58 protein-coding genes, 3 tRNA genes and 2 pseudogenes (2 of these 63 only partly in view) are annotated in these 55,153 nt (G+C 62.8%); 21 read left to right on the top strand and 42 right to left on the bottom strand.

Annotated elements, in window-relative coordinates; all coding sequences use genetic code 11:
* Both AC25ND_RS17160 and AC25ND_RS17155 read left to right on the top strand, forming a co-directional pair.
* On the top strand, positions 1-781 hold the end of the coding sequence (locus AC25ND_RS17160; RefSeq protein WP_186597165.1) for a proline--tRNA ligase. 935 nt of this gene lie to the left of the window's left edge; only the last 781 of its 1,716 coding nucleotides appear in the window; the start codon falls outside the window, past its left edge; its stop codon occupies positions 779-781.
* Between the two features lie 21 nt (positions 782-802).
* A complete protein-coding gene (locus tag AC25ND_RS17155) occupies positions 803-1,756 on the top strand; it encodes a hypothetical protein (protein ID WP_069016693.1) in 954 nt (317 codons plus the stop codon).
* A gap of 31 nt (positions 1,757-1,787) precedes the next feature.
* Here the strand turns inward: AC25ND_RS17155 and dinB are convergent, their stop codons facing one another.
* Complete coding sequence (gene dinB, locus AC25ND_RS17150) at positions 1,788-2,846, bottom strand: DNA polymerase IV (RefSeq protein ID WP_186597759.1); 1,059 nt, start codon at positions 2,844-2,846, stop codon at positions 1,788-1,790.
* 210 nt (positions 2,847-3,056) lie between these two features.
* On the opposite strand from dinB, the gene AC25ND_RS17145 reads away from it, so the two are divergent.
* The 5 genes from AC25ND_RS17145 (at position 3,057) to AC25ND_RS17125 (ending at position 7,727) form a co-directional block, all read left to right on the top strand.
* Positions 3,057-3,133 (top strand) — tRNA-Met (locus tag AC25ND_RS17145).
* A gap of 135 nt (positions 3,134-3,268) precedes the next feature.
* A tRNA-Met gene (locus tag AC25ND_RS17140) sits at positions 3,269-3,345 on the top strand.
* Between the two features lie 124 nt (positions 3,346-3,469).
* Positions 3,470-3,546: transfer RNA gene (locus tag AC25ND_RS17135), tRNA-Met, on the top strand.
* 246 nt (positions 3,547-3,792) lie between these two features.
* Positions 3,793-6,435, top strand: a complete 2,643-nt coding sequence (gene mprF / locus AC25ND_RS17130; RefSeq protein ID WP_028690599.1) for a bifunctional lysylphosphatidylglycerol flippase/synthetase MprF — start codon at positions 3,793-3,795, stop codon at positions 6,433-6,435.
* Complete coding sequence (locus AC25ND_RS17125; protein WP_069016694.1) at positions 6,435-7,727, top strand: virulence factor family protein; 1,293 nt, start codon at positions 6,435-6,437, stop codon at positions 7,725-7,727. The genes mprF and AC25ND_RS17125 overlap by 1 nt, the downstream gene beginning before the upstream one ends.
* A gap of 35 nt (positions 7,728-7,762) precedes the next feature.
* On the opposite strand, the gene AC25ND_RS17120 is transcribed toward AC25ND_RS17125, so the two are convergent.
* Entirely contained in the window at positions 7,763-9,661 is a 1,899-nt protein-coding gene (locus tag AC25ND_RS17120; RefSeq protein WP_028690601.1) for a potassium transporter Kup, read from the bottom strand.
* 235 nt (positions 9,662-9,896) lie between these two features.
* Between AC25ND_RS17120 and rimO the strand changes: the two genes are divergently transcribed.
* From rimO to tsaA, 5 genes are all read left to right on the top strand, one after another.
* Positions 9,897-11,228, top strand: coding sequence for a 30S ribosomal protein S12 methylthiotransferase RimO (gene rimO / locus AC25ND_RS17115; RefSeq protein WP_050704462.1), 1,332 nt, complete (start codon positions 9,897-9,899; stop codon positions 11,226-11,228).
* An 85-nt stretch (positions 11,229-11,313) separates the two neighbouring features.
* The gene (locus tag AC25ND_RS17110) at positions 11,314-11,772 is read left to right on the top strand and encodes a GNAT family N-acetyltransferase (RefSeq protein WP_088852271.1); all 459 of its coding nucleotides are present in this window, start codon (positions 11,314-11,316) and stop codon (positions 11,770-11,772) included.
* Positions 11,773-11,893: 121 nt separating this feature from the next.
* Positions 11,894-12,604 carry an rRNA pseudouridine synthase gene (locus AC25ND_RS17105; RefSeq protein WP_186596895.1) on the top strand — a complete coding sequence of 237 codons (711 nt, stop codon included), beginning with the start codon at positions 11,894-11,896 and terminating at the stop codon, positions 12,602-12,604.
* Positions 12,605-12,793: 189 nt separating this feature from the next.
* Positions 12,794-13,255 (top strand): YehS family protein, encoded by a 462-nt coding sequence (locus tag AC25ND_RS17100; protein ID WP_028690605.1) that lies wholly within the window; start codon positions 12,794-12,796, stop codon positions 13,253-13,255.
* 6 nt (positions 13,256-13,261) lie between these two features.
* Complete coding sequence (tsaA, locus tag AC25ND_RS17095) at positions 13,262-13,954, top strand: tRNA (N6-threonylcarbamoyladenosine(37)-N6)-methyltransferase TrmO (RefSeq protein ID WP_062361257.1); 693 nt, start codon at positions 13,262-13,264, stop codon at positions 13,952-13,954.
* Positions 13,955-14,032: 78 nt separating this feature from the next.
* Here tsaA and fpr read toward each other — a convergent pair whose 3' ends face one another.
* Positions 14,033-14,812, bottom strand: coding sequence for a ferredoxin-NADP reductase (fpr, locus tag AC25ND_RS17090; RefSeq protein WP_028690607.1), 780 nt, complete (start codon positions 14,810-14,812; stop codon positions 14,033-14,035).
* 120 nt (positions 14,813-14,932) lie between these two features.
* Here fpr and finR point away from each other — a divergent pair, with 120 nt between their 5' ends.
* Positions 14,933-15,859: a LysR family transcriptional regulator FinR gene (gene finR / locus AC25ND_RS17085; protein WP_028690608.1), complete on the top strand. Its 927-nt coding sequence runs from the start codon at positions 14,933-14,935 to the stop codon at positions 15,857-15,859.
* Positions 15,860-15,863: 4 nt separating this feature from the next.
* Here finR and AC25ND_RS17080 read toward each other — a convergent pair whose 3' ends face one another.
* The 3 genes from AC25ND_RS17080 to AC25ND_RS17070 form a co-directional block, all read right to left on the bottom strand.
* Positions 15,864-16,229, bottom strand: a complete 366-nt coding sequence (locus AC25ND_RS17080; protein WP_028690609.1) for a diacylglycerol kinase — start codon at positions 16,227-16,229, stop codon at positions 15,864-15,866.
* Positions 16,230-16,306: 77 nt separating this feature from the next.
* On the bottom strand, positions 16,307-16,957 hold the full coding sequence (erdR, locus tag AC25ND_RS17075; RefSeq protein ID WP_028690610.1) for a response regulator transcription factor ErdR: 651 nt from the start codon (positions 16,955-16,957) through the stop codon (positions 16,307-16,309).
* Between the two features lie 257 nt (positions 16,958-17,214).
* Positions 17,215-17,925: a tRNA-uridine aminocarboxypropyltransferase gene (locus AC25ND_RS17070; protein WP_028690611.1), complete on the bottom strand. Its 711-nt coding sequence runs from the start codon at positions 17,923-17,925 to the stop codon at positions 17,215-17,217.
* A 214-nt stretch (positions 17,926-18,139) separates the two neighbouring features.
* Here AC25ND_RS17070 and AC25ND_RS17065 point away from each other — a divergent pair, with 214 nt between their 5' ends.
* On the top strand, positions 18,140-18,559 hold the full coding sequence (locus tag AC25ND_RS17065; RefSeq protein ID WP_028690612.1) for a quorum-sensing-regulated virulence factor family protein: 420 nt from the start codon (positions 18,140-18,142) through the stop codon (positions 18,557-18,559).
* A gap of 1 nt (position 18,560) precedes the next feature.
* Here AC25ND_RS17065 and AC25ND_RS17060 read toward each other — a convergent pair whose 3' ends face one another.
* A complete protein-coding gene (locus AC25ND_RS17060; RefSeq protein WP_028690613.1) occupies positions 18,561-18,767 on the bottom strand; it encodes a hypothetical protein in 207 nt (68 codons plus the stop codon).
* A 303-nt stretch (positions 18,768-19,070) separates the two neighbouring features.
* On the opposite strand from AC25ND_RS17060, the gene AC25ND_RS17055 reads away from it, so the two are divergent.
* Positions 19,071-20,189 (top strand): LOG family protein, encoded by a 1,119-nt coding sequence (locus AC25ND_RS17055; protein ID WP_028690614.1) that lies wholly within the window; start codon positions 19,071-19,073, stop codon positions 20,187-20,189.
* Between the two features lie 52 nt (positions 20,190-20,241).
* Here AC25ND_RS17055 and recX read toward each other — a convergent pair whose 3' ends face one another.
* The 27 genes and pseudogenes from recX to AC25ND_RS16920 form a co-directional block, all read right to left on the bottom strand.
* The gene (gene recX / locus AC25ND_RS17050; RefSeq protein WP_028690615.1) at positions 20,242-20,712 is read right to left on the bottom strand and encodes a recombination regulator RecX; all 471 of its coding nucleotides are present in this window, start codon (positions 20,710-20,712) and stop codon (positions 20,242-20,244) included.
* 8 nt (positions 20,713-20,720) lie between these two features.
* Complete coding sequence (gene recA / locus AC25ND_RS17045) at positions 20,721-21,797, bottom strand: recombinase RecA (protein ID WP_028690616.1); 1,077 nt, start codon at positions 21,795-21,797, stop codon at positions 20,721-20,723.
* 104 nt (positions 21,798-21,901) lie between these two features.
* Positions 21,902-22,384: a CinA family protein gene (locus tag AC25ND_RS17040; protein WP_028690617.1), complete on the bottom strand. Its 483-nt coding sequence runs from the start codon at positions 22,382-22,384 to the stop codon at positions 21,902-21,904.
* 47 nt (positions 22,385-22,431) lie between these two features.
* Entirely contained in the window at positions 22,432-22,992 is a 561-nt protein-coding gene (locus AC25ND_RS17035) for a hypothetical protein (protein ID WP_236179294.1), read from the bottom strand.
* A gap of 71 nt (positions 22,993-23,063) precedes the next feature.
* Entirely contained in the window at positions 23,064-24,329 is a 1,266-nt protein-coding gene (locus AC25ND_RS17030) for a colicin-like pore-forming protein (protein ID WP_186596891.1), read from the bottom strand.
* Positions 24,330-24,415: 86 nt separating this feature from the next.
* Positions 24,416-24,877: a lysis system i-spanin subunit Rz gene (locus AC25ND_RS17025; RefSeq protein ID WP_186596900.1), complete on the bottom strand. Its 462-nt coding sequence runs from the start codon at positions 24,875-24,877 to the stop codon at positions 24,416-24,418.
* A gap of 32 nt (positions 24,878-24,909) precedes the next feature.
* Positions 24,910-25,461: a glycoside hydrolase family 19 protein gene (locus tag AC25ND_RS17020; RefSeq protein ID WP_182323114.1), complete on the bottom strand. Its 552-nt coding sequence runs from the start codon at positions 25,459-25,461 to the stop codon at positions 24,910-24,912.
* 217 nt (positions 25,462-25,678) lie between these two features.
* Entirely contained in the window at positions 25,679-26,713 is a 1,035-nt protein-coding gene (locus tag AC25ND_RS17015; RefSeq protein WP_486976455.1) for a phage late control D family protein, read from the bottom strand.
* Positions 26,714-26,728: 15 nt separating this feature from the next.
* Positions 26,729-26,935 carry a tail protein X gene (locus AC25ND_RS17010; protein ID WP_028690634.1) on the bottom strand — a complete coding sequence of 69 codons (207 nt, stop codon included), beginning with the start codon at positions 26,933-26,935 and terminating at the stop codon, positions 26,729-26,731.
* The gene (locus AC25ND_RS17005) at positions 26,910-27,755 is read right to left on the bottom strand and encodes a phage tail protein (RefSeq protein WP_486976454.1); all 846 of its coding nucleotides are present in this window, start codon (positions 27,753-27,755) and stop codon (positions 26,910-26,912) included. Before AC25ND_RS17005 ends, AC25ND_RS17010 begins: the two co-directional genes overlap by 26 nt.
* A 9-nt stretch (positions 27,756-27,764) precedes the next feature.
* Entirely contained in the window at positions 27,765-30,053 is a 2,289-nt protein-coding gene (locus AC25ND_RS17000) for a tape measure protein (RefSeq protein ID WP_186596887.1), read from the bottom strand.
* A gap of 125 nt (positions 30,054-30,178) precedes the next feature.
* Positions 30,179-30,481, bottom strand: coding sequence for a phage tail assembly protein (locus AC25ND_RS16995; protein WP_028690637.1), 303 nt, complete (start codon positions 30,479-30,481; stop codon positions 30,179-30,181).
* 12 nt (positions 30,482-30,493) lie between these two features.
* On the bottom strand, positions 30,494-31,003 hold the full coding sequence (locus tag AC25ND_RS16990; RefSeq protein ID WP_062574912.1) for a phage major tail tube protein: 510 nt from the start codon (positions 31,001-31,003) through the stop codon (positions 30,494-30,496).
* Positions 31,004-31,016: 13 nt separating this feature from the next.
* Complete coding sequence (locus AC25ND_RS16985; protein ID WP_069016700.1) at positions 31,017-32,183, bottom strand: phage tail sheath subtilisin-like domain-containing protein; 1,167 nt, start codon at positions 32,181-32,183, stop codon at positions 31,017-31,019.
* Between the two features lie 102 nt (positions 32,184-32,285).
* Positions 32,286-32,708 (bottom strand): tail fiber assembly protein, encoded by a 423-nt coding sequence (locus AC25ND_RS16980; protein WP_186596885.1) that lies wholly within the window; start codon positions 32,706-32,708, stop codon positions 32,286-32,288.
* Between the two features lie 11 nt (positions 32,709-32,719).
* Positions 32,720-32,965 (bottom strand): gp53-like domain-containing protein, encoded by a 246-nt coding sequence (locus AC25ND_RS16975; RefSeq protein WP_420917103.1) that lies wholly within the window; start codon positions 32,963-32,965, stop codon positions 32,720-32,722.
* Positions 32,966-34,324: 1,359 nt separating this feature from the next.
* Positions 34,325-35,377, bottom strand: a pseudogene (locus AC25ND_RS16970) (phage tail protein); the annotation flags it as partial.
* On the bottom strand, positions 35,370-35,978 hold the full coding sequence (locus tag AC25ND_RS16965; RefSeq protein ID WP_186596883.1) for a phage tail protein I: 609 nt from the start codon (positions 35,976-35,978) through the stop codon (positions 35,370-35,372). The gene AC25ND_RS16965 and the pseudogene AC25ND_RS16970, both read right to left, overlap by 8 nt.
* 1 nt (position 35,979) lies before the next feature.
* Positions 35,980-36,861 (bottom strand): baseplate assembly protein, encoded by an 882-nt coding sequence (locus AC25ND_RS16960; protein WP_062361278.1) that lies wholly within the window; start codon positions 36,859-36,861, stop codon positions 35,980-35,982.
* On the bottom strand, positions 36,858-37,184 hold the full coding sequence (locus tag AC25ND_RS16955) for a GPW/gp25 family protein (RefSeq protein WP_028690641.1): 327 nt from the start codon (positions 37,182-37,184) through the stop codon (positions 36,858-36,860). The genes AC25ND_RS16960 and AC25ND_RS16955 overlap by 4 nt, the downstream gene beginning before the upstream one ends.
* A gap of 103 nt (positions 37,185-37,287) precedes the next feature.
* Positions 37,288-37,620: a hypothetical protein gene (locus tag AC25ND_RS16950; protein ID WP_028690642.1), complete on the bottom strand. Its 333-nt coding sequence runs from the start codon at positions 37,618-37,620 to the stop codon at positions 37,288-37,290.
* Positions 37,621-37,868: 248 nt separating this feature from the next.
* The gene (locus AC25ND_RS16945; RefSeq protein WP_028690643.1) at positions 37,869-38,429 is read right to left on the bottom strand and encodes a phage baseplate assembly protein V; all 561 of its coding nucleotides are present in this window, start codon (positions 38,427-38,429) and stop codon (positions 37,869-37,871) included.
* Entirely contained in the window at positions 38,426-38,923 is a 498-nt protein-coding gene (locus AC25ND_RS16940; protein WP_028690644.1) for a hypothetical protein, read from the bottom strand. The genes AC25ND_RS16945 and AC25ND_RS16940 overlap by 4 nt, the downstream gene beginning before the upstream one ends.
* Before the next feature lie 62 nt (positions 38,924-38,985).
* Positions 38,986-39,816, bottom strand: a complete 831-nt coding sequence (locus AC25ND_RS16935; protein WP_236248505.1) for a putidacin L1 family lectin-like bacteriocin — start codon at positions 39,814-39,816, stop codon at positions 38,986-38,988.
* A gap of 10 nt (positions 39,817-39,826) precedes the next feature.
* Complete coding sequence (locus AC25ND_RS16930; RefSeq protein ID WP_028690646.1) at positions 39,827-40,015, bottom strand: zinc finger domain-containing protein; 189 nt, start codon at positions 40,013-40,015, stop codon at positions 39,827-39,829.
* Positions 40,016-40,040: 25 nt separating this feature from the next.
* A complete protein-coding gene (locus AC25ND_RS16925) occupies positions 40,041-40,388 on the bottom strand; it encodes a phage holin family protein (RefSeq protein WP_028690647.1) in 348 nt (115 codons plus the stop codon).
* A 463-nt stretch (positions 40,389-40,851) separates the two neighbouring features.
* Positions 40,852-41,598, bottom strand: coding sequence for a LexA family transcriptional regulator (locus AC25ND_RS16920; protein WP_082337656.1), 747 nt, complete (start codon positions 41,596-41,598; stop codon positions 40,852-40,854).
* A gap of 523 nt (positions 41,599-42,121) precedes the next feature.
* Here AC25ND_RS16920 and AC25ND_RS16915 point away from each other — a divergent pair.
* Both AC25ND_RS16915 and AC25ND_RS16910 read left to right on the top strand, forming a co-directional pair.
* Positions 42,122-42,436, top strand: a complete 315-nt coding sequence (locus AC25ND_RS16915) for a type II toxin-antitoxin system RelE/ParE family toxin (protein ID WP_186596881.1) — start codon at positions 42,122-42,124, stop codon at positions 42,434-42,436.
* Positions 42,436-42,723: a helix-turn-helix domain-containing protein gene (locus AC25ND_RS16910; RefSeq protein ID WP_186596879.1), complete on the top strand. Its 288-nt coding sequence runs from the start codon at positions 42,436-42,438 to the stop codon at positions 42,721-42,723. The genes AC25ND_RS16915 and AC25ND_RS16910 overlap by 1 nt, the downstream gene beginning before the upstream one ends.
* 70 nt (positions 42,724-42,793) lie before the next feature.
* Here the strand turns inward: AC25ND_RS16910 and AC25ND_RS16905 are convergent, their stop codons facing one another.
* On the bottom strand, positions 42,794-43,588 hold the full coding sequence (locus tag AC25ND_RS16905) for a DNA adenine methylase (protein WP_186596877.1): 795 nt from the start codon (positions 43,586-43,588) through the stop codon (positions 42,794-42,796).
* Between the two features lie 181 nt (positions 43,589-43,769).
* Between AC25ND_RS16905 and AC25ND_RS16900 the strand changes: the two genes are divergently transcribed.
* On the top strand, positions 43,770-44,345 hold the full coding sequence (locus AC25ND_RS16900) for a hypothetical protein (RefSeq protein WP_486976453.1): 576 nt from the start codon (positions 43,770-43,772) through the stop codon (positions 44,343-44,345).
* Positions 44,346-44,486: 141 nt separating this feature from the next.
* On the opposite strand, the pseudogene AC25ND_RS16895 reads toward AC25ND_RS16900, so the two are convergent.
* Positions 44,487-45,134 (bottom strand): annotated as a pseudogene (locus AC25ND_RS16895) (DUF5906 domain-containing protein); the annotation flags it as partial.
* On the opposite strand from AC25ND_RS16895, the gene AC25ND_RS16890 reads away from it, so the two are divergent.
* Positions 45,105-46,337 (top strand): site-specific integrase, encoded by a 1,233-nt coding sequence (locus AC25ND_RS16890; RefSeq protein WP_238348143.1) that lies wholly within the window; start codon positions 45,105-45,107, stop codon positions 46,335-46,337. The pseudogene AC25ND_RS16895 and the gene AC25ND_RS16890 sit on opposite strands and share 30 nt — an antisense overlap.
* Here the strand turns inward: AC25ND_RS16890 and AC25ND_RS16885 are convergent.
* On the bottom strand, positions 46,334-47,578 hold the full coding sequence (locus AC25ND_RS16885) for a PIN-like domain-containing protein (protein WP_186596871.1): 1,245 nt from the start codon (positions 47,576-47,578) through the stop codon (positions 46,334-46,336). The genes AC25ND_RS16890 and AC25ND_RS16885 overlap by 4 nt on opposite strands.
* A 190-nt stretch (positions 47,579-47,768) precedes the next feature.
* Here AC25ND_RS16885 and mutS point away from each other — a divergent pair, with 190 nt between their 5' ends.
* Complete coding sequence (mutS, locus tag AC25ND_RS16880) at positions 47,769-50,342, top strand: DNA mismatch repair protein MutS (RefSeq protein ID WP_486976462.1); 2,574 nt, start codon at positions 47,769-47,771, stop codon at positions 50,340-50,342.
* Positions 50,343-50,482: 140 nt separating this feature from the next.
* Positions 50,483-50,806, top strand: coding sequence for a ferredoxin FdxA (gene fdxA, locus AC25ND_RS16875; RefSeq protein ID WP_028690650.1), 324 nt, complete (start codon positions 50,483-50,485; stop codon positions 50,804-50,806).
* A 547-nt stretch (positions 50,807-51,353) separates the two neighbouring features.
* On the opposite strand, the gene rpoS is transcribed toward fdxA, so the two are convergent.
* The 5 genes from rpoS to truD form a co-directional block, all read right to left on the bottom strand.
* Entirely contained in the window at positions 51,354-52,361 is a 1,008-nt protein-coding gene (rpoS, locus tag AC25ND_RS16870; protein ID WP_011535249.1) for an RNA polymerase sigma factor RpoS, read from the bottom strand.
* A gap of 105 nt (positions 52,362-52,466) precedes the next feature.
* Positions 52,467-53,321, bottom strand: coding sequence for a peptidoglycan DD-metalloendopeptidase family protein (locus tag AC25ND_RS16865; RefSeq protein WP_028690651.1), 855 nt, complete (start codon positions 53,319-53,321; stop codon positions 52,467-52,469).
* Between the two features lie 184 nt (positions 53,322-53,505).
* Positions 53,506-54,144 carry a protein-L-isoaspartate(D-aspartate) O-methyltransferase gene (locus AC25ND_RS16860; protein ID WP_162175259.1) on the bottom strand — a complete coding sequence of 213 codons (639 nt, stop codon included), beginning with the start codon at positions 54,142-54,144 and terminating at the stop codon, positions 53,506-53,508.
* Positions 54,145-54,182: 38 nt separating this feature from the next.
* Positions 54,183-54,932: a 5'/3'-nucleotidase SurE gene (surE, locus tag AC25ND_RS16855; RefSeq protein ID WP_028690653.1), complete on the bottom strand. Its 750-nt coding sequence runs from the start codon at positions 54,930-54,932 to the stop codon at positions 54,183-54,185.
* Positions 54,920-55,153 carry the end of a tRNA pseudouridine(13) synthase TruD gene (gene truD / locus AC25ND_RS16850; RefSeq protein ID WP_028690654.1) on the bottom strand. Its footprint extends 825 nt past the window's final position, so the window shows 234 of its 1,059 coding nt (coding positions 826-1,059); its start codon lies off the right edge, out of view; the stop codon is at positions 54,920-54,922. Before truD ends, surE begins: the two co-directional genes overlap by 13 nt.

The raw sequence follows: 55,153 nt of genomic DNA, 5'->3' as shown, positions 1-55,153 counted from the left end.
GGTCGCCGATCCGCTGGTGATGGCTTCCGACGCCGAGCTGCGCGCCGCCATCGGTGCCGGCGCAGGCTCCCTCGGCCCGCTGAACCTGCCGCTGGAGTGCATCATCGACCGCTCGGTCGCCCTGATGAGCGACTTCGGCATCGGCGCCAACATCGACGACAAGCACTACTTCGGCGTCAACTGGGAGCGCGACCTGCCGGTTCCACAGGTCGCCGACCTGCGCAACGTGGTCGAGGGCGACCCGAGCCCGGACGGCCAGGGTACCCTGGTGATCAAGCGCGGCATCGAAGTCGGCCACATCTTCCAGCTCGGCACCAAGTACAGCGAGGCGCTCAAGTGCCAGGTACTGGGTGAGAACGGCAAGCCTGTGGTGCTGTCCATGGGCTGCTACGGCATCGGCGTGTCCCGCGTGGTTGCCGCCGCCATCGAGCAGAGCTATGACGAAAAAGGCATCATCTGGAACGACGCCCTGGCCCCGTTCCAGATCGCCCTGGTACCGCTGCGCTACGAAACCGACGTAGTCCGCGAAGCCACCGACAAGCTGTATGCCGAACTGACCGCCGCCGGCTACGAGGTACTGCTGGACGACCGCGACAAGAAGACCAGCCCCGGCATCAAGTTCGCCGACATGGAGCTGATCGGCATTCCGCACCGCATCGTCGTCAGCGACCGGGGCCTTGCCGAAGGCAACCTGGAGTACAAGCACCGCACCGAATCGGAGGCCCAGGCACTGCCGCTCTCGGACGTGCTGACCTTCCTGCAGGCCCGCATCCGCCGCTGATAACCCGTTACGCGAGTGATCATGTCCAAGCGAAGTACCTACACCCTGGGGGGCGCCGCACTGTGCGGCGCCCTGCTCCTCGGCGGCTGCGCCAACCAGATGTCCCAGCGCAGCGATCATGAGGAGCGCGTCGAGCGCAAACTGCTCGAGCACAGTCTGCAGATCGATGTCGGCGAGCCGAAGGTGATGGAGCTTCCGCAACGACGTGTACGCATCCATGAGCTCAAGCGCTTCGAGGTCACCGAGTTCGAGGTGACCCGCCGCTACGACCGCTACACCCCCTACCAACCCTGGCGGGAGATCTACGAGATCCCGCTGGGCGCGGTGGCGGTGGTGGCCGGCGTTGGTGCCAACGTGGTCAACGTGTTCGCCCTGGGCAACCTGCCGGACAGCGTCACCCACGACTGGCTCAGCTATGGCCTGGCGGGGGTCAACCCGTTCATGAACGTGCAGTCCAACGGTCGCGCCCAGCAGAACCTGGCCGGTATCGACGAGGTTGAGAAGGGCAAGCGCGAGGAGTCCATCAGCCTGCCGTGGAACGAACGTCTGGTCGAGGTCAAAGCCGGCAAGATGACTCACGAGCTGACCACCGACAAGAACGGTGTGCTACGCCTGAACCTGCTCGATAGCCCGTTCTCCGAGCAGAACCTCAACCATATCGGCACCCTGCACCTGCAGGTGGTCGACGAGGACAACCAGGTGCGCGGCGATGCCAGCCTGCTGGTCAGCGGCAACCTGCGGGGCAAGCTGCTCGAGGCCCATGAGCTGATCTTCGACGATCTCGAGGACGATGATGTCGGTCAGTGGGTCCACCGGGTGAAGCGCCTGTCGGAACTGGGTCTGGAAGAAGAAGCCAGTGAACTGGAGCAGAGCCTGATCGAGCTGACCCGCAACGATCCGGAGCTGCAACAGGAGTTCCTGCAGACACTGACCAAGGCCACCGGGCGCCTGGTGGCCGATCCGGGCGCGCAGTAATACGAAGAAGGGCTGCTTTGCAGCCCTTCTTCTATATATCTGCGAACAACTCCAACTGCTCATGCGCCCCGCGCAGATCGCGCAGCCTCACCCCAACGCCCAGCAAACGTACCGGCTTGCAACCCCGGGCAAACGCCTGGCTCAGCAACTGCCGGTAACTTTCCAGGTCCCTCCCCGCCCCCGCCTGCTCCAGGGTGGTCTGGCTGAAGTCATGGAACTTGACCTTGACGAAGGGCTTGTCGGGCCGATAGCTGCTGTCCATCCGCGCAATCCGCTCGTTCAGGCTGGCCAGCAACTCCGGCAGTCTATCCAGGCAACTGTTCAAGTCGGGCAGGTCATGGTCATAGGTGTTCTCGACGCTGACTGACTGCCGCCGGCTATCGTTCTGCACCGCACGCTCGTCGATCCCCCGCGCCAGCCCCCACAAGCGCTCGCCGAAACTGCCGAACTCGCGAACCAACGCCAGCCGCGACCAGTCGCGCAGCGACAGGCAGGTATCGATCCCCAGCCGCGAAAGCTTGTCCGCTGTCACCTTGCCAACCCCATGCAAGCGCGCCACCGGCAGATGGGCAACGAACGCCTCCACCTGGTCCGGGGTAATGACAAACAGGCCGTTGGGCTTGCGCCAGTCACTGGCAATCTTGGCCAGGAACTTGTTCGGCGCCACACCGGCAGAAACCGTGATGTGCAACTGCCGGGCCACCCGACGGCGAATGTCCTCGGCAATCCGTGTGGCGCTGCCGGCGAACCATTGGCTGTCACTGACATCCAGGTAGGCCTCGTCCAGGGACAGCGGCTCGATCAACTCGGTGTAGTCGCGAAAGATCGTATGGATCTCCCGCGACGCCTCGCGGTAGGCCTCGAAGCGCGGCTTGACGATCTCCAGGTCCGGACACAGCTTCAGGGCATGCCCGGACGCCATCGCCGAACGAACCCCGTAGGCGCGCGCCTCATAGTTGCAGGTGGCAATCACCCCGCGCTGCCCAGGCTGCCCGCCCACCGCCATGGGTCGACCGACCAGGCGCGGGTCGTCACGCATCTCGATGGCGGCGTAGAAACAGTCACAATCAATGTGGATGATCTTGCGCAGGGACATGGACGACAGCCACTACTGTAAATTCATACAGATAGTATCCCATGCCCCTGCCACGAAACAGCCTGCGCGGGACGATCGGCCTGCAAGCCCCGTCGCGACTGAGCCGCGTGCCGATTTGAGACGCTAAGGGTTTGAACAAAAAAGGATTTTTTTGAATTAATGCTTGACACCGGAAAGGAAATCCGTAGAATTCGATCTCACAGGCGCGGGATGGAGCAGCCTGGTAGCTCGTCGGGCTCATAACCCGAAGGTCGTCGGTTCAAATCCGGCTCCCGCAACCAGATTCAAAAAAAGGCCACTGTTTCGACAGTGGCCTTTTTTATTGTCTCTTGATTATCGATCAGTAAAAACATTCGAAAAATCAAACAGTAACGCTTGACTCCCAGTACAAAATCCGTAGAATTCGATTCCACAGGCGCGGGATGGAGCAGCCTGGTAGCTCGTCGGGCTCATAACCCGAAGGTCGTCGGTTCAAATCCGGCTCCCGCAACCAGATTCAAAAAAATGCCACTGTTTCGACAGTGGCCTTTTTATTGTCTGTTGATCAGCCAACCGACGTTGTACTTAATGTACGCACTTGACAACTCACGGCCAATCCGTATAATGCGCCCCTCTGACGCGGGATGGAGCAGCCTGGTAGCTCGTCGGGCTCATAACCCGAAGGTCGTCGGTTCAAATCCGGCTCCCGCAACCATATTCGTCAGAACGAACCCCGCCTATCGCAAGATAGCGCGGGGTTCGTTGCATTCAGCGCCCTGTAAAAGACAATCCTCCCGCCCTCCTCGCTCCCATGCCGACCCTGCGGCTGAATGAACTATCTTTAACTATCCTGAAACAGATTAAGACGCCGGCCCGGAGTAATATTCGGATACGTTTTCCAAAGGGACTTTCACTTGGCCGTACCTCGCCTCCACCTCGCGCAGACTGCACGAGGCACCCCATGACCGCCCCCACTCCCGAAACCCAGGCGCCATTGACAGCGGCCCTGCCCACGGCGGCTCAGCGCCTGCCCTGGCTGGAGCGGCTGAGCAAGTACCGCCAGCCCATTGGGCTGGCAGTGACCTTGGTGTTGTTCGCCATGGGCCTGATTGCCTGCCGTCACCTGCTGAGCGAGCTGGATATCTACGCGCTGCATGACGCCATGCTCGAAGTACCGGCACGTTCGCTGATCGGCGCAATACTGGCCACCGTGATCGGTTTCGTGATCCTGCTGGGCTACGAATGGTCCGCCAGCCGTTATGCGGCCGTGCAACTGCCACCCCGCATCCTGGTGCTCGGCGGCTTCAGTGCCTTCGCCATCGGCAACGCCATTGGCCTGTCGATGCTGTCCGGCGGATCGGTCCGATATCGCCTCTATGCGCGCCAAGGCCTGGGCGCCGCGGAAGTCGCGCGCATGACGGTGTTTGCCAGCCTCTCGCTGGGATGCGCCCTCCCCCCCCTGGCTGCCCTGGCCACCCTGAGCGACTTGCCGGCGGCGGCAACCGCGCTACGTCTGCCCGCGCCACTGCTGGGCGGGATTGCAATTGCCGTGCTGGTGGCCGCCGCAGCCGTGGTGATGGGCCTGTATCGCCGGCGCCTACCCGAACAACCATTGGCCGACAGCCTGATGGTGCAGTTCGGCCGTCGTACTCTGCGCCTTCCGGGTGCGCGCCTGACCGCGCTGCAACTGCTGATCACTGCCCTGGATGTCGCCGCCGCCGCCACCGTGCTTTATCTGCTACTACCGGAAGCGCCGCCGTTCGGCGCCTTCGTGCTGGTCTACCTGCTGGCCCTCGCCGCCGGCGTGCTCAGCCATGTGCCGGGCGGCGTCGGCGTGTTCGAGGCGATCCTGCTGGCGGCCTTTGCCAACCAGCTGGGGGCCGCGCCACTGGCTGCCGCGCTGCTGCTGTACCGGCTGATCTACGTGGTCCTGCCACTGTTGCTGGCCTGTGTGCTGTTGCTGGCCAACGAGGCCCGGCGCCTGATGGTCGCCCAGCAGGCGATCCGCGCCGCCTCCGGCCTGGCCGCGCCGGTGCTGGCAATCCTGGTGTTTCTCTCCGGTGTGGTGCTGCTGTTCTCCGGCGCCACCCCGGAGATCGACAGCCGTCTGGAACACATGGGTTTTCTGATTCCGCACCGCCTGATCGATGCCTCGCACTTCGGTGCCAGCCTGATCGGCGTGCTCTGCCTGCTGCTCGCCCAGGGCCTGCGCCGGCGCCTTTCGGCCGCCTGGCTGCTGACCACGGTGCTGCTGCTGGTGGGCGCGGTGCTGTCGCTGCTCAAGGGCTTCGACTGGGAAGAAGCCAGCCTGATGTGCTTCACCGCCGCCCTGCTCGCCCTGTTCCGCCGCTCGTTCTACCGCCCCAGCCGTCTGCTGGAGCTCCCGTTCTCGCCGGTGTACCTGGTAGCCAGCGCCTGCGTGGTCGGTGCCTCGGTGTGGTTGCTGCTGTTTGCCTATCAGGACGTGCCCTACACCCACAAGCTGTGGTGGCAATTCACCCTCGACGCCGACGCGCCGCGCGGCCTGCGCGCCGCCCTCGGCAGCGCCGTGCTGCTGGTGATCGTCGCCCTGACCTGGCTGCTACGCACCGCCCGCCCGGTCATCCATCTGCCAACCGACGACGAGTTGCAACGCGCCAACCGCATCCTGCTGGCTTCCGACCAGCCCGACGGCGGCCTGGCCCTGACCGGCGACAAGGCGCTGCTGTTCCACCCCAACGACAACGCCTTCCTCATGTATGCCCGCCGTGGCCGCAGCCTGGTGGCCCTGTACGATCCGATCGGCCCGGCCCAGGAGCGCGCCGAGATGATCTGGCAGTTCCGCGACCTGTGCGACCTGCATCATGCACGCCCGGTGTTCTACCAGGTACGCGCGGAGAACCTGCCGTTCTACATGGACATCGGCCTGACCGCGATCAAGCTCGGCGAAGAGGCCCGGGTCGACCTGCGGCGCTTCGACATCGAAGCCAAGGGCAAGGAGATGAAGGACCTGCGCTACACCTGGAACCGAGGCGGGCGGGACGGGCTGAGCCTGGAGATCCACGAGCCTGGTCAAGCGCCGCTGGCCGAGCTCAAGGAAATCTCCGACGCCTGGCTCGACGGCAAGAATGTGCGCGAGAAAGGCTTCTCCCTCGGTCGCTTCAGCCCCGAGTACCTGCAGCATTTCCGCATCGCGCTGATCCGCTTCCAGGGCCGTCCGGTGGCCTTCGCCAACCTGCTGGAAACCCGCAGCAACGAACTGGCCAGCCTCGACCTGATGCGTGCGCACCCTGAGGCACCGAAACTGACCATGGAATTCATGATGGTCGGCCTGATCCTGCACTACAAGAGCCATGACTATGGCCGATTCAGCCTGGGGATGGTCCCTCTCTCCGGCTTGCAGCCACGCCGTGGCGCCCCCTTGACCCAGCGTCTGGGCTCGATGGTGTTCCAGCGCGGCGAGCAGCTCTACAACTTCCAGGGCCTGCGGCGCTTCAAGGACAAGTTCCAGCCGGACTGGGAACCCCGCTACATGGCCGTGCCGGCCGGGCTCGACCCGCTCGTGGCACTGGCTGATACTGCCGCCCTGATCGCTGGCGGCCTGACTGGATTGGTGAAACGTTGATGATCCGACGCTATTGGCTGTACGTACTGATTCCCCTGCTGCTGGCCGTGCTGGCCGGCGGCGCGGCCTTCTGGCTGTGGACCCGGCCGGCGCCCGAGGCGCGCCTGGAGCACCTCACCCTCGACGACGGCAGTGCCCTGACCCGCGCCACCCCCGGCGTGCACGCCAAGGCCCGGGTGGCCATCGGCGTGCCCCAGGCCCAAGCCCTGACCGACAAGCAACTGCTCGATCTCAGCCAGGCCGGCGAGGCTCAGCTGGTGCAGGTGATCCTGCCGCCCGCCGACTGCGCCAAGCAGCAGGCGGCGATGGACCAGGCCCTCACCCGCCTGGCCGACAAACCGACCCTGGTCGCCGGCATCGGCCCGGGCGCGGCCCAGGCTTGGCGCTGGCTGGCCGCACAAGGCGACGACGAGGCCCGGGCCATCTCGGTGGACTTTACCGTCGAGCAGCCCGGCTGCCAGGTCGCCCTGCCCAAGTCCGCCGCCCACGGCCACTGGAACGTGGCCTGGAACGACAACCCGGATGACGCCAGCGCCGCCTTCGTGCGCGACCAGGCCAACGCCGAGACCAGCATCGCCGACTACGACATCCACCTGCCCCAGGTGCTCAAGGCCCAACTGACCCAGGCCTTGGTCGGCCATGACGGCAACGCCCTGGCGATCCCAGTGGTGGAAGTTCCGGCCGGGCAGACCACCGACACCGTGACCCTGTTCCTTTCCGGCGACGGCGGCTGGCGCGACCTGGACCGCGACGTGGCCGGCGAGATGGCCAAGCTCGGCTACCCGGTGGTCGGCATCGACACCCTGCGCTATTACTGGCAGCACAAGACCCCGGAACAGAGCGCCGCCGACCTGTCCGAACTGATGCAGCACTACCGCCAGAAATGGGGCACCAAGCGCTTCGTGCTGACCGGCTACTCGTTCGGCGCCGATGTGCTGCCGGCCATCTACAACCGCCTCTCCGAGGAAGACCAGAAGCGTATCGACGCGGTGATCCTGCTGGCCTTCGCCCGCAGCGGCAGCTTCGAGATCGAGGTGGAGGGCTGGCTGGGCAAGGAAGGCCAGGAGGCGCCGACCGGACCTGAGATGGCCAGGTTGCCAGCAGCGAAGGTGGTGTGCATCTATGGCGTCGAAGAGACCGACGAGAGCGGCTGCACTGACAAGACAGCCGTGGGCGAGCGCATGAAGCTGCCGGGCGGCCATCACTTCGACGAGAACTACCCGGCGCTGGCCAAGCGCCTGATCGGCGAGATCGAGACCCGCCAGGGAAAGGCCAACGTCGCTGAAAAATGACAGGGAAAAGGGCCGCTTCGCGGCCCTGACCCAGCTTAGATCTCGACCTGTGTCCCCAACTCGATCACCCGATTGAGCGGCAGGTTGAAGAACCGCAAGTTGCCGTTGGCGTTCTTCAGCAGGAACGCGAACAGGTTCCCGCGCCAGCGCGACATGCCTTCAAGGCGCGAAGCGATCACCGTTTCCCGGCTGAGGAAGTAAGTGGTGCGCATGGGGCTGAAGTCCAGCGCGTCCAGGTGGCACAGTTTCAGCGCCGCCGGCACGTCTGGCTCGTCCATGAAGCCGAAGTGCAGCAGCACCCGGAAGAACCCGTCGCCATAGGCTTCCACCTCGAACCGTTCGTGCTCCGGCACCCTGGGCCGGTCTTCGCTGACCACCGTCAGCAGCACCACCTGGCTGTGCAACACCTGGTTGTGCAGCATGTTATGCAGCAGCGCATGGGGCACGGCATCGGGCCGGGCAGTGAGGAACACCGCGGTGCCCTCCACCCGGTGCGGCGGCTGCACGCGAATGCTGCTGATGAACACCGGCAACGGCAGCGCGCCTTCATCGATGCGATCGACCAGGATCTGCTTGCCGCGCTTCCAGGTACTCATCAGCACGAACAGCACGATCCCCGCCAAGACCGGGAAGGCACCACCCTGGACAATCTTCGGCACGTTGGCGGCGAAGAACAGCCCGTCGACCAGCAGGAAGCCCACCAGCAGCGGCACCGCCAGCACCGGTGGCCACTTCCACAGCAGCAGCATGACCGCCGACACCAGGATCGTGGTCATCAACATGGTGCCGGTCACCGCCACGCCGTAGGCGGCGGCCAAGGCGCCGGAGGACTCGAAACCGATCACCAGCAGCACCACGCCAACCATCAGCGTCCAATTCACCGCGCCGATGTAGATCTGCCCCTGCTCGTCGCTGGAAGTGTGCTGGATCTGCATGCGCGGCACGTAGCCCAGCTGGATGGCCTGTCGGGTCAGGGAGAAGGCACCGGAAATCACGGCTTGCGAAGCGATCACCGTGGCCATGGTGGCCAACCCGACCAGCGGCAGCAACGCCCAACTCGGCGCCAGCAGGTAGAACGGGTTGCGCGCCGCCTCCGGGTTCTGCAGCAGCATCGCACCCTGGCCGAAGTAGTTGAGCACCAGCGCCGGCAGCACCAGGGCGAACCAGGCGCGGGCGATGGGCTTGCGGCCAAAGTGGCCCATGTCGGCGTACAGGGCCTCGGCGCCGGTCAGCGCCAGCACCACAGCACCGAGAATCGCCACCCCCATGCCCGGATGAACGATGAAGAAGTTCAGCGCCCAGCCCGGGTTGAAGGCCTTGAGCACTTCCGGGCTCTGCGAGATGCCGTGCACCCCGAGCGCCGCCAGGGCCAGGAACCAGGCGACCATGATCGGGCCGAAGGCCTTGCCGATCTTCTCCGTACCGTGTTTCTGCACCAGGAACAGCGCCACCAGTACCACCAGCGAAATCGGCACCACCCAGTGATCGATACCCTCGAACGCCAGGCCCATGCCCTCCACCGCCGAGAGCACCGACACCGCCGGGGTGATCATGCTGTCGCCGTAGAACAGCGAGGCGCCGACCAGGCCGCAACCGACCATCAGCATGCGCAACCGCGGGTACTGCGCCGTGGCCCGCCGCGCCAACGCGGTCAGGGCCATGGTGCCGCCCTCGCCCTGGTTGTCGGCGCGCAGGATGAACATCACGTACTTGAACGACACCACCCAGAGCAGCGACCAGAGGATCAACGACAGGATGCCCAGCACCCCGTCATGGTTGACCTGTACGCCATAACCACCGGTAAAGACCTCTTTGAGGGTGTAAAGCGGACTGGTGCCGATATCGCCATAGACCACCCCAACAGCTGCCACCAGCAGGCCCAGCGGCCGTGCCGCGCCCTGTCCGCCTTCGGCGTGACTGCTTGCCTGAACCATCGACCACTCCCGCAGACGGCCATCTAGACCGGTTGAATTCCTACCCGCGCCGGGCCATCCCGGATGCCCCGGCGCAACGGCGCGAAGCATAGCGCAGCGTTCGTCGTATTTCTGCTGGTAAAGCGACCTTGCGCTCGCTAGAATTGCGCACTTTTTGATCAGAGGCGCCAAAAGCGTCCGCCAGGATCGCCCCCGTTACCGGTCGGGCGACCTGTATTCAATACCGAGGTTAGCCATGTCCACCACTCCCGCCACCCCAAAGGTCGGCTTCGTTTCCCTGGGTTGCCCCAAGGCCCTGGTCGATTCCGAACGCATCCTGACCCAGCTGCGCATGGAAGGCTATGAAGTCGTGCCTACCTACGATGGCGCCGACGTGGTGGTGGTCAACACCTGCGGCTTCATCGACAGCGCCAAGGCCGAGTCGCTGGAAGTGATCGGCGAGGCGATCAAGGAGAACGGCAAGGTCATCGTCACCGGCTGCATGGGTGTCGAGGAAGGCAATATCCGCGACGTGCACCCCAGCGTGCTGTCGGTCAGTGGCCCCCAGCAGTACGAGCAGGTGGTCAACGCCGTGCACGAGGTGGTGCCGCCACGCCAGGACCACAACCCGCTGATCGACCTGGTGCCGCCGCAAGGCATCAAGCTGACCCCGCGCCATTATGCCTACCTGAAGATTTCCGAAGGCTGCAACCACAGCTGCAGCTTCTGCATCATCCCGTCGATGCGCGGCAAGCTGGTCAGCCGTCCGGTCGGTGAGGTGCTGAGCGAGGCCGAGCGCCTGGTCAAGGCCGGCGTCAAGGAGATCCTGGTGATTTCCCAGGACACCAGCGCCTACGGCGTCGACGTCAAGTACAAGACCGACTTCTGGAACGGCCGCCCGGTCAAGACCCGCATGCTCGAGCTGTGCGAGGCCTTGAGCAGCCTGGGCGCCTGGGTGCGCCTGCACTATGTCTACCCGTACCCGAACGTCGACGACGTGATCCCGCTGATGGCCGCCGGCAAGATCCTGCCGTACCTGGACATTCCGTTCCAGCACGCCAGCCCCAAGGTGCTCAAGTCGATGAAGCGCCCGGCCTTCGAAGACCGCACCCTGGCGCGCATCAAGAGCTGGCGCGAGCAGTGCCCGGAGCTGGTGATCCGTTCGACCTTCATCGTCGGCTTCCCCGGCGAGACCGAGGAAGACTTCCAGTACCTGCTCGACTGGCTGACCGAAGCCCAGCTCGACCGCGTCGGCTGCTTCCAGTACTCGCCGGTCGAAGGCGCCCCGGCCAATGACCTGGGCCTGGATGAAGTACCGGACGACGTCAAGCAGGAACGTTGGGACCGCTTCATGGCCCACCAGCAGGCGATCAGCGCCGCGCGCCTGCAACAGCGCATCGGCAAGGAGATCGAAGTGCTGATCGACGAGGTCGAGGAGCAGGGCTCGGTCGGTCGCAGCTTCTTCGACGCACCGGAAATCGACGGCAACGTGTTCATCGACGGCGACCACGGCTTCAAGCCGGGCGACAAGGTCCGTTGCCGCATCGTCGATGCCGACGAGTACGACATGTGGGCCGAGCCCGTCTGAGCGATGCTCGCCTGAAGATACCCCGCCCACTGGCGGGGTATTTTTTTGCATCTATGTTTTCCTCAATGGCCCCGAGGATCACAGGATGTCGCCCACCGTCACGCTGCAAACGCCCCACTTGAGCGACTACCCCGAACTGGTGCGGGTGTGGGAGGCGTCGGTGCGCGCCACCCACGACTTCCTGCCCGACGGCTACATCGTGCTGCTGCGCGAGCATGTGCTGCGCAAATACCTCGACGCGGTGATGCTGGTCTGCTGCAAGGACGCCAGGCGACGCATCCTCGGCTTCGCCGGCGTGGCCAATGGCCGTGTCGACATGCTCTTCGTCGCGCCGCAGTACCGTGGCCAGGGTATTGGCCAACGCCTGCTGCGGCATGCTGTAAGAGAGCTCAATGCCGAACGCCTGGACGTCAACGAGCAGAACCCGCAGGCCCTGGGCTTCTATCTGCACGAAGGCTTCGAGGTGTACGGGCGCTCGGAAACCGACGGCCTGGGGCAGCCCTATCCCCTGCTGCACATGAGGCTGATTCGTACAACGTCCTAGGACAAAAGCCAAGGAAACCACCACCCCGCTCCGAAATGGCGCAAATGACATCGATTTGCAGCCGCTACCCTGCGCGGGCAGGTACAATGAGAGCTTTCCCTACCGCGTGATGCCCGTGTCCATGTCCGAACCCATTCGTCTCTCCAAACGCCTCATCGAACAGCTTGGCTGCTCCCGCCGAGAGGCCGAACTGTACATCGAGGGAGGCTGGGTCACGGTCGACGGCGAGGTGGTCGAACAGCCGCAGTTCAAGGTCGCCGGACAACGCATCGAACTGCTCCCGGGCGCCCGTGCCGAAACACTTGAACCGGTGACCCTGCTGCTCAATCAGCAGGCCGGACAGGACGTCACCAGCGCCCAGGCGGGCATGAGCATGGCCAGCCTCAGCGAAGCGCACCGCGATGGCGTGCGCCCGCTGCACGGGCATTTCGCCCGCCAGGCCTGTGTCGCCCCGCTGCTGCCAGGCGCCAGCGGCCTGCAACTGTTCACCCAGGACTGGCGGGTGACCCGCAAGCTCGACGCCGACCTGCGCCGAATGGAGCAGGAATACATCGTCCAGGTCAGCGGTGAAGCCAAGCCAGGCGCTCTCGAGCGCCTGGCCCGCGGTGTCGAGCGCAAGGGCGTCGAACTGCCGAAGGCCAAGGCCAGCTGGCAGAACGAACAGCACTTGCGCATGGTCCTGAAGAACCCGCAGCCCGGGTTGATCGAACAACTGTGCGAAACCGCCGGCCTCAAGGTCCTGGCGATGCGCCGCATTCGCCTGGGCGGCGTGTCGATGGGCAAGCTGCCAGTGGGCCAGTGGCGCTATGTGGCCGCTACAGAACGCTTCTAGGGTCTGTACGAAATGTGTCTGCGCGAAGGCCAGACAAGGCGAAACGGGGGGAAGCGGAGTGTACTGGAGTACATGAGCATTCCGAGCCCCGTTTCAACGCAGTATGGGCGAGTGCAGATACATTTCGTACAGAGCCCAGCATTACCGCCGCGCAAAGACTGACACGGCAACAGAACAGGATTCGCTGCAATGAACCACAACGATGTACTGCGCAGCCTGCGCTACATGCTCAAGGCCAACGACCAGAAGCTGGCCGAGATTATCAAGCTCTCGGGCCTGGAGGTTTCCGCCGAGGCCATCGCCGGCTACGTCAAGAAAGAAGAGGAACCTGGCTTCGTGCGCTGCCCGGAGAAGGTCATGGCGCACTTCCTCGACGGCCTGGTGATCCACCGTCGCGGTCGTGACGACAGCCGCCCACCGCAGCCGATCGAAGTACCGGTGACCAACAACACCGTACTCAAGAAGCTGCGGGTGGCCTTCGAGCTGAAGGAAGACGACCTGCACGCAGTGCTCAAGTCAGTCAATTTCCCGGTGTCCAAGCCCGAGCTGAGCGCATTGTTCCGCAAGGTCGGCCACGACAACTACCGGCCCTGCGGCGACCAGTTGCTGCGCAATTTCCTCAAGGGCCTGACCCTGCGCGTGCGCGGCTGAGCCGTGATGCAGCATAGCGTCTCGCCGGTCGGCATCGTCCGTTCCTGCTTCAAGGAAAAGTTCGCCATCCCGCGCCAGCCCCAGCTGGCGCCGGCTGCCCGTGGCGTGCTGGAACTGCTGCCGCCCTTTGACCAGGGCGATGCCGTCGAAGGGCTGGAACAAGTCAGCCATGTGTGGCTGCTGTTCCTGTTCCACCAGGCACTGGAAGACAAGCCACGCCTGAAGGTGCGGCCACCGCGCCTGGGCGGCAACAAGAGCATGGGGGTGTTCGCCACCCGGGCCACCCACCGGCCCAATGGCATCGGCCAGTCAGTGGTGCGCCTGGAAGGCGTCGAACCGGGGCGTCTGCTGCTGTCGGGGATCGACCTGCTGGACGGTACGCCGGTGCTGGATATCAAGCCTTACGTGCCGTATGCGGACAGCGTCGCCGAGGCATCGAACCTGATGGCCAGTGATGCGCCGGAGCCGATCAGGGTGCAATGGAGCGAGAGCGCACTGCCCCAGGCACACACCCACGCACTGCGCCTGGGCGAACCCTTGGTCGAGCTGATCGAGCAGTGCCTGGCCCAGGATCCACGCCCGGCCTACCAGGTGCCACCGCCCGAACGAGTGTATGGGGTGAAGTTCTGGGATGTGCAGGTGCGCTGGCATTATCCGCAGCCGGATGTGATTCGGGTGCTGGAGGTGACGCCGGAGTAATGGGGTGTCGATAAGACCCACATTCCAGGCATAAAAAAACGCAGGCCAAGCCTGCGTTTTTAATGCCTGCCGCTCGCCTTACTTCTCGACGAACGCACGCTCGATCAGGTAGTCACCTGGCTCACGCATGCGCGGGGAGATCTTCAGGCCGAAGCTGTCGAGCACTTCGCTGGTCTCGTCGAGCATGCTCGGGCTGCCGCAGATCATCGCGCGGTCGTCCTGCGGGTTGATCGGTGGCAGACCGATGTCGCTGAACAGCTTGCCACTGCGCATCAGGTCGGTCAGGCGACCCTGGTTTTCGAAAGGCTCGCGAGTCACGGTCGGGTAGTAGATCAGCTTGTCACGCACCGCGTCACCGAAGAACTCGTTCTGCGGCAGGTGCTCGGTAATGAACTCGCGGTAGGCCACTTCGTTGACGTAACGCACGCCGTGAACCAGGATCACTTTCTCAAAGCGCTCGTAGGTCTCCGGGTCCTGGATGACACTCATGAACGGCGCCAGGCCGGTGCCGGTGCTCAGCAGATACAGGTGCTTGCCCGGGTTCAGGTCATCCAGCACCAAGGTACCGGTAGGTTTCTTGCTGATGATGATCTCGTCGCCTTCCTTCAGGTGCTGCAACTGCGAGGTCAGCGGGCCGTCCGGCACCTTGATGCTGAAGAACTCCAGATGCTCTTCCCAGTTCGGCGAGGCGATGGAGTAGGCGCGCATGAGCGGACGGCCGCTGTCCTGCTGCAGGCCGATCATCACGAACTGACCGTTCTCGAAGCGCAGGCCCGGATCACGGGTGCACTTGAAGCTGAACAGGGTGTCGTTCCAGTGGTGCACACTGAGGACACGTTCGTGGTTCATGTTGCTCATCGATGGGGCTCCTGAAGGAAAACGCGGCGCGCGCAAGACGCGCAGTTGCGCGATAGTTTAGGGGCAGCGACAATATCTGTTAACTGAATTATCAAGATATGTGTTATCGGTTATATAGATATGCGATTCACACTCCGTCAGCTCCAGGTATTCGTCGCCGTCGCCCAGCACCAGAGCGTGTCCCGGGCCGCCGGCGTGCTGGCCTTGTCGCAATCGGCCGCCAGCACCTCGATCACCGAACTGGAGCGCCAGTCCAGCTGCCAGCTGTTCGACCGCGCCGGCAAGCGCCTGAGTCTCAATGCTCTGGGCCATCAACTGCTGCCCCAGGCCGTGGCCCTGCTCGACCAGGCCAAGGAGATCGAGGACCTGCTCAACGGCAAGTCGGGGTTCGGCTCGCTGGCCGTCGGCGCCACGCTGACGATCGGCAACTACCTGGCCACCCTGCTGATCGGCAGCTTCATGCAGGTACACCCGGAAAGCCAGGTCAAGCTGCACGTGCAGAACACCGCGCATATCGTGCAACAGGTCGCCCACTATGAAATTGACCTGGGTCTAATCGAAGGTGACTGCAACCATCCCGATCTTGAGGTTCAGCCCTGGGTGGAGGACGAGCTGGTGGTGTTCTGTGCGCCCCAGCATCCCCTGGCCAAGGTCGGCCATGCCGGTATCGAGCAGTTATCCCATGAAGCCTGGATCCTGCGCGAGCAGGGCTCGGGCACGCGCCTGACCTTCGACCAGGCCATGCGCCATCACCGCGCCAACCTGAACATCCGCCTGGAACTGGAACATACCGAGGCGATCAAGCGCGCCGTGGAGTCGGGCCTGGGCATCGGCTGCATCTCACGCCTGGCCCTGCGGGATGCTTTCCGCCGCGGCAGCCTGGTACCGGTGGAGACCCCGACCCTGGACCTGGCGCGGCAGTTCTACTTCATCTGGCACAAACAGAAGTACCAGACCTCGGCCATGCGCGAGTTCCTCGAACTGTGCCGCAGCTTTACTGCAGGCGTGCGGCGCAGCGACGAAATCGTGCTGCCGCCGATCGCTTGAAGGCTCAACCAAGCAGGATCACACCCCAGACCACCGCAACCATGCTCATGGCCACCAGCTGCGCGGCGCTGCCCATGTCCTTGGCGTTCTTCGATAGCGGGTGGCGGTCGAGGGAAATGCGGTCGATGGCCGCCTCCACCGCCGAATTGAGCAATTCGACGATCAACCCCAGCAGGCACACGGCAATGAGGATCGCCCGCTCACCGCGACTGACCGGCAGCCAGAAGGCCAGCGGCACCAGCACCACGTTGAGCAGCACCAGCTGCCGGAAGGCGGCCTCGCCCTTGAAGGCGGTGCGCAGACCGTCCAGCGAATAGCTGGCGGCGTTGACGATACGTTTGAGGCCGGTCTGGCCTTTGAATGGCGACATGTGTGTCCGTCACTTCACCGGAGAAAGGCCCGAAGGCTAGTCCAGCCTGAGTCAAAAAAGCGTGAATGCACGGGTACTTAGCTGGCCGAAACCGATTCAAGTTGTTGCAGCAGCAGCGCCGCCTGGGTCCGCGTGCGCACCCCCAGCTTGCGGAAGATCGCCGTCACGTGGGCCTTGATGGTCGCCTCGGAAACGTTCAGTTCATAGGCGATCTGCTTGTTCAGCAGCCCTTCGCAGACCATGGTCAGCACGCGGAACTGCTGCGGGGTGAGGCTGGCCAGGCCTTCGCTGGCGGCCTTGGCCTCGGCCGACACATCGACCTTGTCGAATGCCTGCGGCGGCCACCAGACATCGCCATCGAGCACGTTGCGCACAGCTTCCTGGATCTTGCTGAGCTCGCTGGACTTGGGAATGAAACCGCTGGCGCCGAATTCGCGGGACTTGACCACGACGGCCGCCTCTTCCTGGGCCGAGACCATCACCACCGGGATCTGCGGGTACTGGCCGCGCAGCAGGACCAGGCCGGAGAAGCCATAGGCGCCGGGCATGTTCAGGTCCAGCAGGACCAGGTCCCAGTCGGCTTTCTCGGTGAGGCTGGTTTCCAGTTCGGCGATGCTCGCCACCTCGACCAGGCGCACGTCCGGGCCCAGGCCGAGGGTAACGGCCTGGCGCAGTGCGCTGCGAAACAGCGGGTGGTCATCGGCAATCAGGATTTCGTATGTGGCCATCGATCTATGGATCCTGTTCTGTGCCAGGCGCAGGGGATACGGGAGACGCCTGGCGGGCAACTCATGGCGCGAACGGCAGGGCCGCGGGCCGGGATGGCACGGCGAAGTCCGGGATAACAGCAGCTTCGTCGTGCCCGAAGCGGCGCCAAGGATGCCGAGCACGCCCCGGGTGGTCAAGCCACTTGCCCGGTCGAACCCGCCTACCCTGGCTGCCAGCCCCGACAGTATGAACCAATCCGTCGCGCCTGCCCCTTGGACTATAGGAAGGTATGCAAACGCTGGTGGACCTCGTCCTGCTCGTCCAGCGGCAGGCGCCGCTTGCCACTGAGGTAGTGCAGGCTGAAGACGTCCAGGTAGGCGTCCAGGGCCTGCGAAGCCTGGCCGTCGCCGGCCAGTTCCAGGCACATGGCGGCCACTTCGGCGGTGCAGAAGTGGTCATCACGCTTGGAACGGCGCAGGCGGTAGCGCGACATCTGCTCGGGCTGCAGGCTCAGCACCGGGAAGCGATCGAGGTAAGGGCTCTTGCGGAACATCTTGCGCGCCTCGGTCCAGGTGGCGTCGAGCAAGATGAACAACGGGCGCTTGCCCGGCTCGCGCACGACTTCGCTGACCACCCGATCTTCCTTGACGAACTCGCCCGGAAAGACGATGTAGGGCTGCCAGCGTGGATCGTCCAGCAGCGCCAGCAGCCCCTCGTCCACCGAGGTGCGCAGCCAGCCGAAGGCCGAGGTGTCCTCGATCACATCGGCGATCAACCAACCGGTGTTGGTCGGCTTCAGCGGCTCGGTATCGTGCATCAGCAGGCACATGCCGGACTCGGCCGGCACCCGGGGTTTCCAGGCGCACAGGCAGTGCGTGGCGATCACCCGGCAATCCGGGCAACGCTCGGCGCGCGAGCCTCGGGCGACAAAGGGTTTGATGCTGCGCGCCAGGCGTTCGGCGCGCAGGCGCGCTACCGCGTGGCTCATGGCAACAGGCCTTGGCAGGGAAGTGGGAGGGGCACGGCGACGACTCGATGAAAACAAGGCGCCCAGTCTACCAGAGCCCACGTCATTTGCCGTGCAGCCAGCGGCGCCGCTCCTTTATACTCGCAGGTCCTGGCGGCCTGGAAACCCTGCGGTTTCATGGAACGCCGCCCGTCGGCGCTGGTCAAAGCGCCAGTCATCGAACCAGGAGAGATCCATGCTGCGTCTTATCGTCCCGACCCTGAGCCTGCTGCTCGCCCTGCCCCTGGCCGCCCAGGCTGCGTCCAAGCAGGAATACGAGCTGAACCAGATGCTGCAGAAGGTCGCCAAGGAAAGCAGCGTCGGCACCCCGCGTGCCATCAACGAGGACATCCTCGACCAGGGCTACACCGTCGAAGGCAAGGCACTGGTCAATCACCTGAGCGTACGCCAGGAGCACGCCCAGCGCATGCAGGCCAATCCCGCGCAGGTTCGCAGCCAGCTGGGTGACAGCGTGTGCCGTAACAACGGCTACCGCCAGCTGATGTCCAAGGGTGCCGTAATGGTCTACCGCTTCACTGTCTACAAGACCAACCAGCCGGTCATGGACCAGGCCTTCGACGCCGCCAGCTGCGCGGCCGGCAACAAGAAGAAGTGATTCAAGCCAGCTGATCGCTGTTACTGGCGCGCCGCTGCTCATCATCGGCGCGCAACTCGGCCAGCAGGGCCTGCAAGTAGCGCGAATGCGCCTCGGCCCCTTGCAGCCGGCGCAGGCACTCCCCCTCAAGACTCAGGTGATGAGCCTTGGCCTCGTACTCGAGCAACTGCAACAGTTGCCTATCCACCTCGATCACCAGCCGGTGCATACCGTCACCTCGCTGTATCGCCTTACTGCCCCCAGTTAACCAAAGCCCTGTCGTCACTGGCTTTCGCCTGACCGGCGGTAGTGCGCGCCTGTGGCGGCACAAAGCCGCGCTAGCGTCTAGATTGATATCGAGTACCCATAACAACGACAACGCGATGGAATTGCCACTGCAACATGGCCTTGAAGGCCTACTGCAACGCTCGGGGGGCACACTCGAGCCACAGCAGCCAGCGACACACGCAGTGTCGCGGCCGGGACACGCCATCGACCCGGTCAGAGGTTTTGCTGCAGAAGGAGACGTTGAATGCCTTACCAATCGAACGAGCTGCTGTTCAACCATTTCAGGGACAACGGCATCGACCTGAGCAAGATCGACGAACAACTGCAACTGGTCGCGCCGAACAGTCCCAACCTGCCGCTGTACCGCGACATGCTGCTGACCGTGCTGCGCATGGCCCACGACGACCGCAACCGCTGGAACGCCAAGATCACCCTGCAAGCCCTGCGTGAGCTCGACCACTCCTTCCGCACCCTCGAGCACTACAAGGGGCGGCGCAAAGTCACCGTGTTCGGCTCGGCGCGCACACCAATGGAACACCCCATGTACGCCCTGGCCCGGGAGTTGGGCGCAACGCTGGCGCGCTCGGACCTGATGGTCATCACCGGCGCCGGTGGCGGCATCATGGCCGCCGCCCATGAAGGCGCCGGCACCGACCACAGCCTGGGCTTCAACATCACCCTGCCGTTCGAACAGCACGCCAATGCCACGGTCAATGGCACCGACAAGCTGCTGCCGTTCCATTTCTTCTTCATCCGCAAGCTGTTCTTCGTCAAGGAAGCCGACGCGCTGGTGCTCTGCCCCGGCGGCTTCGGCACCCTCGACGAGGCGCTGGAGGTGCTGACGCTAATCCAGACCGGCAAGAGCCCGTTGGTGCCGGTGGTGCTGCTCGACTCGCCCGGCGGCAGTTTCTGGCAGGACGCCCTGGCCTTCATCAGCCGCCAGCTCGAAGAGAACCGCTATATCCTGCCCAGCGACCTCAAGCTGGTGCGCCTGGTGCACAGCGCCGACGAGGCGGTCGAGGAGATCAACCAGTTCTACAGCAACTACCACTCCAGCCGCTGGCTGAAGAGCCAGTTCGTGATCCGCATGCACCACCCCTTGAGCGAGGCGGCCCTGCATGATGTGGAAGAAGGCTTCGCCGACCTGCGCCTGAGCGGCAGGTACCACCAGCAACCGGACAGCGGCGCCGAACACGAGGAAGGCAACTTCAGCCACCTGACGCGCCTGACCTTTGCCTTCAACGGCCGCGACCAGGGCCGCCTGCGCGAACTGGTCGACTTCATCAATCTGCCGGAGAACTGGGCCAAACCCCAGCCGATGCACACCACCCAGCGCGCCCGGGAAGCCTTGCGGGTCAGCTGAACGCAAAATGCCCTGTACGGCTGACACGCATGGGTGTCAGCCGTACAGGGCATCAATAATCGTCGAGATCGCGACCGCTGAGCAGCCGGCCGATCATGTCCATGGGGAAACCACGGTAGGCGAGAAAACGCGTCTGCTGCGCCCGGCTGCGTGGATCTTGCGGGCGTTGCCCGGCGAACTTGCGCTGCCAGACATCACGCAGTTGCGTCGCCCAGTCCACTTCGCTGTCGCGCAGGGCCTGGTCGATATCGCCACGGTTCAAGCCGCGTTGGCCAAGCTCCTCGCGAATTCGCGCGGGGCCGTAGCCGGCACTGGACCGGTAGCGGATGAAGCTTTCCAGATAGCGGGCCTCACTGAGCAGCCCTTCTTCGGCCAGCCGATCGAGCGCAGGCTCGATCAGCTCGTCCGGTGCGCCACGCTGACGCAGCTTGCGCGTCAGCTCGACGCGACCATGCTCGCGGCGAGCGAGCAGGTCCATGGCTGTCCGCCGAACGGCGACGGGGGTGTCGAGTACGACGGACATGGGGCCAATCAATAACCGGCGTCGGCGTCAGCCAGGTCGTCGGCATCGGCTTCGGCTGCACCGGCCTTGGCGGCAGCTGCTGCAGCGGCGGCGGCACCCGCGGTCAGCAGCTTGTCGCGAATCTGCTTCTCGATCTCGCTGCCAATGGCCGGGTTCTCTTGCAGGTACTTGGCGGCATTGGCCTTGCCTTGACCGATTTTGTTGCCCTGGTAGCTGTACCAGGCACCGGATTTTTCCACCAGGCCTTGGGACACACCCAGGTCGATGATCTCGCCGTTGCGGTAGATGCCCTTGCCGTAGAGGATCTGGAACTCGGCCTGACGGAACGGTGGCGAAACCTTGTTCTTGACGATCTTGACGCGGGTTTCGCTACCGACCACTTCGTCGCCTTCCTTGACCGCGCCGGTACGGCGGATGTCCAGGCGCACCGAGGCGTAGAACTTCAGGGCGTTACCACCAGTGGTGGTTTCCGGGCTGCCGAACATCACGCCGATCTTCATACGGATCTGGTTGATGAAGATGACCAGGCAGTTGGCGTTCTTGATGTTACCGGTGATCTTGCGCAGGGCCTGGGACATCAGGCGGGCCTGCAGGCCGACGTGCATGTCGCCCATCTCGCCTTCGATCTCGGCCTTCGGCACAAGGGCGGCCACGGAGTCGACGATAATCACGTCGACGGCGTTGGAGCGCACCAGCATGTCGGTGATTTCCAGGGCCTGTTCGCCGGTGTCCGGCTGCGAGACCAGCAGGTCGTCGACGTTGACGCCCAGCTTGCCGGCGTACTCAGGGTCGAGGGCGTGCTCGGCGTCGACGAAGGCGCAGGTGGCGCCGTTCTTCTGGGCTTCGGCGATGACCGACAGGGTCAGCGTGGTTTTACCCGAGGATTCCGGGCCGTAGATCTCGACGATACGGCCTTTCGGCAGGCCGCCGATGCCCAGGGCGATGTCCAGGCCCAGGGAACCGGTGGAAATGGCAGGGATGGCCTGGCGCTCGTGGTCACCCATGCGCATGACCGCACCCTTGCCGAATTGGCGTTCGATTTGACCCAGGGCCGCAGCCAAGGCGCGCTTCTTGTTGTCGTCCATTGAAATCCTCACGTGTTCGACGTGGCCCTGACGGCCGGAATAACTGTATAAGTAGCCAGTATTATTCCACAGCGATTCGTTTCCGCAAACCCCCGTCGGGCGATTTACTCCGCACCAAGCTGTAACAAGCCGTCTAACGCGGCGATCACCGTCTGTCGGCGCACCGCTTCGCGGTCGCCGTCGAAGTGGCGGCGCTCACTGCTTACATGGGTTCCGTCGGCCCAGGCCAGCCACACCGTGCCCACCGGCTTGGCCGGCGAACCGCCATCTGGCCCGGCCACGCCACTGACCGCCACCGCGAAGCGCGCCCCGCTGGCGGCCTGGGCGCCCCGCACCATGGCCTCGACCACTTCCTGGCTGACCGCCCCCACCTGGGCGAACAACGCCTCGGGGACGCCCAACTGGCGGGTTTTCTGGGCATTGGAATAGGTGACATAGCCGGCCTCGAACCAGGCCGAGCTGCCGGGGATGCGGGTGATCGCCTCGGCGATGCCGCCGCCGGTGCAGGATTCGGCGGTGCTCACCTGGGCGTTGAAGCGCCGCAGGTGTTCGCCCAGGCGGGTGGAGAGTACGGTGATCGGGTCCATGGCGGCTCCTCGTTTGCGACCGCCATACCCTACCATTCAAGCCAGACTCAGTCCTGGCTTGCCTTACGCCGACGGGCCAGGCGCAGCAATGGGTAATGCACCAGCACGACATAGCTGAAGACGAACGCGAATTCGAGCGCAAGCAACATCATGCTGGCAAAAAAGGGATACAAACCAGGGTGATTGCCCACCCAGCGAAACTTCGCACGATGGTGAGCGAAATCTGTGTAGCCGAAGTAGTTCTGGGCAAGTAGCACCCCAACCACCACCACCCAACCGACATGGAAAAATAACTGGCGGCGCAATGACAGCACCGGCAGTAGCTCCAAGGGACGTAGATGATGGCGGCATACCAGCAGCGCCAGGCCGATTGAACACAACGGTGCGGCGATCGCTACATAGTTGGCGACCGCCTTGGACATCAGCGCAAAATTGGACGACCAGACACCCACCAGCCCCAGCAGATGCTGGTCAAGCAGGCGATCCAAGACCAAGGCTTGCTCCTGACTCAGCGTCGGCACCCAACAGGCTAGCAGGAACACCGGCACCAGGCTCGAGACCGTGATCAGATACAACGGCCAGTGACTGGCCGTGTGTTTCGTATTCAACGTCACAACTCCTTGCACAGACAGGTTGCGAGGCACCGAGAGCAACATTGTGCGCGCTCGGTGCAAAGGTATCAGGGTGCTACTACGCCCGTGACCCACTGATTGATCTGGTCGACCTTCTCGGTATCGAAGTATGAGCTGGCAGCACCGATGAAGACGGCCGCCAAAACGGTTCCCGCCACTGCGCCAGCGGGGACGGAAACCAGAAAGCCCAGGGCGATGCCAGCCATGGCGCCCGCCAGACTGCCCGCCACCTTGCCGACGACAGCACTTTCCAGTTCCAGAAGAAAGGGTTTCCAGTCACCGGTCTTGAAACCGCTCACTGCCGAGTCAACCAGCCCGGCAGCCTGAATGACGCCACCGGTCACACCGAAGGCCTTGCCCAAACGCAGCATGTTATCGCCAAGCGTGGCCTTGTCCAGCGCCTCAAGTGCCTGGGCAACCGCCACCGAGTCCTTGGCGTTCAGCCGCAAGCCGGGGTTTTGCGACAGCTTTTCGAAGGCCTTCAAGGCCTCCTGGTAGCTGCCTATGCGCTTGCCCGCGATGCCCTTCTGCATGTCGTTGGCGGCCTGCGCCACCTGGTTGCCAAAGCGATTGGCGATTTCCTTGCCAATATCACTGGCGTAGGTGGCCGCTTCCTTGTAGGACTCTTTCTCCAGCGCATCGCGGCGCGCCTTCTCCAGGGCATCGAGCTTTTCGCGCAACTGCTCCTGCGCCTTCAAGTCGACATACAACGCCAGGGCTGCGGTATAAAGCGAAAGCTCGACATCCAGTGCCGCCGGCACATCGTAATCGTCCAGCTTGCGCAGTTCGTCGATCACTTCCTTGATGCTGCGGTCATCGAAACGACCGCCCTGCTCCGTGGCCAGTCGCCCACGGTTGAATGCGATCTGCTGGTCGCGAGTAGCCATCATCGACTTGATGATCCCAATGGAGCGCTCGGCTTTCTTCGAGTCCGGCAGCGCCGCAGTGCTACCCGCGGCGGCTTCGGCCGCAGCCAACTCGGCATTGAGGCTGGCCGGCAGGTTGCGCTCCTTTCTGAGGTAGCTGTCACTCAGTTCATTACGCATCTCGACGATCTGATAGGGCAACATGCCCCACATATCGACGCCCAGGTCATAGTAGGCATCCGGGCTTGGCCAACCCTGCCCCTCCAACACCGCTTCAAGCACTGTGCCGTTCATCAGCGCGGCAACGTTGAGTGCATGGTGGGAGGGTTCACCATTGACACCCAAAGGGATAGTGATGCCTCCCGTTGAACTTCCACCGCGTCCCCCTCCACCTGAGGACCCCGAAGGGGGAATGCCACGGTCCACGATGATGTTCTTTTCGCCCATTCTCTACTCCTTGAATTGGCTTGCTTGAAAAATGGCCGGCCCCACGAAAGTGAGGCCGGCCATGGAAAAAAGATAAGAAATGCAGATCAGTGCGACAGTGCACGCACATAAGCCTGGCACGCCCGCAGGGCGATCAGTCCACGGTCGCCTTCGTCGGTGATGGCGACAATTCGTCGAGCATGCGCCGGGTCAAGTCGGGCGCGTACGGGGCCATGATCCACGCCGCTGGCGCCGGCGGCGGCAGGCACTGGGGCACAGGCGGTGTCGCGCTCGACCAGGACCGACAGGCGCAGATCGGCAGTAGCAAGGCGGTCACGCAGGCGAGCCTGAGTCTGTTGGGCATTGGTCAGCTCCTGGAAATGCTTCGTTTCACTGTCATGCAGGCGTTGTTCGAGGTCCTGGCGCTGATCGCGTTCGGCGAGCAGCAGGCCGTGCAGCGCTTCGGCCTGGTCAAGGCGCTGCTGCACCAGCGCCTGTTCCTGCTCGGCCAGCTGACGTCCGAGGCGCCAGCCCTGCAGCTGCCAGGCCAGTGCCGCGGACAACGCCATCAGCCCGAGGCACAGCGCCAGTTGCAGGCGGCTCAGCACAGCACCTCCCGCGCCCGCGCCCACAGTTCGAGGCGTTCCGACAAGCCGTTCAGGCCGCCGTTGATATGCCGGGTAATGCGGTTGAATTCCCCCTGGTCGGCCAGGGCGTTGAGCCCGCGCGAGTGCCAGAACCAGGCCGCCGATTCGCAGGCCCAGCGCGGCTGCTCGAGCATCTGCGGTTGCGCCAGCAGGCGTTCGTCGCCGAACAGCGCACGGCTGCAGGCCTGGTAGTTGTTGCGTCCGGTCACCTGGATCAGGCCACGGCCGCAATAGCGCTGGCCATCGCCGTCGGCTTCGGGCGTATTGCCCAGGCGCAAGGCCAGGCTGCCGGTGTCGTAGCGGGCCAGATAGCGGTCGCCGCCCAGTTCCTTGACGTAGCGCAGCTGACCGGACTCATGGCCGACCTGGGCCAGGAACGCGGCAATGCGTTTGGGGTGGTCGATCTCCCAGTTGGCCATGGCCGTGTTCAGCGCCGGCAGGAAGGCGGCGACGCGTTGGCCGGCGAGCGGGTAGATCTGCTTGAGTTGCTGTTCAGTGAGCGGCATCGGTGCATTCTCCATTGCGGTCTGATCGAAAGGCGGCCGGTGCCGCCTGTGGCTCGCTCATGGGCGATGGCTCGAAGCGCGTGGCTTTCACAGGATTCAAGGTATGGCGAGCGCCGCACCTGATCTGGAGCTCGGAAACAGGGTGATGCGGCCGGCTGACAGCGACTATAGGGAGCGCCACCGCCGGCAGGCATCGGGAAACCCTCACCGCCCTGTCTCAGGCCTTGAGCGAACCCGCCCGCCGAGGCGCGGAACCCTTGGCCTTGGCCTTGCCCTGGCGGCCGCCGTTGCACTGCACGGTGGTGCGCCAGCCGCTGCTGGTGAACACCTGCTCGACCGACTCGATCAGGTAGTGCCCATCGAGCCCAGCCAGGAAGCCCTGGACATCGATGGCGCGCTCGGCGAACAGGTCGGTGCGCCCGGGCATGTCCAGGCGCACGCTGGCGGTGTCGCGGTTGAAGCTGGCCAGCCGGGCGCGGGCTGCCTGCTCCGCCGCCGCGCGGTTGGGGTACAAGTGGCGGTCGGTGTAGACCGGCTGCAGGCCGTCCGGCGCATCGTCATTGACCAGTTCCACCGCCTGCAGGCGCCCGCTGGCGCTGTCCTGGTGGCGGGTCCTGACGGCCTTGTGGGTACTCTTGTCAGCCAGGCGAAACTGCCACTGGCTGACGTCGCTGCGGGCAATACCGATCCCCCCCAGGGACTTGCCGCTGGCGCTCTGGCCACCCTGGCGCGGCAGCACCAGCAACTGGCCGTTGGCGAGCTTGGCGGTGCAGTCGTGCAGGCGCGCCAGGCGGGTGATGAAGTTGAAGTCCGACTCGCTGTACTGGTCGACCCTCGGCACCTGCACGGCCACCGGGCACACCGCCTGCCAGCCATTGCGGGCACCGATCTCGGCGACGATGCGCTGCAGCGTAGCGTTCTCCCAGCTGCCGCTGCGGATTGTCTTGCCGCTGCCGCGCAGGTCGCTGGCCTTGCCGCGGATCACCAGGGTGTCCGGCGGGCCGGACAGCTCGACCTCGTCCACGGTGTAGCGGCCCAGGCGGTTCAATGGCTGCCCGGCGTAACCCAGGTGCACTTCGAGCATTGCGCCCCTGGCTGGCAAGGCCAGGGCGCCGTCCCGCGCATCGAGGCGCAGTTCGAACTCATCGGACTCCAGGCCCGGCTTGTCGGTGGTGCGCAGCAGCAGCAAACGGTCGTTGATCAGGGTGGTAATATCGTTGCCATCGGCGGTGATACGAAATTGGGGTTGCACGATTGAGGCTCCAGATCAGTCCCATAGTTGCACGGTATCGCTCGTCGTCATCGGCAGTTCGGGCAACAGGATCCTCACCCCGGCGCGAAACGGCTGCGCCTCGTCCGCCAGCCCCTGGTTGGCATCCAGCACGGCCTCGACCGTACCGGCCAAGTGGCCGTAGTAGTGCTGGCAGAGCGTATCGAGCAGGTCGCCCTCAGACGTTGTGCAGGTCTTGGCCATAGCTCACGAACTCCAGTGAAAACCCTTGTTTGCGCGGAATGCCGCCGGCCAGCAGGACGCTCTGCTCCTCCTCGATGCTGGTCAGGCACCAGGTGCCGAGCACCTCGCCGTAACCGGTGGTCAACGACAGCGGCAGCAATTGGCGGCCGATGCTGCGCAGCGTCTGCAACTGGCCCAGACCGCCCTTGAACCCGGGGAAGATCGCGCCACGGATGTTGATGCTCTCCTCGCCCAGGCTGACCGCCTGCTGGGCGTTCGCGCGGCTCAGGCGCTCCTGCCCGGCCCAGCGAAAGCGCGTCTGCCGGCGTAACTGGTCGAAGGCGGCGGTGTCCAGATTGAAGTAGTACGGCGCCGCGCCCGCCTTGAGCGGTTGCAGCACCAGCAAGTGCGGGAACGGCTTGACCGCTTCGGCGGCCGGCGTCGCCTCGGGTGCGAAGCCCAGCGTCGACAGCACGCCATTGACGGTCGAGCGCACCTCCCCCACCACACGGCGAATCGCCGCACCGGCCTTGGCGGCATGGGCGGCGAAGCCGTCGATGCGATCACGCACCTGGCGCACCACCGCCACCGTCTGGTCATACTTGGCTAGCACCTTGGCAACCCGGGCCTGGGCGTTGGTGATTGCGCGCATGGTGCGCTGCAGCTTGGCCCCGATGATCGGGCCGACCACCGGCAAGCCTTCCAGCTCACCCACCGCGCCCTGTATATGGACGATCGCGTCGTTCATCGGATCGAGCATGGCGTCGGCACGCCGACGCCCTGCCTCTCCCGCCTTGACCAGGGCGTGCAGCGTGGCTTGCAGCTGCTCCAGATAGGTCATGGATCCTCCTTAAAGTGCGATATGTGGGGTGTCGGCCAACTGCGCGGAACGGGCCTGGCGCATGAGTTCCTCGAGCTGGCGACGGGCGATGGTCTCCAGTTGCGCAAGCGTGCCTGGGTCGTCGAGGCTATTGGTGACACTGACGGGCATGTTCGAGGTGAACGTGAACTGCTGGTTGTAGACGGCTGCCGGCGGTGTGGCAGCAGGTGTCGATGTAACGGCGGGCGGCCCCTGTGCAGGTGTCGCCTGACTGCTTATCGAGCGCACCACATCACCGGGTACGGCCTTCTGTTCGAGCGTGTCCTTGGGCGCAGCGGACGTAGCCCCGCCGGCCTTGGCTGCAGCATCCCCTTTGACCGGCTGATCCTTGCCGCCAAACCAGGTCTTGCCCAACCAACCGCCGAGCTGATCGCCCACCATCCCACCCAGTGCGGCACCGAAGGTGGTGCCGAGCACCGGCACGACAGAGCCGATGGCCCCGCCGACCAGCGTCCCGACCAACCCACCGACGGCGCTGCCGTAGCCTTCGGCTTTCTCGCCATCAGGCTTGTCGCTGGTGAAGGTTTCCAACCCTTGCCGCGTCGCTTTCAGCACCGCAGGCTTGGCCAGGACCTTCATCGCCGCGCCAACGCCCCTGGGTTCCGGTGCTGAGGCTGCATCGGGTGTAGGTTGAGCCGTTTGGGAAGCTTGCGCGCCCTCCTTGGCAGGTTCGCTTGCCGCGGCAATCTTGTTGCTTGCGGACTTCGCGCCCCCCGGATCACCCTCGGCAGCAGGCGTTGCGGATGACTCCACGTTTTTGGCGGCCGGTTTGGCAACCTCCTTGTCACCACCGAACCAGGTTTTACCGACCCAGCCACCGACCGCCTCACCCACCATGCCGCCGACCGTGGAGCCGACGACAGTTCCCAGGCCCGGCACGACCGAGCCCAAAGCACCACCAACCAGCGTGCCGACCAAACCACCTACAGCATTGCCGTAGCCTTCGGCCTTCTCGCTATCGGACTTGTCGCTGGTGAATGTCTCAAGGCCTTTACCCACGGCTCCAAGTACCGCTGGCTTGCCGAGCGATTTAACGGCACCGCCCATCTTGGCGAGCATTCCCTTGGGAGCGTCGGCTGCTGCTGAGGACGGCGTGACTGGCGTTGAAGTGGGTGCTGCTGGTGGCTTATCCGCCACGGCCTTCAGCAAACCGCTAGCGGGTGCTTGCATGGGTGCAGCTACCAGAGGGACCTGTGCACCAGACCCGGTTGCATCACCCAGAGCCAACAAGCGTTGGCCCGCAAGTGTAGCGCCGGCCCCGAGCTCGCCAAAGGCGCTGCCCAAGGCCGGTAGCGTGCCTGCGTCAACCTGTGCCTCGAACAGGCTGACCGAGGGCCCGGCCAACTGGAGCGGCGATGCAGTCGTGGCAGAATTATCCGCAGACGCCTCAGGCTTGCTGCCCTTGTCGTCACTGCTGTCGGTGAAGAAGTCGTACAGCCCCTCGCCAGCGCGACCGCCAAGCTTCTCGCCCAGGTAGGCACCAAACAGGCTGCCGTACTCCTCACCACGCTTGCCGCCGCTCGCACCGCCCTTCGCCGCCCCAAGGGCCGCGCCAAGGAGGTTGCCGGCAAGCTCGCCGATGGCAGCACCGACACCCTTGGACTTCGCCCGGCCATCCTCACCGGTCACCATTGCCTCGGTGCCCTTCAGCAGCGCTGTAACAGCGCCCATCTCGGTCTTGCTATTGACCGCCTTGACGGCCCGCTGCCGCTCTTCAGGAGACAGACGGCGACTGGCCTTGTATGCCGCAATCCCCCCTGCGGCAAGCCCACCCAGGCTTGCCATGACGATTCTGGTTTTCTCGCCGGCACTACGGGGCGTGGATGTGGTTTTGGCCGGTGTCGTCGGATTGACCGGCGTCCCAACCGTTGTCTTGCCGTTCGCCGCCGGCAGCAGCAAGGGTGGGTGCCAGACGCTGCGAGCGGGCAACGGTTTGAGTCGCGGCAACCCTGCGATCACCTGCCCGAGGCGAACGTAAGCCTGCTGCAGATCAGCGACACGATCGCCTTCATCGCGCAAGCGCTCGACCTGCGTGTAATGACTTCCTGCCTGTTCACCGGCCAGCCTCCTGCCGACCTGCCCCGCCTTGTCCAGCTCCAACCCCAGACGGATCACCTCTGCGATGAGGCGTCCCAGGCGGGTGCCATCCGCCTCCATGCGCAAGTGTCCGATGCGCTGACGGAGCTTATCGAACGCGGCGCCCAACGGCCTGTCGGCGCTGACGCCGAGCCCGAGGGTGAACACCTGTGTGTTCGCCATGGGTTCCTCCTTGTCATTCCGCCAACCACCAGACCATGTCGCTGTACGACATGGTCATGATTTCGCTGGCGGAAAAGTTCAGCTCCTTGGCCAGCCGCCTGGCGGCGGCCTTCTGCCGGGCAGGGTCAAACCTCGTCGTCCTGCACCAGGCGAAAATAGCCAGTCTGCAGGCGGCTGTAGTCCTTCAGGGCCAGGCCCTCGAGGTCCTTGACGCCAACCTCGGCGAGCGAGGCGAACAGGTTCAGTTCGCGCTGCTCGTCATCGCCCACGCCACCGGCCTGGGCATTGCGGATGTCGCGCACGGTCGGTGCGCGCAACGACAGGCTGTCAACCTGCACACCGTTGGCCTCGCTGGGGCGCGACAGGCGCACGGTCACGCGCTCGGCGTCGACGGTCAGCCATTGCGGCAGTTTTTTCGCTTGAGCCATCGAGCGTTCTCCTTAAAGACCCAGGGCGGCGCGCTGGGCGGCCAGTTGGTCGACGCCGTCGATCACCCGCTTCATGCCCAGGGCGTCGATTTCGTAGACCAGGCGGCCATCGACTTCCAGCTTGTAGTAGGTGACGGCGACGTTGTGCTTGATCTCGGCCTTGTCGCCGGACTTCCAGTCACCCATGTCGATCTCTTTCAGCGAACCGCGCAGGGTGACGATGACCGGGTTGATCTTGCCCTTCAGGCCCTTGAAGGCGCCGCGGAAGGTGCCGTTGAAGGCGGTGCCGTCGGCCAGGCCGAAGAACTTCAGCGACTCGCGGCGCACGCCGGTGGTGGTGAAGGCGGCCTCCTGCTTCTCCATGCCCTGGTCCATCTCGACCGGCATGTCCATGCCGCCGGGGCGGTGCTCTTCCATCTTCAGGGTGAGCTTGGGGAGGGTCAGGCTGGGCACGTCGCCCTGGAAGCTGACGCCATCGACGAACAGGTTCAGGTTGGCCAGTGTTTCGGGAATCATTGCCATGTGGATGCGCTCCTTAAGCGGCGGAATCGAGGACTTCGGTCAGCCACTGGTTGGTGACTTCGACGCGGAAATTGGGGTTTTCGGCAGGCGGCACATCGGTGAAGCGGATGTTCCAGTACACCTTGCCCTGCTCCAGTTGGCTGGCGGTGTTCAGTTCCGGATCGGCGAAGACCTCGAAGTTGATGATCGCGCCCTGGTTCTTCAGGTCGCGCATGAAGGCCTGCAGGCCTTCGGTGACGTCCTTGACGTAGGTGGCGGTGATGGAGCGGTCGACGGCCCACTTGTGGCCGTAGAGGATCGCGTCCATGACAATGTCCATGGTCCGTACGCGGGTGACGAAAGCCCATTTCGGGTCGCTCGACAGGGTGCGGTTGCCCCACAGGCGGAAGCCGTCGTCGCGGATGATGGTGGCGATGTTGGCGTTGTTCAGCAGGTTGGCGCGGCAGGTGTCGTCGCCGTCGAGGAACTCCACGGCGCGGGTGGTGCCGGTGATGCCGACGAACTCCTTGTTCGAAGGCGAAGCCCAGAAGCCGTACTCGCGGTCGGTGAAGGCGAACAGGCCGGCGACCCAGGCCGACCCCGGCGCGTCGACGGTGGCCTCTTCGGCGTTGTCCCAGTAGCGCACGCCCGGATCGACCAGGAAGGCGCGCTTGGCGCCGAAGTTCTTGGCGTAGGCGATGGCCGCTTCATCGGTGGTGTTGGGGCCGTCGATGATGGCGATGGCGCGCAGCTTGTCGGCCAGGGCCACCAGGGCGGTGCCGACGGCCTGGGTGGCGCTGTGCTTGGGGGTGACCAGCAGGCGCGGCTGGGCGTTGAAGCGGCTCTTGCCGTCGAGCAGCGCCTGCAGGCCGGTGCGCTTGCCGTCGGCCAGCACGTTGCCGATGATCGCCGAGGTCTGCTCGGCGGCATCTTCGAGCTTGGCCACGCCGCAGGCGACGATGACCGCCTTGGCGCGGCTGTAGATGGCGCGGCAGGCCTTGGTGATCGCCGCGTCCTGGCCGAACGCCGCGACCGCTTCGCGCTCGCTGGTGATCAGGATAAGGTCATTGGCCTTGGCGGTGACGCCCGGGCCTTCGGTGAAGGTGTCGACCAGGCCGATGATCGAGGACGACGGCAGCGCGATGCTGCGGGCGCCGGTGTCGACGTTGGTCACGGTGACGCCGTGGAAGAATCCACTCATAAAATCTCCAGATATGAAAAGGCCTCGCATCGCGAGGCCTGAATAGGTGTCGTCGGCGAGTACCGAAACGCACACAAAGAAAAGCCCCGACAATGCGGGGCGTTATTCAGTCAGTTCAACGAGCCACGGCGGCGCTGCGGGACGATCAGTCACGACAGGGAACGCATCGGCCGCCGGCCAGTCACGCAGCGCTTGGCGATAGACCAGCAGCGCAGTGTACTGCTCATCAGATAGCGTCGGTGTCAGCCCCAGTTCCATCTCATCGCGGTGGCGCGTGACTACCCACTCATGGCAGTTCAGCTCAGCAGTGCGCCAACGCCGTCCAATTTCCCGTACAGCATCCTCCGTCAGCACAGGGTCAACGATTGTCGGGACGCCGCCTTCGCCTGGGACCAGCACCTGACCGGTGGCCTCTGCACGTAACAGTTCCCCATGACGCTCAGCACTGATTGACGCCCCTCCGTTGTCATCCAGTGAAAAGCTAAACCGCCTGTCGTACTCAACCCATTTTGCCCACATTTCCATGATTCCCTCCCTTAGAAACCAACCGCAATCCAGCGGACCTGTGCAACCAGCGACGTCGTGCTGACGATATCCTCGCGCCGGGACTGGAAGCCTGTCGTCGTAAGCAATCGGCTTTGCGAAACGATCGTTGATTGAGCCAACGCCCCATCGTGAGTGAGGATACTGGCTAGGCCCGGAACAACACTGAACTCAAGTGGGAAAGTGACCGTCGTTTCCGCGTCTGCGCTACTGGCTGTGTGGACGCCCCACTGAACCATGAACCCACCTAACCAGGTAGGAAACTTGATCGCATTACTGCCACCGCTACCAGCCTTGATGAAGGTGAAGCCGAGCCGCATCTTCGCAGGCGTGACGACGTTGACATCAGTGCTGCCGGTGTCTACCTCAACTTGACTCGCAACTGCTCCAAACAGCAACGGATTGCCGTTCCACTTCAGTCTGCCCACCGAGTCCATGATGAGTTTCCCAGCGACTCGCCCAAACCAATGAAAGCCGAGTCCAGGCGCGAAAATCTCTCGATCATCGGCCCCGCCGGCCTCATTTGCTTCCCGGAGCACAAGGGCGCTCGAATCATAAGATGCACCGGGGAATGGCGAGGCCAGGACCGGCTGTTGCCGAGTAACGGCACCACCACCAGCTACCAGACGGTTGGCCAGCTCGACCTGAACAAACCCCGTGGTGGCAAGCTGAGCTGTGTTTGTACCTTTCGGGGCCGTCGGGGCTGTCGGCGTACCACCGAATGCAGGCCCAACCAGCGGGGCCAGCTCGACAGGAAGCCGCCAAGTGCCGTCGCCATTGCTGCCACGGCCCCAAAAGCGATCGGTGTATGGAATGTTTGCCAGCTCGAAACCGCGATTACCCGCATAGGTAGTACGCTGCACGAATGCATAGGCCCCATAAGGCGAGAAATCGGCGGGGTAATAGTAATGCCCCGACGCCAAGGTCGGCAGTTGGCCAGAATTACCAACAGCACCGGTGTTTGTCGCCCCCAGCCCATAGGCGTTCAACGTATCTCGAACGTGCTTTGTTGTAGCGATTTGGGCTGTGCTAGTGCCAACGTTTGCATTGGGAGCGATCGGCGTACCGGTTAGCGCCGGACTGATAAAATCGGTCTGGTCGAGAAAGGTATTCGAACTGCCGGTGAAAACATTCGAGACCCTGCCCTGCGTAATCTCAACACCCTCCCCTACACTCATTTTCACCATGAGTTTGAACGCGCCAGAGGTGGCATTGCGGAGCGTATAACGCCTCATTACTCTTGGCAGGATGATCGTACGGTCTCCGGTCAAAGCGCCCACCAAATAGATGATCCCTTTGCTCGCCTGATCGTCGGCCAAGATGAAATCGCCTGCACCAGCCACGTCCACCGAAACTGAGCCGTGCAACGCAGAATACACAAAGTCCGTGGTCGCCAGGTTCTGGCTGGCATCCAGTGGGCCAGGCGACGGCGCCTTGGGCGTACCAGTAAATACCGGGCTTTCCAGCGGTGCTTTCTTCGCCAGCTCCTTGAGCACCGTGGCGGAGAAATTCGGATCGTTGCCCAGCGCGGCTGCCAGTTCCTTCAGCGTGTCGAGGGCGCCCGGTGCGGAGTCGACCAGCCCCAGTATCTCACCCAAGACAAAGGCGGTAGTGGCCACCTGAGTAGTGTTGGTGCCCTTGGTAGGGGTAGGGGCAGTCGGGACGCCGGACAATGCAGGGCTCGCAAGCGGCGCTTTGAGCGCCAGTGCAGTGTCCACCTGGCCCTTGGTATAGACATCCGTCAATCCGTATCCAGCTGCCGTGGTCGGGTTGGACGCGGCATTCACTCGCCCATACTTGTCTACCGTGACACTACGGTAGGTTCCAGCCGTCACTCCGCTACGGCCAAAAGCCATTTCATAATCCTGGGCACTGACACCCAGGTTGATCGGTCCATCGCTGACCAACTGCCAGGCACTATCAGCGTTGGCCGCGCCCTTCTCGACCAGCACCAGCAGGCCAGGCGTGACCTTGGCATCGCTGTCGGCATCACTGCAGCGAGTCCATGCGCCTGCGGCCACTAGGTAGAGACCATTGTCCTTGGCCGCCGCCTGATCCTTGACCAACACCCGGGTGCCCGCCTGCAATGCAACCCCATCGATGGTTTGCAGTCCACTCAAGGTAATGGCGGCAGTGGTCGCCACCTGCACCGAATGCTTGAAATCCTGCCGCGCCAGTTCCTCGGTGACCCACTCGCGAGTGGCCAGCACCACCGCCGGATCGATCTTCAACTGCACATTACTGGCACTGCTGACGATCAGGTTCATGCGCACCACCTGGGTGCGCCCCGAGCCCTGGCTGAGCAACGGTTTATAGGTCGGCGCGCAGTTGGCCACGGCGACCATGTCGCCATCGGCGTCGTACAGCGCGATCTCGCGGATCCACTTGCCGCCGACATCCGCCGGGATGACCTGCTCGGCGACGATGATCGCGCTGTTCTTGTCGTCCACCTTCAGCTGGTTCAGCGGCGCCCGGCGCCATTCGTTGATCAGACTGGTCTGGGTGGCGTTGGGGGTGGGGTCGGTGCCGTTGGCGTCGCCCACGCCCATCTGGGTGATTTTCCACGGGATGCCCAAGGCATCCGCGTTGGCCTGTTTCGCCGCGCCCACGTTGGTGAGGATGGCGTAGAACTGGGAATTCTGGTCAACCATGTGCAATGTCCAAGGTATCGATTGTGTGTTCCCGGCCGCCACGCCCCATGGCGCCACTGACGATCAGGTCAGGAGGTGCCGGCGGGTAGACGTCGAGTTCGTCGCCGTCCTGCAGCGCGCAGCCGAAATAGAGACCGCCACGGCTTTCGAGACTGATCGCCAGACCGGTCATGTGGCGGCTGACCGGCCGGGCGTCGTCGATCAGCGACGACAGTTCGTTGTAGGTTTCCTCGCTGATGCCGGTGTCGGTCACCCCGACCTTCAGGGCAAAGGTCCCCGGTACGCCGGCAGGCTGGGTCTGCCACCATTCCTGCACCTCGATGAGGTAGCCGAATGGCTCGACCACCCGCCGGAGAGCGCCGAGGGTGCCCTTGTGGGCGTGGACGAAGAACGCCGAGCGGATCACCGAGCGCTTGATCGCCTCGCTCCAGCTGTCGTCCCAGCGGTCCACCGACCAGGCCCAGGCCAGCTGGTAGAGCAGGTGCGCCGGGCAGGTGTCGGGGTTGTAGAGGGTGCGCAACGTGACCTTGAGGTCCTCGTCGGCCGCCACCTCGATGGCCCGCTCCAGCGGCGTGCGGTTGAGCGGCAGAAGGCTCTGCATATCAACCTCCCCGCCGCAGTTCGATGCCGGTGCACCAGGCGGCCTGGGCCTTGCTCGGGCGAATGTCGCTCCAACCGACCAGCTCGACACGGCTTACGCCATCAATGTGCAACTGCGCGTCGATCCCGGAGCGGGCGACCTCGACGCCAAGGCGTCGACGCGGATTGACCCAGGCCTGGAGACGGCGCCGGCATTCGCTGAGGATCGCCTCGAACTCCGGGCCGTTGTCGGCCATGTGCAGCACTGCCTCGACGCGGTACGGCAGCACCTCGGCGCTGCGCACATTGACCCGGTCGGCGACCGGGCGAATATCGTCGTCGTTGAGGTAGGCGTTTACCTGCGCCAGCAGCTCGGGGCTGGCCACGCCGTCGTTGTCCAGGCTAAGCACAGTAACGTCCACCACCGCCGGCGACGGGCTTTCGGCGGTCGCGTCGGCGACCCGCCCCGAAGCGTTGCGGGCATGGAGGATGTAGCTGTTACGCGGACCGGCGGTGGTCAGGCCTTCGTAGACCAGTTGCACCCGTTCGCGCAGGGCGTCGTCTGATTCGAGCACGGCCTCGGTCGGTGGAATCGTGCCCGGGTCCGCCGCCTGGATCACCAGGCGTTGCAGGCTGACGTTGGCCGCCAGCTGATCCAGATCGCTGCCCTGGGCATAGGCCAGTAGCAGCGCCTTGGCCGCGTCATTGATCCGTGCCCGGTTGAGCAGTTTGCGGTACGCGCCGACCTCGAGCAGCTTGGTCACAGGGTCGCTTTCAAGATTGGCGGTCCAGCCGTCGCCCAGCTGGGCACGGAAGCTGGCCAAGTCCTCCTGGTACAGCGCCTCGAAATCGAGGTCTTCAAGCAGTTGCGGAGCGGGCAGTTTCGACAGGTCGACCTGGCTCATACCGTCACCTCCACCAGGGCGTCATCCCCCAGGTAACGACCGCTCAAGGCCAGGCTGACCTGGCCATCGAGCACCGCGACGACCTTGACCCGCTCCAGCTTCAGCCGCGGCTCCCAGCGCCCCAGGGCCCTGGCCACCTCGGCCTGCACCGCACTCTTCCAGCCTTCGTTGACCGGCAGGTCGACGTAACGGCGCAGCTGGCTGCCGTACTCCGGACGCATTCGCCGGCTGCCCAACGGCGTGGTGAGAATGTCCTCGATGGATTGACGCAGGTGGGCCACGCCCGACAGGGGCTGGCCGGTGCGGCGGTCCATGCCGATCATGGGGCACCTCCTGGAATTGAGGCTCCAGGTAGCCTGTTCGGATAGCGCATGGTTATCACCTGGCAGGCAGGAAAGGGTTGCCCGGACAAGCCGGACAGCCGTTTCAGGAGACGAAGTCGTAGGTCAGGGCGATGGCCGCCGTGGCGTTGTTGGCGACGGTCCACAGGCCGTAACCCGCCGGGATGAACAGCTGATAAGGCAGGGTGTACTGCGAATCAATGCCGCCGTTGATCCCGCCCATGATGGCGTGGACGCTCATGTCACCGAGGTAGGCCGGCGCCTTCGGGCCGGTGTACAGGTTGAGGATGCCGCCGCCGGTGCACAGGGTGGCAGTGCGCAGGTACACGCCATCCTTGTTATCCGCGGCGCTGAAGACCTGGCTGACGGCGGTTGGGTGGGCGTTGAAGAAATGCTTGCCGACTTTTACTGCTTCCATGTTGCTTTACCTTTTGAGTCGAAATGATGGGTCGCGGCACATGCCGCGCTCATGTCGCTCAATGGCGATCTTGCTGGGCTCAAGGCCTTAGGCTCTGTACGAAATGTATCTGCACTCGCCCATACTGCGTTGAAACGGGGCTCGGAATGCTCATGTACTCCAGTACAGTCGGGCGCGACCCCGGCCGTTCCGCCCCCCGTTTCGCCTTGTCTGGCCTTCGCGCAGACACATTTCGTACAGGCCTTGGTTCAGTGCTTGTGGTTGGCGGTGTTGCCGGCCGTGTCGATGATCCGGCCACCGCCGTTGATGTCGCCGCTGACCGTCAGCGGGCCGTTGATGGCAACCTTGCCGGTCAGGGTGATCGACGCGGCGTCGAGAGTGATGGCGTTGTCGCTGACCACCAGGGTGCTGGCGCCGACCTTGACCGTGGCCTGGCCGCTGGGCAGCTGGATGTCATAGCGTTTGGCCTGCCAGTCGTAGGCCAGTGAGCCGCCATCGTCGAAGCGCCAGACCTCGACATGGTCGCGGTTGTCCGGCGCCGTCCCGGCATTGCCGTACAACCCCGCGACGAAGGTGCCCAAGGCCGGTTCGCCGCTGGGGCTGATCAACACGCCCTGCTCGTCCAGGCTCGGTGCCCGCCAATGGCGGGCCTTGCCGGCAGCCTGGGCATGCCAGCGCACCCAGGCGCTGGTCCAGCCGCCGCCGTCGGACACCCGTACCCGGGCCGCGGCCAGGTCCACCGCCACTACCCGGCAGGGAATCACCAGGCTGGCCAGCATGCGATCGTGCATTGCGCTGGCGTAGCTCATGCCAGGTCCTCCGGTGACAGGTACTTGTCCTGGTTGCCGGGCCCGGTGTCCGGCGCGAAGCCCAGCATCAGGCTGCCCGCCGGCTGGTCGGGCCAGGGCCACTGGACACTGCCCAGCAGGACCGGTTGCTCCCATTGCACCCGCCAGGAAGTGCCCTCGGCTTCGGCGAGGATGTCCCGTGCGCCCTCGACGTAATCAAGCCCCCAGGACTGCTGGCGCAGCACATCGATCAGCTGCGCCGCCAGCACGCCGGCCTGCGTCCGTGCCTGCGCGGGGGTGCCCTGGGCGGTGACGCGGGCCTCGAAAGTCGCCATCAGCAATGAGCGACCGTCACGCAGCGCCTCGTCGCCACGCATGCGCAACACGCCATGGACCAAGGCCGGCAAGGCTGGTTCGAGCGTGACGTCGCCCTCCGTGGCGACCGTGGCGAAGGCCGGCAACGTCGCCCGCAGAGTGGAGGTGACGGCCGCGTACAACTGGGCCAGTTCGCTCATGCTTGTGCTCCTTGAACGCTCGGTTCGACGAAGGCCGGGCCCGTGAAGGCCCGGCGCCCGACTCAGAAGTGCCAGGTCCAGATGTCGATCGGCTTCTGGTCAGGGTTGATCTTGCGGATATGGCGATAGGTCGGCTGGAAGCCGAAGCGCGCCCATACCGGTTTCTCGTCGAGGATGGCGATGCTGCCGTTGGCCTGCAGGCGCAGCACAGCGCTGGCATGGCCGCCGGTATGCGAGTGCCACAGCACCGCATTGCCGGCACCGTAGACCACCAGGTTGCCGTCACCCTGGAACACCGCGCGCACGGCGCCCTTGCCTTGAGTGCCGGCGTTCCAGGTGGCCGCGCCGTTCGGGCCATAGGCCACGAGATTACCGTCACCCTGGAACACCAGCTTGCTGGCGCCCGCGCCGTACACCACGCCCTGTATCAGCTCGGAGCCAGGTGCCAGCAGCAGCGAGTCGATCGCGCCAGGCACCAGCGGGATGGCCGGCGTGCCGTTCCACAGCGCCAGCGAGTCGACCAGCACGATATTGCCGTCGTCTTGCAGCACCAGGTGGGTACGGTTCCACTGGTCGTTGCTGGTGAAGGTGCTGTTGTCAGTCAGCCACACCCGGCGTCGCGAGTAGTCGTCGAGGAACGCGCCGTACTGAACGTAGAAGGCCAGCGGGGCCTTCTTGTTGCGCAAGGGAATAGTCGAGCTGAAAGGTTGCTGTTCATTGGCGACCCAGACGGTGGCGCCGTTGTCCTGGATCACCAAATTGCCATCGCCCTGCAGCAGCAGCTTGAAGCGCTGATTGGGCGACAGCAGGTACTGGCCCGCCGACAGGGTCTGGTAAGCGGGCAGCACCGAAGTGCCGACGCCGTTGAAAGGAATGCGGGTACGACCTGCCATGGTGTTTCTCCTACTGGATCGATTGAAGGGGAGCTGGACTCTGCGGCCCGTCCTGATCGCTCGTCGGCACGTTGTCGAGGCCCGTGGCCTTCATGTGGTTCAAGGTCGCGCAACGCGAGCACTTGATCTGGACCACCGCCGCCCCGCCGATGCGGGCCAGCAAGCGGTTGCATTTACCGCAGCGAAATTCGTTGAACATTCGCTTTTCTTCCTTGTTGCCACGTTCATTCTTCGTCCTGGCGTACAGCCGCGGGCTGTTCGTCCAACCCCAGCCGCCGAGCGGCCCAGCGCTCGTAAAGGCCGATGGCCACGTCGGCGCCGGCCATGGCGGTAAGGCAGCCAAAAGCGCTGGCACTCCAGATCGACATGCCGCTGGCGTACAGCAGCATGACCGTCGACACCCCGCAGACCATGCAGGCCCCCGAGCGCAGCGCCAGCCGCCTGAGCAGCCCCCAGCCGCGGGCGCCGGCCTTGTCGGCGCGCCACATCTCGCCGGAAAGTCCGCCCAGCAATGCCAGGAGGATCACCAGCCAGAGCGGCATCTCCAGCAACGTCTGTTGCTCGTTCGTCACGTTCCTGTCTCCTGTGTGTTTGCCCGCCGGCGACAGGCCGGCGGATCGTGATTGGCTTGACTCGGCATTCCAAAAAGCCCGCTATGCAGGCTTTTCAGTAATGCGCGGTGTAACCGTCGGCCACGACTGGTGACGCCGTACGGTTGCGCTTCAAATTGGTGACTCCGACCGCGGCCGCCTGCCCGCCGGATAACTGATCGTGGTGCTTTACGCTGCACACCCGGGCCAGTTGCCAACCCTCTGAACAGTCGAGGCCTGTTCATCGCTGCCTGTATCTCAACCGGTTTGCGTCCGGCTTGGGATACATATTATGCATTCATGCATATGCAGTCAATGCACAAACTCAAATTTTTATGCATCAGCTTTTGCTCCTATGCATGGAGGCCTGATCCGACGTGGATGTAGGGGGGTTCTGAGGACGAAAAAAAACCCGCCGAGGCGGGTTTCTATCGAGGCGCGGGGATCAACGGGCGTACATGCCCCACCAGAAAACGTGACCGAGGAGGCTGATCTGTTCTTCCTGCATCTGCTGGAAGCTGTAGTCCTCGTCGGGGTGCTCATCGCGGTTGAAGCTGCGCAGGCGGATGCCGGTGGGCAGGCGGTACACTTGTTTCACCCGCAGCTGGCCATTGTGGTTGATGGCATAAAGGTCACCGTCGATGATGTCGCCGATGGTGCTTTTACCGGTATTGACCCCGACCGTGGCGCCATCGCGCAGCACCGGCAGCATGCTGTTGCCACGTACCGTCACGCACTTGGCGTTGTCGAACTGCACGCCATTGTGGCGCAGGCTGCGTTTGCCGAAGCGCAAGCGAGCGTTCTCGCTTTCCTCGATGACGAATCTTCCTGATCCTGCTGCCAACTCGACCTCACGAAGAAAAGGAACGGAGACCTCGTCGTCCTCGACGGGGGTTTCATCGTCCCACAGGCTGATATCGCTCAGGGCCGCGTGGCCCTGGGCGAGCGGGGCCGCGTCACGAGACTCGCCGAGTTCGACACGGCCGCGCAACTGGTCAGTGCTCACGCCGAAGTACTCGGCGATCTTCGAGACGTGCTTGTCCGAAGGATCGACGATCTTCTCGCTGAGGATCCGCGACAGGGTGGATTGAGGCACGCCCGTGCGCCGATGCAGCTCTGTAGGGGACAGGCCGTGGCGGGCGAGCAGTTCTCTGAGTACGGAGGCTACGTTGCGTTTTTGCATAATGCGCATAATGCAACCGCGGAAGCGAAAATGCAATGGGCCCTGCAACAGGCAACCTGCGCAGATTTGCCCCATCCCATCCGACCTGCGTCGACCGGAAAAAGCCTGTACCATTAGCGGTTTCGAAATTTGCCACCAGACCACCCGCTGTAAGGCCCTGAATGTCTGATCTCTCCGCACACACCCCGATTGTGCTGGAGTATTGACGAGAAAATGCACCCAAGCCCTACACATAAAGGGCTTGGGCGCTTTTTTGTACCGGTGGACGAAACGCCCAAAAGGCATAGAGGGGCATAGAATGGCGCTCGGTTTGCCCCAATGTGCCGCCAAGGCTGACCACTCCAGGGGTGCAATTTCGTATCCTGAGGGTGCCCCTATGACTCTAAATCTATACTCAAACGTTAATCCCGCCCTGCTATACCGCTCGTCCCCTGACCGAAAAAAAACCACAAGCTGACACAAGTGGCACCTTGTACAGTACCGAAGAACGCCCTATCATCAACCTACGCCAATGACGCACAGCAGGGACTGCATGATCTTCATCGAAACCCCAGTTTTCACCTCCGATCTGAAGGAGCATCTGGATGATGAAGAATACCGAGCTTTGCAGGCCTATCTGGCCGAGCACCCGGAAGCTGGTTCTCTCTTAGAGGATACCGGCGGGCTCAGAAAGATCCGCTGGGCGGCCAAGGGCAAAGGCAAGAGTGGGGGTGTACGAGTGATCTATTATCATGTCACTGCAGCCCACCAGATCCGAATGATTCTGATCTATCGCAAGGGAATCATGGATACCTTGACAAATAGTCAGAAAGCGCAGCTTCGCGCACTCAACAAAGGGTGGAAATAATGGAAAAGAATCTCTTCGATCGTCTTGTGGAAAGCATGACTCAGATGGACGAGATCGATCGCGGTGAGCGTCAGCCATCGCGTGAATTCCACGTAGACGCGGTTCAAGTCAAAAAAATACGTCAAGCCACTGGTCTTTCTCAGGCTACGTTCGCCAAACGTATCGACGTCGCAGTAGGGACGCTACGGAATTGGGAACAGGGTCGTCGGGAACCTGAAGGCCCAGCTCGGGCATTGCTTCGAGCGATTAACAATGATCCTGAGCATGTACTTGCTGCATTGGCCTAAGTACTCGAAAGCCCGCAGTAGCGGGCTTTTTTATGCTCGCAGTTCCGGCAAGCTGCTCACCTCTCCCACGTTAAAATAAGCCTCCCAACGCCGCTGGCTTCCAGTTGGTAATTATCAATTCGCCGCTGAGCTCCGCCTTCCCTTCTCGTTGGTTACCGTTGCTGTAGCGAATGATCAGAGTCTCGAAGTGGAACCCATCAAACACCGCCCGAATGTCCGGGTGATCGTTGATGCTGACCATAACCTTCCCTTTGCAGCGCCGCATGAAATCGGCTATTCGCTCGTATTCCGCAAACGGAAAGTTATTCCCATACCCAGCGGTCTGCCAATACGGCGGGTCCATGTAGAAGAACGTGTGCGCTCGATCGTAGCGCTCGGCACAGTCGAGCCAGGACAGATTTTCCACATATGTTCCGGCAAGGCGTTGCCATGCCGCAGATAGGTTCTCCTCGATACGCAGCAGGTTGATGGCTGGCCCCGTGGTGGCGGTACCGAACGTCTGCCCGGTGACCTTGCCGCCGAAGGCGTGCTGCTGCAGGTAGAAGAAACGGGCGGCACGCTGGATATCGGTCAGCGTCTCGGGACGGGTCATCTTCTGCCATTCGAAAATCTGCCGCGAGCTGAGCGCCCACTTGAACTGGCGAACGAACTCCTCAAGGTGGTTCTGTACTACCCGGTAGAGCGTCACCAGGTCGCCGTTGAGGTCGTTGAGCACCTCGACCGGAGCAGCTTGGGGACGCATGAAGAACAACGCGGCGCCGCCGGCGAAGACTTCGACATAGCATTCGTGAGGGGGAAATAGAGGGATCAAGCGGTCGGCCAGGCGGCGCTTGCCGCCCATCCAGGGAATGATTGGAGAGGTCATAGATTGCAAGTCTTTACTGTATGGATAAACAGGTGATAGGCTCGCCGCGCTTTGTGCACAAGGCAGGGGCCACGGCTGGACTTGCAGGAAGGGTCTGCGGGTTCGGCGGGCCGGGCTGGGTGTTGACGCACCCACCCCGGCTCGCTCCTTTCATAACTTTTTAAGAAAAATGGATATTTTCATGAGCGCTAAAGAGTTCGCTAGACAACTAAAGGCCGAAATCGACGGATTCGCGGCTCAGGGTCAAGACTCCATCAGCATCGAAACTCTTACCTCTGGCTTGAATAAGTTCATTGACGCACCAGAGGTAGAAAGCGAAGCCATTTTAGTAGAGCGCCTTAAAGCACACCTCCAAACCAATTTAGATATAGAAAAATACAACCACTCATCCGACTTGGAAATGTTTAAGTCCGTTATACAAACAGGGCAGAATGCGCTTAAAGCTTTTGTGCTACTAAACGGAGGTGCTGCCGTTGCACTACTGGCATTTATCGGAAAGCTAGCCGACGCCAGTCGTTCACACATCCCTTTGTTTGCCTTACCTCTTACAATTTTTGTCATTGGCGCTTTCTTCTCGGCGATTTCATCAGGGCTCACCTACCTGACACAAATGCTATACACAGAGAATAGAACATGGCTAAAGCGCGTTGGAATTACGCTGCACGTGGTGACTATAGTTTTAGGCGTAGCATCACTTGGTATGTTTGGATACGGTACACAGCGTGCCTATGAGGCATTCATCGCCCTAGGGAGTTAATACTGAGTTTACGTAAGCTTGGCAGGCCTTCAGCGCGATCAGTCCTTGGTCGCCCTCATTCGTGATGGCGATAATTCGCCCAGCATGCGCTGGGTCAAGTCGGACGCGTACGGGACCATGATCCAAGCCGCCGGAGGTGGAGGTGGCAGGCATCCCTTTCGTCTTCTCCACCGTCGCACTAAGCATCAACGAGAACTTGGTCTGGCTCATCGAGTGCTCTTTGTTCTGCGAACACCACTCCAGGAACATCGCGTAGACATCGGAAGTCAGGCAGGCGCCCCACAACCCATAGCCGAGCTCGCCGGTCCGCCAAAGCGAGAGGAAGGTCTGCCACGCCGTTCGACTCAGCGCTACGAGTCGTTCACGCGCCTCAGTCTTAGGCGGCCTGGTTCGCTGATTGAAGTCCTCCAGATCGACGGAAAGTAACCAGCCATACAGGGCCGCGACCCCACCATTTGCCAACTCCCTCGCAATCGCCTTCTGTCGAGCAGCAGGCAGCGTCTCGAGCGGCCACATGACCAGCATGCGGCGGTCATCCTCGCTGATCGGCCAAGGCATGATTTCGTTACTCAAGAACGCCGAGTTCATGTGGTTGGCTTCTTCCCAACCATTGATGAACTTCGATTCCATCCGCACGGTTTTGCCCGTGATCATGTGCTTGATCTTTCCCACCTGGTTGTAGCGCTGGTCACGGCTTACAACCTCTTCAAACACCGCCCACAGCTTGCCGCTCTGCCATGCGTTGAAACTGCCTTCCAGCTGTGTTTGCCCCACTGTTGCGCCGTACTGGCGAAGCACAAGGGCGTAGAGATCCACGGCGGCAACTTGCGGATAGCCTTCATGTGGCGCCGCATGCGCTGCCGTGAGTCCCTTGGCCTGCCAGTGACTAAAGCCAACATCAAACATGCCGCCCTACTCAGGGCGGCGATTCTTCATGAAATCAAGACCAACACCTTCGAATACGGGCGCCACTTCCCGAACTCGAAGCATGCCGTGAACTACTGCAGCGCGAGGGACGAGCGTCTGGAGGCCCTGGCAGAGCGCTATAAACCTTTGAAGGCCGTCGACATAACCCCCATGACCGAGGAGAAGTACGCCTATGCCATCGACATTTGCGTCGAGTTGGTGGGCAAGAATCGACTGGCAGGCATCCTGCTGCCCGAGGATATACACCAACTCCGCGCGCGACTGATCGAGACCCGGGCACCATCGACCGCCAACCATTACTTGGCCACCTTCGCCGGTTTCCTCACCTGGTGTGAGAGCAACAAGTATTGCGTGGCCGGGCTCGCTGCTGCGTGCACACGCTTTGCCATGAGCGAGAAAGAACCGGATCCACTAACGCACGAAGAGTTCGACCGTGTCGTAACGAAAGGCTGTCTGCACCCTCAAGATGTCGCCGCGATCACCCTTGCTGTCTACACCGGTCTGCGCCCAGGAGAACTATGCGCGCTGGCCGTGGAGGACCTCGACCTGCAGGCCGGGAAGATTGAGGTAACCAGAGCGATCACGGCCAACGGCACATTCAAACTCCCCAAAACAGGCAAGCCCCGAACGGTGTTGCTGATGGAGCCGGCGATCGAGGCATGCCGAACACTGATTGCCATCGTGACAAAGCACCCCAAGCGGCACATACGCGTGTACCACGACCGGCATGAATGGCGAGACGAATCGGTCACTCCACTACTATCCCCGAGTACACAGGCAAGGAAGCGGGTGATCAACGATTGGTTCGTGTCCACGGCCTGGAACACAAAGTGGGCCGGTATTCAGCGCCGTGCGGGGATACGCCCTCGACGACCGTATCAGACCCGGCACACCTACGCATGCTGGTGCCTCACAGCTCGAGGGAACTTGGCATTCATTGCTAAGCAGCTGGGGCACAAGGACTTCACAATGCTAGTCGAGGTTTATGCCAAGTGGATGGATGACGAATCACCCACCGAACTGAGCAGAATTTGGGAAGGCATCCAAAGTTCACGAAAATACTAATCCCCGCCAGAATCGCCCTGCAGATACTTAACCGCCTTAAGCATCTGTTTTGTTTCTTCCACTTCTAAGCGCACCTCATCAAGCTTACGCTCCAACTGTACAGTATCGAGGTGCGCATACTGCTCAGTTGGATCACCAACCAAACGCTGTGCCAATTCAGCCTCATACTGAAACACCGTCCAATCCAACACCGCCAACCTACTAACCAGACTTACATATTTAGTATCAAGATTCCCATCGATCAACAATTTAGATGGCGCAATAAAACTATGTAAATTGGTCTTGAATGATGGCGCCCAATGCTTATTAGCAACAAACCACTTTTTTATCGCTTGAGCATCGCCGTTCGACTCAGAATAGAATATCACGTCTTCTTCTCCGACCCGCCTTGCCTCTTCCATCGCCTGAGTGGAAACTTCCTTCCGAAGGAAACTGCCCGCTTGCTGAAGGAATCCATCCGGTGAGTACATATAAAAGCGTCGAGCGGTAAGCGCAACAAACTCTTCTATCAGAGCCGGCTGCGGGCCAATCGTGCGCCCACTTTGATGGAGCCACCAATCTTCTTTGTTGTCACCTGTAACAAAAATAACATTACACTTGTCACTGACAGCCTTGTCCAACAATTGCCTCCAGCCGACAAAATCACCATATGGAGACAGCCTTTCTTCCAATGACGGGCCAACCTTCTTATCCGCATCCTTATACCCAGGTGGAATTTTATTGAGGTACCTCGCAGCGCCAGACACGATTAGCTTCTCAAGCTCATCATCTGGATACCCGCCCCCAACCTTTCCATCAAATATCTGGGCTATTGCCTCTTTGATATCATCATCATTTAACTTTTTATCATGACGCTCTTTGTTTGCACGCAGCTCACCAATAATCAAATCAAATGATCGAGTACAGTCCCCCAACACCTCCGCACTAACAAAAGGGTGCTGCTTATGATCTTCAAAATTCTCTCTGAGCTCCAGCAAGCCCTTGATAGCAGCATCGTAAGTTTTGGCCTGATCGCTAATTACCTTCAGCCTGTTTTTCAGATACTCTTTGGCCACTTGATGAGAAATCCACAAGCGCTCTTTCAGCTTCTCAAACACATCAATGAATTCTTTCCTGGTGCCTTCGGAATAGCGATACAAGTTAAGGAGGACGTTCGCGTCCAGCGCAATCACACTGTCCTCCCACAGACGCTTCAGGTCTTCTGGGTCGTTAGCAAAATGCCCCGGGAACACGGTCTTCATTGAGATGGCCTTGAGGAAATTTTGAGTATGGCACTAATAGTCCACTGAGCGAAGCGGTGCGAGGGCCGTTCGTGTTACCCTCCGCACCAACCACGACCCTCACAATGACGCAGCGTGGTGCGAGGCGAAATGCCCCAAATTTGCCCCACCGCTTATGTGAAAATGCCATAATCCCTTGATGAATAAAGCAATTTCCGATTTCTCCGCACACACCCCGATGATGCAGCAGTACTGGAAGCTGAAAAACCAGCACCCGGACCAGCTGATGTTCTACCGCATGGGCGATTTCTACGAGATCTTCTACGAAGATGCGAAGAAAGCCGCGAAACTGCTGGATATCACCCTGACCGCCCGCGGTCAGTCCGCGGGCCAGTCGATTCCCATGTGCGGGATTCCGTTCCACTCGCTGGAAGGCTACCTGGCCAAGCTGGTCAAGCTCGGCGAATCGGTGGTGATCTGCGAGCAGATCGGCGACCCGGCCACCAGCAAGGGCCCGGTGGAGCGCCAGGTGGTGCGCATCATCACCCCGGGCACGATCAGCGACGAGGCCTTGCTCGACGAGCGCCGCGACAACCTGATCGCCGCCCTGCTGGGTGACAAGCGCCTGTTCGGCCTGGCGGTGCTGGACATCACCAGCGGCAACTTCACCGTGCAGGAGATCAAGGGCTGGGAGAACCTGCTGGCCGAACTCGAGCGCATCAACCCGGTGGAACTGCTGATCCCCGACGACTGGCCGCAGGGCTTGCCGGCCGAGAAGCGCCCCGGCGCCCGCCGCCGCGCACCGTGGGACTTCGACCGCGACACGGCGCGCAAGAGCCTCTGCCAGCAGTTCGCCACCCAGGACCTCAAGGGCTTTGGCTGCGACAAGCTGACCCTGGCCATCGGCGCCGCCGGCTGCCTGCTGACCTACGCCAAGGAAACCCAGCGCACCGCCCTGCCCCACCTGCGCAGCCTGCGCCACGAGCGCATGGACGACACGGTCATCCTCGATGCCGCCAGCCGCCGCAACCTGGAGCTGGACATCAACCTGGCCGGTGGCCGTGACAACACCCTGCAATCGGTCATCGACCGTTGCCAGACCGCCATGGCCAGCCGACTGCTGACCCGCTGGCTGAACCGTCCGCTGCGCGATCTGAAGGTGCTAAAGGCCCGTCAGGATTCGATCCGCTGCCTGCTCGACGGCTACCGTTTCGAGAAGCTGCAGCCGCAGCTCAAGGAAATCGGCGACATCGAGCGGATCCTCGCGCGGATCGGCCTGCGCAACGCCCGCCCCCGTGACCTGGCACGCCTGCGCGATGCCCTCGGCGCCCTGCCGGAGCTGCAGAACGCCATGGCCGAGCTGGAGGCCCCGCACCTGGCGCGGCTGGCCGCGATCACCGGCACCTACCCGGAGCTGGCCGGCCTGCTGGAGCGGGCGATCATCGACAACCCGCCGGCGGTGATCCGCGACGGTGGCGTGCTCAAGACCGGCTACGACAGCGAGCTGGACGAGCTGCTGGCGATCAGCGAGAACGCCGGCCAGTTCCTGATCGACCTGGAAGCCCGCGAGAAGGCCCGCACGGGCCTGGCCAACCTCAAGGTCGGCTACAACCGCGTGCACGGCTACTTCATCGAGCTGCCGACCAAGCAGGCCGAGCAGGCGCCGGTCGACTACATCCGCCGGCAGACGCTCAAAGGGGCCGAACGCTTCATCACCCCCGAGCTCAAGGCGTTCGAGGACAAAGCGCTGTCGGCCAAGAGCCGCGCCCTGGCCCGCGAGAAGATGCTCTACGACGCCCTGCTCGAAACCCTGATCGAGCACCTGGCGCCGCTGCAGGACAGCGCCGCCGCGCTGGCCGAGCTGGATGTGCTGAGCAACCTGGCCGAGCGCGCCCTGAACCTGGACCTGAACTGCCCAAGCTTCGTCGACGAGCCGTGCCTGCGCATCGAGCAGGGTCGTCACCCGGTGGTCGAGCAGGTGCTGACCACGCCATTCGTGGCCAACGACCTCGGGCTGGACAACGGCACGCGCATGCTGATCATCACCGGCCCGAACATGGGCGGTAAGTCCACCTACATGCGCCAGACCGCCCTGATCGTGCTGATGGCCCATATCGGCAGCTTCGTCCCGGCCGCCGCCTGCGAACTGTCGCCGGTCGACCGCATTTTCACCCGTATCGGCTCCAGCGACGACCTTGCCGGTGGGCGTTCGACCTTCATGGTCGAAATGAGCGAGACTGCCAACATCCTGCACAATGCCACCGACCGCAGCCTGGTGCTGATGGACGAGGTCGGCCGCGGCACCAGCACCTTCGATGGCCTGTCGCTGGCCTGGGCCGCCGCCGAGCGCCTGGCCCAGCTGCGCGCCTACACGCTGTTTGCCACCCACTACTTCGAACTCACCGTGTTGCCGGACAGCGAACCACTGGTGGCCAACGTGCACCTGAACGCCACCGAACACAACGAACGCATCGTGTTCCTGCACCACGTCCTGCCGGGGCCGGCGAGCCAGAGCTACGGCCTGGCCGTGGCACAACTGGCGGGCGTGCCGGCGGCGGTGATCCAGCGCGCCCGCGAGCATCTGGGCCGGCTGGAGACTGCCAGCCTGCCCCACGAGGCGCCAGTCATGCCGGCCCGCGACAACATGCCTCACGTGCCGCACCAGAGCGACCTGTTCGCCAGCCTGCCACACCCGGCCATCGAGAAGCTGGGCAAGCTGGACCTGGACGACATGACGCCGCGCCAAGCTATCGAAATGCTATATCAACTGAAAAACCTGTTATAACGGCCCACCGCGCAAGCTGGTAGAATCCGGCGCGGTTTGCGAGCACTGCAGGTTATTAGCCTGGCCTGCAGCCAGCACCGTGAACCGCGCTGCCCTGGTAAGGAAGGGCAAGCTGCCGTCGCCTGAGGAGAGAATTAGAAATGACCTTCGTCGTCACCGACAACTGCATCAAATGCAAGTACACCGACTGCGTGGAAGTCTGTCCGGTGGACTGCTTCTACGAAGGCCCGAACTTCCTGGTGATTCACCCGGACGAGTGCATTGACTGTGCGCTGTGCGAGCCGGAGTGCCCGGCTCAGGCGATTTTCTCGGAAGACGAAGTGCCGTCCGGCATGGAGAACTTCATCGAGCTGAACGCCGAGCTGGCGGAGATCTGGCCGAACATCACCGAGAAGAAAGACGCCCTGCCGGACGCCGAAGCGTGGGACGGCAAGACTGGCAAGATTGCCGATCTGGAGCGCTGATCGCGTTCAGTTGCGAAAAAGGCCCGAAAGGGCCTTTTTTCATTTCCGACAGGCAAAAAAAAGGGGCGGTTTGACCCGCCCACATTTTTTTCCGTAGTCCCTGTATGTCCCAATCATCATCCACTGATGAATCGCGTCCCGCGATGTCCCTGGCCGTCATCCTTGAAGGCCTGTGTCTGTCCCTTGACACAGTTCGAATACTAGCGATTCCCCGGTACGGAACAAGCGACGAATATCTCAGGATGATTCAGACGACACATCTTTTGATATTTATAAAACCTATATATTTCATATAGTTAGAAAAAGTACGCCACTGGAAACGACATTGATTTACTGATCCCTACAGCGATCGCTTACATGACGAGTAAGCGAATGCTTACACGCGATGCTACGCGGGTGGATAAATAAATACTTCGCAGGTGACAGGCTATGGGGTTGTGAGTAAGGCCCCTCGATGATGTCAGGTCAGCCAACCAGATTGGCGCCTGCGCTAAAAAACGCAAACGCCCCGAACAAGTCGGGGCGTTTGCCTGGCGCACATCAGTGACTACTGGAACAGCGACTCGCTGGACAGGCCATTCTTCTCGAGGATCTCGCGCAGGCGCTTGAGGCCTTCAACCTGAATCTGCCGGACGCGCTCGCGGGTCAGGCCGATCTCCAGGCCGACATCCTCGAGGGTGCTGCTTTCATGCCCACGCAGGCCGAAACGCCGCACCACCACCTCGCGCTGCTTGTCGGTCAGCTCGCCCAGCCATTGGTCGATGCTCTGCGACAGGTCGTCGTCCTGCAGCAGTTCGCACGGATCGGTGGGGCGATCATCGGTAAGCGTGTCGAGCAGCGTCTTGTCGGAGTCAGGCCCGAGCGAGACATCCACCGACGACACCCGCTCGTTCAGGCCAAGCATGCGCTTGACCTCGGCCACCGGCTTCTCCAGCAGACTGGCGATTTCTTCCGGCGACGGCTCGTGGTCGAGCTTTTGCGTCAGCTCACGGGCAGCGCGCAGGTAGACGTTGAGCTCCTTGACCACGTGGATGGGCAGGCGAATGGTGCGGGTCTGGTTCATGATCGCCCGCTCGATGGTCTGGCGGATCCACCAGGTCGCGTAGGTCGAGAAACGGAAGCCCCGCTCGGGGTCGAATTTCTCCACCGCACGGATCAGGCCCAGGTTGCCTTCCTCGATCAGGTCGAGCAACGACAGGCCGCGATTGACGTAACGGCGGGCGATCTTGACCACCAGGCGCAGGTTGCTTTCGATCATGCGCTTGCGACCGGCCGGGTCGCCTTTTTGCGACAGGCGCGCGAAATGCACTTCTTCCTCTGGCGAAAGCAGGGGCGAGAAGCCGATTTCATTGAGATACAGTTGAGTGGCATCAAGTGCGCGACTGTAGTCGATGTACTTGTGCTGCTTGAGCGACGCGCCCTGTTTCGACTTGGTCCGAACCGAAGGTACAGCAGGTTCGTCTGACACCACATCCGTTTCCAAAACGATGCCTGTCTCCATCAGAAGGAGGTCATCGTCGATGTCAAACTCCGGCACTTCTTTGCTGAGAGCCATTGTTATAGTCCTTTGCTGAGTTCGAACTCAGACTCGAGCGTCACCCTTCCATGGCAGCGCTGGAGCCTGTCCCCTCTACATCCAAGGAACAGGCTGGGACATTGATCAACGGCGTGGCAGGAACTGGAGAGGATCGACGGGTTTGCCCTGGCGGCGAATCTCGAAATGCAGCTTCACCCGATCAGTGCCCGTGGACCCCATTTCTGCGATCGTCTGCCCTGCCTTGACCTGCTGCCCCTCCCGAACCAAAAGCCTGCGGTTGTGACCGTAGGCACTGACGTAGGTATCGCTGTGTTTGATGATGATGAGCTCGCCATAGCCCCTCAAGCCACTGCCGGCGTAGACCACCGCTCCATCAGACGCAGCAAAAACAGGCTGTCCCAAATCACCGGCGATATCAATGCCTTTATTCAAACTACCGTTTGAAGCAAATTTACCAATCAGCACGCCGTTCGCCGGCCACGTCCAACCGCCCACGGCGCGCTCTGCGGCGGGCACCTGGGCAACCGTTTGCGAGGTGGTGGAAGAGGCAGTAGTGGCACTTTTGCCATTACCGGTCGCCGGTACGGTGGTCGCGACCGGTCGGCGGATGACGGTGGTCTTGCTCGACGAAGAAGGGCTGCTGACAACCGTGGTGCTCCCCCCCACGCCGCTACTGAAACGAATCGGCTGACCCGGGCGAATGGTGTAGGGGGCGGGAATGTTGTTGCGCGCCGCCAGCTCCTTGTAGTCCCAGCCATAGCGGAAGGCGATGGAGAACAGCGTATCCCCAGGCTTGACGATGTACTGCCCCGAGGTGACTGTCGGGCGCTTGGGCGCGGTGTTGTTGCGATCGACCACGCGGGCGCCGTTGGAGCTGGTGCTGGAACAGCCAGCCAACAGGGTACCCATGGCCAGCGCAATCACCAGAAGCTTCAATACCGACCGTTCCTTGCGCTGCCGCATGCCTGTGTGACCCACCCGCGCTCCCCTCATGCTGTCAAATAATGACGATACAAAATGCAATATTGTTTCAATTATAACCGAGCCACCCTGCCAGGGGTGACTCGCAATTGGCCTGATCGGTGTACGAATATCGCCACGCCAGATAGACAGGGGCCCGACGCAAGAATTCGTCGCCGACGCAAATATTCCGTTGCGCCACTCAGGCCAGCGGGCCGTTGAGCAGGGGCACGAAGCGCACGGCCCCGAGCACCCGGCGCGAGAAACCATGTTCTTCACGCACGATCAGCATCAGTTGCTGGGTTTCCCCCGCCGGACCGACCGGGATCACCATGCGCCCGCCCGGTGCCAGCTGGTCGAGCAGTGCCTGGGGCACCTCGGGCGCAACCGCGGTGACGATGATGCCGTTGTACGGCGCCAGCGCCGGCCAACCTTCGCAGCCGTCGCCCCAGCGGAACACCACGTTGCGCAGGTTGAGCTCGACCAGACGCTCCTTGGCCCGATCCTGCAGGACCTTGATCCGCTCAACCGAAAACACCCGTTCCACCAGTTGGGCCAGGATCGCCGTCTGGTAGCCCGAACCGGTGCCAATCTCCAGCACCTTGTCCAGGGGCCCGGCTTCCAGCAACAGCTCGCTCATGTGCGCGACCATGAACGGCTGGGAGATCGTCTGGTTATGGCCGATCGGCAGCGCCGTGTCCTCGTAGGCCCGATGGGCCAGGGCTTCATCGACGAACAGGTGGCGCGGAGTGCGGCGAATGGCCTCGAGCACCTTGGCGTTCGACACGCCTTCTTCGTAGAGGCGCTGGATCAGCCGCTCCCGGGTACGCTGGGAAGTCATGCCGATGCCGCGACGCTGCAGATCGTCCTGTTCGCGCATCAGAGCACGCCCTCCAGCCAGCCGTCGAGGCGCTCGAAGGCATCGTTGAAGGTGCGATCCAGCTGCAACGGCGTGATCGACACGTAGCCTTGCATCACTGCATGGAAATCGGTACCCGGCCCGCCGTCCTCGGCATCGCCGGCCACGGCGATCCAGTAGCCTTCCTTGCCCCGCGGGTTGACCACCTTGGTCGGCGCCGCGGCACGCGCCCGATGTCCCAGGCGGGTGAGCTGGATGCCACGGATGTGCTCCAGCGGCAGGTTGGGGATATTGACGTTGAGCACGGTGCGCGGTGGCAGCTCCAGGCGCGACTGCGCCTCGACCAGGCGCCGGGCGATATAGGCGGCAGTCGGCAGGTTGTCGGGCAGGCGCGACAGGAGCGAAAAGGCCAGCGAGGTACCGCCGAGGAAACGCCCTTCCAGGGCGGCGGCGACCGTGCCGGAATACAGCACGTCGTCACCCAGGTTGGCGCCCAGGTTGATGCCGGACACCACCATGTCGGGGGTTTCCGGCAGCAGGCCGTTGAGCCCCAGATGCACGCAGTCAGTGGGCGTGCCGTTGAGGCTGATGAAACCGTTGGCCAGGGTCTGCGGGTGCAGCGGCCGATCAAGCGTCAGCGAACTGCCGGCGCCGCTCTTGTCTTGATCCGGGGCAATCACCACGCACTCGGCGTAATCCGCCAGCGCTTCATGCAGCGCGGCGATGCCGGGTGCGGTAACACCGTCGTCATTCGAAATCAGAATACGCATGGGCTGTCCGTCTGCCCTGCCGGCACCAGATCGACGAGTTCGCGCACCACCACGGTGGCGAAGCATCCGGCCGGAAGGACGAATTCCAGTTGCAGGATATCAGGCTCGGGATAATGCCACGACAGACGCCCAATAGGGAGCCGCAGGATGCGCCGTTCGTGATCCATGCCCGCTCGCGCCAGCCATTGGCACAACGCAGGATGACGCGCGGCGACTTCGCT

It is taken from the genome of Pseudomonas sp. P110(2024) (genome assembly GCF_057480795.1).
This window is presented reverse-complemented; position numbering and strand designations above follow the sequence as displayed.

Bases quoted from the DNA above. Each gene is read 5' to 3' on its own strand.
- AC25ND_RS17155 (WP_069016693.1), top strand. From the start codon at position 803: ATGTCCAAGCGAAGTACCTACACCCTGGGGGGCGCCGCACTGTGCGGC.
- mprF (WP_028690599.1), top strand. From the start codon at position 3,793: ATGACCGCCCCCACTCCCGAAACCCAGGCGCCATTGACAGCGGCCCTG.
- AC25ND_RS17125 (WP_069016694.1), top strand. From the start codon at position 6,435: ATGATCCGACGCTATTGGCTGTACGTACTGATTCCCCTGCTGCTGGCC.
- AC25ND_RS17120 (WP_028690601.1), bottom strand. From the start codon at position 9,661: ATGGTTCAGGCAAGCAGTCACGCCGAAGGCGGACAGGGCGCGGCACGG.
- rimO (WP_050704462.1), top strand. From the start codon at position 9,897: ATGTCCACCACTCCCGCCACCCCAAAGGTCGGCTTCGTTTCCCTGGGT.
- AC25ND_RS17110 (WP_088852271.1), top strand. From the start codon at position 11,314: ATGTCGCCCACCGTCACGCTGCAAACGCCCCACTTGAGCGACTACCCC.
- AC25ND_RS17105 (WP_186596895.1), top strand. From the start codon at position 11,894: ATGTCCGAACCCATTCGTCTCTCCAAACGCCTCATCGAACAGCTTGGC.
- AC25ND_RS17100 (WP_028690605.1), top strand. From the start codon at position 12,794: ATGAACCACAACGATGTACTGCGCAGCCTGCGCTACATGCTCAAGGCC.
- tsaA (WP_062361257.1), top strand. From the start codon at position 13,262: ATGCAGCATAGCGTCTCGCCGGTCGGCATCGTCCGTTCCTGCTTCAAG.
- fpr (WP_028690607.1), bottom strand. From the start codon at position 14,812: ATGAGCAACATGAACCACGAACGTGTCCTCAGTGTGCACCACTGGAAC.
- finR (WP_028690608.1), top strand. From the start codon at position 14,933: ATGCGATTCACACTCCGTCAGCTCCAGGTATTCGTCGCCGTCGCCCAG.
- AC25ND_RS17080 (WP_028690609.1), bottom strand. From the start codon at position 16,229: ATGTCGCCATTCAAAGGCCAGACCGGCCTCAAACGTATCGTCAACGCC.
- erdR (WP_028690610.1), bottom strand. From the start codon at position 16,957: ATGGCCACATACGAAATCCTGATTGCCGATGACCACCCGCTGTTTCGC.
- AC25ND_RS17070 (WP_028690611.1), bottom strand. From the start codon at position 17,925: ATGAGCCACGCGGTAGCGCGCCTGCGCGCCGAACGCCTGGCGCGCAGC.
- AC25ND_RS17065 (WP_028690612.1), top strand. From the start codon at position 18,140: ATGCTGCGTCTTATCGTCCCGACCCTGAGCCTGCTGCTCGCCCTGCCC.
- AC25ND_RS17060 (WP_028690613.1), bottom strand. From the start codon at position 18,767: ATGCACCGGCTGGTGATCGAGGTGGATAGGCAACTGTTGCAGTTGCTC.
- AC25ND_RS17055 (WP_028690614.1), top strand. From the start codon at position 19,071: ATGCCTTACCAATCGAACGAGCTGCTGTTCAACCATTTCAGGGACAAC.
- recX (WP_028690615.1), bottom strand. From the start codon at position 20,712: ATGTCCGTCGTACTCGACACCCCCGTCGCCGTTCGGCGGACAGCCATG.
- recA (WP_028690616.1), bottom strand. From the start codon at position 21,797: ATGGACGACAACAAGAAGCGCGCCTTGGCTGCGGCCCTGGGTCAAATC.
- AC25ND_RS17040 (WP_028690617.1), bottom strand. From the start codon at position 22,384: ATGGACCCGATCACCGTACTCTCCACCCGCCTGGGCGAACACCTGCGG.
- AC25ND_RS17030 (WP_186596891.1), bottom strand. From the start codon at position 24,329: ATGGGCGAAAAGAACATCATCGTGGACCGTGGCATTCCCCCTTCGGGG.
- AC25ND_RS17025 (WP_186596900.1), bottom strand. From the start codon at position 24,877: ATGGCGTTGTCCGCGGCACTGGCCTGGCAGCTGCAGGGCTGGCGCCTC.
- AC25ND_RS17020 (WP_182323114.1), bottom strand. From the start codon at position 25,461: ATGCCGCTCACTGAACAGCAACTCAAGCAGATCTACCCGCTCGCCGGC.
- AC25ND_RS17010 (WP_028690634.1), bottom strand. From the start codon at position 26,935: ATGGCCAAGACCTGCACAACGTCTGAGGGCGACCTGCTCGATACGCTC.
- AC25ND_RS17005 (WP_486976454.1), bottom strand. From the start codon at position 27,755: ATGACCTATCTGGAGCAGCTGCAAGCCACGCTGCACGCCCTGGTCAAG.
- AC25ND_RS17000 (WP_186596887.1), bottom strand. From the start codon at position 30,053: ATGGCGAACACACAGGTGTTCACCCTCGGGCTCGGCGTCAGCGCCGAC.
- AC25ND_RS16995 (WP_028690637.1), bottom strand. From the start codon at position 30,481: ATGGCTCAAGCGAAAAAACTGCCGCAATGGCTGACCGTCGACGCCGAG.
- AC25ND_RS16990 (WP_062574912.1), bottom strand. From the start codon at position 31,003: ATGGCAATGATTCCCGAAACACTGGCCAACCTGAACCTGTTCGTCGAT.
- AC25ND_RS16985 (WP_069016700.1), bottom strand. From the start codon at position 32,183: ATGAGTGGATTCTTCCACGGCGTCACCGTGACCAACGTCGACACCGGC.
- AC25ND_RS16980 (WP_186596885.1), bottom strand. From the start codon at position 32,708: ATGGAAATGTGGGCAAAATGGGTTGAGTACGACAGGCGGTTTAGCTTT.
- AC25ND_RS16975 (WP_420917103.1), bottom strand. From the start codon at position 32,965: ATGGTTCAGTGGGGCGTCCACACAGCCAGTAGCGCAGACGCGGAAACG.
- AC25ND_RS16965 (WP_186596883.1), bottom strand. From the start codon at position 35,978: ATGCAGAGCCTTCTGCCGCTCAACCGCACGCCGCTGGAGCGGGCCATC.
- AC25ND_RS16960 (WP_062361278.1), bottom strand. From the start codon at position 36,861: ATGAGCCAGGTCGACCTGTCGAAACTGCCCGCTCCGCAACTGCTTGAA.
- AC25ND_RS16955 (WP_028690641.1), bottom strand. From the start codon at position 37,184: ATGATCGGCATGGACCGCCGCACCGGCCAGCCCCTGTCGGGCGTGGCC.
- AC25ND_RS16950 (WP_028690642.1), bottom strand. From the start codon at position 37,620: ATGGAAGCAGTAAAAGTCGGCAAGCATTTCTTCAACGCCCACCCAACC.
- AC25ND_RS16945 (WP_028690643.1), bottom strand. From the start codon at position 38,429: ATGAGCTACGCCAGCGCAATGCACGATCGCATGCTGGCCAGCCTGGTG.
- AC25ND_RS16940 (WP_028690644.1), bottom strand. From the start codon at position 38,923: ATGAGCGAACTGGCCCAGTTGTACGCGGCCGTCACCTCCACTCTGCGG.
- AC25ND_RS16935 (WP_236248505.1), bottom strand. From the start codon at position 39,816: ATGGCAGGTCGTACCCGCATTCCTTTCAACGGCGTCGGCACTTCGGTG.
- AC25ND_RS16930 (WP_028690646.1), bottom strand. From the start codon at position 40,015: ATGTTCAACGAATTTCGCTGCGGTAAATGCAACCGCTTGCTGGCCCGC.
- AC25ND_RS16920 (WP_082337656.1), bottom strand. From the start codon at position 41,598: ATGCGCATTATGCAAAAACGCAACGTAGCCTCCGTACTCAGAGAACTG.
- AC25ND_RS16915 (WP_186596881.1), top strand. From the start codon at position 42,122: ATGATCTTCATCGAAACCCCAGTTTTCACCTCCGATCTGAAGGAGCAT.
- AC25ND_RS16910 (WP_186596879.1), top strand. From the start codon at position 42,436: ATGGAAAAGAATCTCTTCGATCGTCTTGTGGAAAGCATGACTCAGATG.
- AC25ND_RS16905 (WP_186596877.1), bottom strand. From the start codon at position 43,588: ATGACCTCTCCAATCATTCCCTGGATGGGCGGCAAGCGCCGCCTGGCC.
- AC25ND_RS16900 (WP_486976453.1), top strand. From the start codon at position 43,770: ATGAGCGCTAAAGAGTTCGCTAGACAACTAAAGGCCGAAATCGACGGA.
- AC25ND_RS16885 (WP_186596871.1), bottom strand. From the start codon at position 47,578: ATGAAGACCGTGTTCCCGGGGCATTTTGCTAACGACCCAGAAGACCTG.
- fdxA (WP_028690650.1), top strand. From the start codon at position 50,483: ATGACCTTCGTCGTCACCGACAACTGCATCAAATGCAAGTACACCGAC.
- rpoS (WP_011535249.1), bottom strand. From the start codon at position 52,361: ATGGCTCTCAGCAAAGAAGTGCCGGAGTTTGACATCGACGATGACCTC.
- AC25ND_RS16860 (WP_162175259.1), bottom strand. From the start codon at position 54,144: ATGACTTCCCAGCGTACCCGGGAGCGGCTGATCCAGCGCCTCTACGAA.
- surE (WP_028690653.1), bottom strand. From the start codon at position 54,932: ATGCGTATTCTGATTTCGAATGACGACGGTGTTACCGCACCCGGCATC.